Source organism: Testudinibacter aquarius (assembly GCF_004342725.1).
GTDB lineage: Bacteria > Pseudomonadota > Gammaproteobacteria > Enterobacterales > Pasteurellaceae > Chelonobacter > Chelonobacter aquarius.
Genome location: NZ_SMCP01000004.1, coordinates 1 through 57,671, shown reverse-complemented (window position 1 = coordinate 57,671; position 57,671 = coordinate 1). Strand labels below are relative to the sequence as shown.

The window sequence follows — 57,671 nt, the reverse complement described above, 5'->3', positions numbered from 1 at the left end:
TTCTGGATCCTTCGGATAATACTTCGTAATAAATAATTTCTAAATAGTTAGGGTCTGTTGATCTTTGTTTATAATTTGAGCTATAGACTGTTTTTCGCATTACTTTTCGTACTACAGCGGCGTTAAAAGTCGTTCGTTTAGAATGACTAAACTTCACAACTTTTGCCTTATTTATTTGCAAAAAGAGGGGCGAAAAATAGTCTATAGCTCAAATTATAAACAAAGATCAACAGACCCTAGTAACTACGCAGTCAGATAGCACTTAGGTAAGTGCGGTAAGCTTAACATTAAATCCGGCTTGAAATTTTTCTAAAGATAGATTATTGTAATGATATTGATACAATGCGTGTAATAAAATATTTACACTTAAAATTAAGACAAGGACTTTTATGAATGCTGTAGCCAACAAAAATGCAATCCACAATGTCAATATTTATGATGAAAAAGTATTGCTAACACCACAAGAGCTAAAAGAAAAGCTTCCGCTCAGTACCGCACTTAGCCAACAAATCGAACAATCTCGCGGTGAGATTGCCAATATTATTCATAAAAAAGACAACCGGTTACTGCTGGTGATCGGGCCCTGTTCGATTCATGATCCAATCTCGGCATTGGAATATGCGCACAAATTAAAAGTTTTGGCTGATGAAGTGAAGGATACGATTTATGTGGTGATGCGTGTCTATTTTGAAAAACCGCGTACCACAGTCGGTTGGAAGGGGTTGATTAACGATCCGCACTTGGACGGCAGCTTTGATGTAGAGAATGGTTTACAGTTGGCAAGAAAATTGTTGATTGATTTGGCTGAATTGGGCTTGCCGCTGGCAACGGAAGCGCTTGATCCAATTTCGCCACAATATATGGCGGAGCTGTTCAGTTGGTCGGCAATCGGCGCACGCACCACCGAATCGCAAACCCATCGAGAAATGGCGTCAGGTTTGTCGATGTCAGTCGGGTTTAAAAACGGCACCGACGGCAGTTTGGCGACGGCGATTAATGCGTTGAAAGCCGCTTCGCTGGGACACCGTTTTATCGGCATTAACCAACAAGGGCAGGTCAGTTTGCTGCAAACCGCCGGTAACAAAGACGGGCACGTGATTTTGCGCGGCGGCAAAGCGCCGAATTATCAAGCCGAGTTTGTACAACAATGCGAACAGGAACTGGCAAAAGCCGGTTTAGAACAGTCGATTATGATCGATTGCAGCCACGGCAATTCGAATAAGGATTATCGCCGTCAGCCACTGGTGGCGGAAGATGCGGTGCAACAAATTTTGGACGGCAACCGTTCAATCACCGGTTTAATGCTGGAAAGCAATCTGTTTGCCGGTAATCAAAATTCCGAACAGCCGAAAAAACAATTGCAATATGGTGTTTCGATCACCGATGCCTGCATTGATTGGCAGACAACCGAGCAATTATTGCGTAAAATTCATCAACAATTATTGAACAGACCTTAATGGAGATTGCAGAATGCAACCTTTGCAACCTTTACGCGATGAAATTGACAAAGTTGATCGGGAATTATTAGGCTTACTGGAAAAACGCCTGAGCCTAGTGGCGGAAGTAGGACAAGTGAAACACCAACACGGCTTGCCGGTGTATGCACCGGAACGGGAAGCGGAGATGTTGGCGGCACGTCGCCAAGAAGCAGAAAAAATGGGAATTTCGCCCGATTTAATCGAAGATCTGCTGCGTCGGATTATGCGTGAATCTTACCAAAACGAGCATAAAAACGGCTTTAAAACCGTCAATCCGGCAATTAAAAAGATCGTGATTGTTGGTGGAAAGGGCAAGCTCGGCGGGTTGTTCGGGCGTTATTTTCAACTATCAGGCTATCAGGTTGAAAATTTAGGTCGAACCGATTGGCAACGTGCCGATCAGATTTTGTATGATGCCGACGTGGTGATCGTGACCGTACCGATTCGCAACACTTTAGAAACCATCGAGCGCCTGCAACCGCACTTGCGTGAAAATATGCTACTGCTGGATTTCACTTCCGTGAAACGCCAACCGGTTGAAAAAATGCTGCAAGTGCATCAAGGAGCGGTATTGGGCTTACACCCGATGTTCGGCCCGGATATCGCCAGTTTCGCCAAACAACTGATTGTGCGTTGTGACGGGCGCTACCCTGAACGTTATCAATGGATTTTGCAGCAAATGCAGCTTTGGGGCGCAACCGTTTATGCGATTGATCCTGCCGAGCATGATAAAAATATGACCTATATTCAAGCCTTACGCCATTTTGCGACTTTTGCCAATGGATTGCACTTATCGCGCCAGCCGGTTGAATTATCAAAATTATTAGCTCTGTCCTCTCCGATTTACCGTTTGGAATTGGCGATGATTGGGCGCTTGTTTGCGCAAGACGGCGAGCTGTATGCGGATATTATTTTGGACAAACCGGAAAATTTAGCGGTGATTGAGTCTTTAAAACAGAGTTATGAAGAAGCGTTATGTTTTTTTGAACAGAATGACCGCGCCGGATTTACCCAAGCTTTTAAACAGGTCAGCGACTGGTTCGGCAACTATTCCGAAGTCTTTATGAAAGAGAGTCGCCAATTGTTACAGCAGGCAAATGATTACAAACAGTTTTAACGTTTAAAGGCTACCGTTTGGCAGCCTTTATTTTCTATCGCTTTTCGTCATGTTTGATCGCATCTTTCACCGCACTCTTGATAGCAAAAAGCATACCGATAACCATGGCTAGAAGAATAAGCAAAACAATTGTTGTTTCCATTATATTTCCTCCTGTGAAAGGTTGTCTTGATATTTTCTTAGCTCTTTACTGCATAATAAAATCCCATATGCAGCGAAAGCTAACAATATAAGGTTAATTCCCTTAAACCACCAACTATATTGTCCATATAGTACAACAGGCATAGCCAATAGTGCAACCTTGGCTAGATCTTCCAAATTCCTTGCCCATGAATCAGATGTTTCCTTTTTTATTGGTCTTTTCAATAGATACCAATTGGTATTTTTAAAATAATGGTAACGAGTTTTCATATTTTCTCCGCTATAAAATCCAGTATAAGAATAAGGGATATTACCTATCCTGTTTAGATTGGGAAAAAAGATTGTGATGAGGATCGTAAAATATTGTTTTTATTGATTGAAAAAGATACCGCACTTTGCCTTTGTAAACAAAGTGCGGTTTGGGATTAAATTACAAACAGTTTTTTTCGCCACGCGATAGGCTGATCAACCCAGAGCGAACGACTTCAATCACCTCGGTTTCTTGTTTGACCGATGCGATAAACGCATTCAGTTTATCTTTCGTGCCGGCGAGCTGGATGGTGTAGCTTTTTGGTGTTACATCAATAATTTGCCCGCGATAAATATCGGATAAACGTTTGACCTCGTCGCGAGAATTGCCTTGTGCCCGCACTTTGAGCAGCATAATTTCGCGCTCAACATGCTCACAATCACTGAGGCTGATCACTTTGAATACATCGACCAGTTTATGTAATTGTTTCTCGATTTGCTCCAGCACTTTCTCTTCGCCAAAGGCTTCGATTGTCATGCGTGACAAGGTCGGGTCGTCTGTCGGAGCAACGGTCAGACTTTCAATATTGAACGCTCGTTGTGAAAATAGACCGATAACGCGCGATAATGCGCCGGATTCATTTTCTAATAAGACTGAAATAATTCTACGCATTATGTTCTCTCCGTTTTACTCAAAATCATCTCGTTCATGGCGCCACCTGCGATTTGCATCGGGTAAACGTGTTCGGTTTCATCGACCAGAATATCAACGAACACCAGCTTGTCTTTAATGGAAAAGGCGTGTTGCAATTTCGACTCCAACTCATCCGGGGTGTTGATTTGAATACCAACATGACCGTAAGCCTCCGCCAATTTGACAAAATCCGGCAGTGAATTCATGTAGGATTGGGAATGGCGCCCGGCATAAATAATATCCTGCCACTGTTTCACCATGCCTAAGAAACGGTTGTTCAAACTGATGATCACCACCGGAATATTGTATTGTTGAGCAGTGGACAGCTCTTGAATATTCATTTGAATGCTACCATCGCCGGTGATGCAAACCACACAGGCATCGGGATATGCCAATTTCACGCCCATTGCCGCCGGCAAGCCGAATCCCATCGTACCAAGACCACCGGAATTGATCCAATGGCGTGGTTTATCAAATGGATAATAAAGTGCGGCAAACATCTGATGTTGACCGACATCGGAAGCAATATAGGCTTGCCCGTGAGTTATTTTATAAATGGTTTCTACCGCTTGCTGTGGTTTGATCACGTTGCTGCTGTGTTCATAATTCAAACATTGGCGAGCGCGCCATTGCTCTATTTGCCGCCACCACTCCGCTAATGAAGCTTGTGATTTTAGGCTGGCTTCGTCGCTTAATAATGATAAAAATTCATTTAAGACCAAATCGGCACTGCCGACAATCGGAATATAGGTGTTGACGTTCTTCGCAATAGACGTTGGATCAATATCAATATGGATCACTTTGGCATGCGGACAATATTTTTCTAAATTATTAGTAGTGCGGTCGTCGAAGCGCACCCCGATGGCAAGGATCAAATCACTTTCGTGCATGGCATTATTGGCTTCAAAGGTGCCGTGCATGCCCAGCATACCAAGAGACTGCTTATCAGTTCCCGGAAATGCGCCCAAGCCCATCAAGGAGCTGACCACCGGCAAATTCAATTTTCTAGCAAATTCGGTGGTTTGTTCGGCACAATTGGCATTGATAATTCCGCCACCGACAAACATAACCGGTTTTTGTGCAACGAGTACTGCTTTTAGTGCGCGTTTGATCTGTCCTTTATGCCCGTGAATATTGGGATTGTAGGAACGTAGATTGATATTTTTCGGATAAACATAAGGAATTTTATTTACCGGATTGACAATGTCTTTCGGCAGATCGATCACTACAGGACCTGGACGCCCGCTTGCGGCTAAATAGAAGGCTTTTTTGATAGTTTCGGCTAAATCTTCTACTCGTTTGACCAAAAAGCTGTGTTTGACCACCGGACGAGAAATACCAACCATATCGCACTCTTGGAATGCATCGCTGCCGATTAAAGCACTACGAACTTGACCGGAAAAAACCACCAACGGAACGGAGTCCATATAAGCGGTGGCGATACCGGTAATTGCATTCGTAGCACCGGGACCGGAGGTGACCAAGACGCAACCGACTTCTCCGGTGGCGCGGGCATAGCCGTCCGCCATATGTACTGCTGCTTGTTCGTGACGCACTAAAATATGTTCAATGCCGCCATGGGTTTGAATCGCATCATAAATATCTAAAACAGAGCCGCCGGGATAACCAAAGACGAATTTGACACCTTGATCTTGGATAGCCTGTACGATAATTTCAGCACCCGATAATTTTTTCATTACGCCCCCTGAGGTAAGTTAGCCATATTCATTAAATATGCTGTTATTTTTACGCCAACTGATTTCGGTTGTCTACTCTTTTTTATTGGGATTCAAGGTGTATTTGGGCAATTTAAAAGATTTAAATTCTATATAAATTAAAATTTCGATATTTTATAAAATAAAAGCAATTGAAAATAAAAAAAATGCGATAATGTATCGCATTTTATAAAATCTAAAAAATTATCTGCTTATGTTAAAAAAGTGCGGTTTATGTCTTTGTTGGTCTTTTCTTAAACAATAAAATTAATCCAATCATAACAATGCCTGTCGCCAAAAAGCCTAGCCAGCCAGACTGAGTAAAACCGACGACTAAATAACCGACCGCAGAAGAGGTGGCAACCAACATCGCATATGGCAGCTGCGTGGTAACATGGTCAATATGGTTACAGCTTGCGCCGGTGGAAGACAAAATAGTGGTATCTGAAATCGGCGAACAGTGATCACCGCACACCGCACCAGCCATCACCGCAGAGAGACAAGGCAGCAATAGTGCCGGATCCGCATTGACGGCAATAGACGCAGCAATCGGTAGCATGATGCCAAAGGTTCCCCAGCTGGTGCCGGTTGAAAATGCCATCACTGCAGACAGAATAAAGAGCATCACAGGCAGAAAACCGATCGCAATCGAACCACTGACTAAGCCGGACAGATATTTACCGGTGTGCATATCGCTGACAATAGTATTGATGGTCCAAGCAAAAAACAGCACCAAGATAGCACCGAACATTGACTTGATTCCCAAAGCGTAAGCGCTAACATACTCTTTCAGCGAAATTTGTTTGGAGCTTAATGCACAGAGTGTTGCTGTGATTAACGCGGCGAGACCGCCGACAACCAACGACGTGCCGACAACGGTATTTTCAAACGCACCTAAGATAGAAAACGGTTGTCCGTCTGCGGTCAGACTTTGTGCACCGGTGTAGATCATCATACTGATTGTACCGATAATCAAAACGAAAATCGGTAGAATCAAATCCATCACCCGCCCCTGTTTACCGTTTGAAATATCATCCGAAATGGCTTCGGCGTTTTCGGCATTGCGTTCGAAGTGTGCCATCGGGCCGATATCAAAGGAAAAAATGGCGACGATAAAAACCAACACTAAGGCGAAGATTGCATAAAAATTCATGCCAATCATCGCAATAAATGCGCCGATCGGCGAATATTCGGTGATGGCATGGGTTGCTAACAAGCCACCTATCAGGGTAATGATATAAGCCCCCCAACTGGAAATCGGCATGATCACACACATTGGCGCAGCGGTAGAATCCAATAAATAGGCTAACTTGGCACGAGAAATTTTATATTTGTCGGTGACAGGGCGGGCAATAGCACCAACAGCCAAACTATTAAAGTAGTCATCGATAAAAATAAAAACACCTAAAAACACGGTCAGCAATTTTGCGCCACGTTTTTGTTTGATATGTTTTTGTGCCCAGTTAACAAAAGCCTGGTTACTGCCGGAAATAGTCAGTAATGAAGTTAAAATCCCTAATAGAATCAAAAATATAATGATATTAGTATAATCTGCGTTCAGCGCACCGTCACTATACACGAGAGAAGAGACGCTGGAAAATGTGTAGTGTGCGGCGTCCAGTAAATTGCCGCCATTTAACATCAAAGCACCGACAATAATTCCGGCACTCAGCGACAACAATACTCTGCGAGTGATGATCGCTAAAGAAAGCGCCAATAAAGGCGGAATAATTGACCAAACTGAAGTGGAAAAATCAACAAAATCCATAAGAATTCCATAAATAAAAGTAATTACAACTGATCTGAGGCTATTTATCTCTCTCAATCGTTGAGAGGTAGCAGGGTGTTGTTACTAATAAAAGATAAACAGAGCCTAAAAGTTTCTCTCTGCAAATGCCAAAGACTGGGTAGGGAAGAGAAACAGCGAAAGACTACAATAAGTATTAAGAAAAACCAAGCTATATCAGCAAATTTCAACTGTGAAAGTGCGGTATTGCTACTGTTTTGTCGAAAATCATATGGCATTTTTGCTGAGCTAACCAGTGTATCATGACACTAAACGGCACTTTATATGTAACGATTTTTAGTGTTTTGTAGGCTAATTTATGTGATAATTTTTTGATTATTAAGAAAATTTGACGGTACATTGTGACGGCACATTGATAACAGGTAGAGGTTGTTGTGGGGCTTGATTGAATCTAGTATATACGTTTATTTTTATAATGATAAAAGAATAAATTGATAATTTTTTTATTTTGTTTTATATTTATTATTAAATATAAAACAGTGTTGTTAAACTTTAAATTATAGGATTGATTATGAGTGAATTGATTAAAAAATTATCTAACCTACGCAGCTTGAGAGTATTGGCAAAAGATCTTTCTTTAGAACATTTAGAGGATATTGCTGCCAAATTTTCGAGTGTAATTGAAGAGAAAAAACAAGAGCTCTCCGCATGGAAAAAACAAGAAGAAGAGCGTATGCAGAAGTTAGCTTCAGTTAAAGCTCAAATCGAAAACAGTGGATTGAGCAAAGAAGAGTTAGCTGCACTTTTATTGGATGGGGTTCCGGCAGCTGTGCGTAAAAAGCGTAGCCAACGTCCGGCAAAATACCGTTATACCGATGAAAAAGGTGAACAAAAAACTTGGACGGGTCAAGGCAGAACACCTAAAGCTATTCAAGCTGCATTAGACAGTGGTAAAGCGTTATCAGATTTTGAAATTTAACAATTAATCTTATTATAAGTAACTTATTAAAAATAAACCCTTAAAGGGTTTATTTTTTTCTATATGAAGAAAAGCATATGATTGAAAATAAAATATTATTAACCGAATGTTCCGACGATAAAGGCTTAATGGCGAAAATTGCTAATATTTGTTACAAACACCAGTTGAATATTACCCATAATAGTGAATTCGTTGATAATGGCTGTAAACGCTTTTTTATGCGTACCGAATTGGAAGGGATTTTTAATGATGAAATGCTGAACACTGAATTAAGTCTAGCTTTGCCGCAGGGGGCAAAATATAACATCATTACCCGCAAAACCAAGCGAATTGTTATTTTAGTTACGAAAGAAGCCCACTGTTTAGGTGATATTCTGATGAAAAATTATTATGGTGGTTTAGATGTTGAAATTGCCGCAGTAATTGGAAACCACGATGCTCTGCGTGAATTGGTCGAACGTTTTGATATTCCGTTTCATCATGTCAGCCATGAAAATCTAACTCGGGAAGAGCATGATCAACGCTTGGCTGAAAAAATTGATCAATACCAACCGGATCTGATCATTTTAGCTAAGTATATGCGCGTGTTGAACCCGAAGTTTGTTCAACGCTATCCTAATCGAGTGATTAATATCCACCATTCGTTTTTACCCGCTTTTATTGGGGCAAAGCCCTATCAGCAAGCCTATGAACGTGGCGTAAAAATCATTGGAGCAACCGCACATTTTATTAATGACGAGTTGGATCAAGGCCCGATTATTATGCAAAATGTGATTAATGTTGACCACACCTACGATGCTAAAGCCATGATGCGTGCCGGGCGTGATGTTGAAAAAAGTGTGTTAACCCGAGCACTTGATTTAGCGCTTAATGATCGTATTTTTGTTTATGATAATAAAACAGTCGTTTTGTAGTGCACAAATAACCCCCCTCTGAAATAGTTTCTCTGCGTGATAATTTTCATGCAGAGATTACCCTCTTTACAGTATTTATAAATTATATACAGTCAATAAAATACTATTGTAATGCCTATCAATTTAATCAATTAATTACTTTTTTTCTTGTTTATTCCCTTATCTATTTAATATGTAAGGTTTTTTTAAATTCCTGTTTGATTGATAATAGTAAAATTATAACTTGTATGTCAGTAAACAGTATGTTATAAAATGCAACCATAAATTACTGTTGTTAACTGTAAATTTACAAATCGTTATATTTTTAATACCAACCTATTTTAACTCAATCAAAAAGGAGTTTTTGATGAAGCAATACCTTGCGATCGGCATCGCATTATTTACGTTAAATGCATGTTCCTTACCTCAGTCTGCTAATACAGGTCCTCTTGAACATTGGGACAACTATTCTGAGCAAGGGATTAGCAGTAAAGACATACAATCAAATCAAGGTTTGGTGGTTTTTTATCGTGAAGCGAACATTGATGGTCCGGCTGTCAATATTTACATTAATGGTGATTACCAAGCCTCGTTATTGGATAATGGCTTTAGTGCAGTAGCATTATGTGCCAATCAAAATTTGCTCACATCCTCTTTAAGTACCAATACTAAGGGGGGCAACCGCACTCATGGAATCAAATTTATCTCCCCAAGCAAACAAATTACCTATATCAAAGTAAAACAAGTTAAAAATTCTGTTCCGGTATTTGAATTTGTCAAACCGGAAGTGGCAATCAACGAGTTGAAAGCCGTAAAAATGCAGACTCAAACCTTGTCGCGTGTTAAACAGTTGGATTGTGAAACCAATGGTTATGCTTTGATCTCAACTTCAATCAACTCAAATATTGCTTTTCCTTTGAATAAGCATAATTACAACGATTTGTCTGTTGCGGGCAAACAAGATATTCAAGCATTTATTTCTGAAATCAAAGCGTTAAATCAGAAAGCAATAAGTAAAATTGTGGTTAATGGTTACACCGATCCGGTAGGTGCCGAAACTTACAATCAAACATTATCTGAAAAACGTGCAACAGCAGTCAGCGATGCCTTGAAACAAGAAGGTGTAGATTTGCCGATTGTCGCAATTGGATACGGCGAAAAAGAGCTGATCGTTGATAGTTGTGCAGCAGAATCGCGAAATAAGGCGGAACGGAACGAATGTAATCTTCCTAATCGTCGTGTAGAAATCGTTGTTTATGGTCAAGAGTAATCATAGATAAACGAACCGAATATCAGCAGGACGGAAATTATTCGATTCCGTTACTGGTAGCGTAATTATTTTGTAAACAAATCAATATTGGATAAGTTTCGCCTTACCCAATAGTGTAAATTTTTTTGAAATTAGGATATAAAACATGTCAGCAACTTTAAAAGTCTTAAATGCTAAAACTGAAATTGCAAGCTACACCATCGCTAATGGTGAAACGTTAACCATTAAAGCGCAAGATGAAGTGAATTATCAATTGGTTGATAATCTAACCGGTTTAGGACCTCAAAATATTATTGCCAAACGTGTCGGCAATGATCTACAAATTTTATTAGAAAACGGCGATACCGTTCCGGATGTCATTATTGAAGATTATTATGATAATGATGATCCGGCAGCGACCACCAACCTACTTATAGGACAGCATGAAAACGGTAATATTTACGCCTACGTTCCTGAGTCAGGACAAACTTCTGACGCTGTCAGCATGCTGGCTGAACAAATGGCTGCACCGCAAGCATTGGGTGGTGATGAAATCAGTGGCTTGTGGGTGTTTAGCCCATGGTGGTTATTGGCATTGATTCCATTGGCAGCCGTTGCAATTGCTGCCGGTGGCGGCGGTAAAGGTGGTAGCGCAACCGACACCACCGCTCCGGATGCTCCAGTGATCGATGCTAAAGCAGATGGTTCAGTAACCGTAACACCGGCTGCTGATGCATCCAATGCAACAGTGACTTATACTGATGAAAATGGCAAAAATCAAACAGTTGAAATTCAAAAAGGCGATGACGGCAAATGGACGCCAAAGGGTGAATTACCAGACGGCGTAACGGTCAATCCAGACACTGGCGTAGTCACGATCCCTGATGAAGCCATCAAAGGCGGCAGCGATGTAACAGCCAGCAACAGCGACAAAGCGGGTAATACCAGCGACGCAACCACCGCAACTTCAGTAGATACTGATGCGCCAAACCCACCGGTAATCGATGCTAAAGACGACGGTTCAGTCACCGTGACCCCGGCAGACGACGCAACTAAAACCGAAATCACTTATATTGATGAAGACGGCAACACTCAAACCGTGACGGTTGAAAAAGGCGACGACGGCAAATGGACGCCGAAGAGTGAATTACCAGACGGTGTAACGGTAAATCCGGACACCGGTGTAGTCACTATCCCTGATGATGCCATCAAAGGCGGCAGCGATGTAACAGCCAGCAACAGCGACAAAGCGGGTAATACCAGCGACGCAACCACCGCAACTTCAGTAGATACTGATGCGCCAAACCCACCGGTAATCGATGCTAAAGACGACGGTTCAGTCACCGTGACACCGGCAGACGACGCAACTAAAACTGAAATCACCTATGTTGATGAAGACGGCAACACTCAAACCGTGACGGTTGAAAAAGGCGACGACGGCAAATGGACGCCGAAGGGTGAATTACCAGACGGTGTAACGGTCAATCCGGATACTGGCGTGATTACATTACCACCAAGTGCGGTTAAAGACGGTTCTGATGTTACCGCAGTTGCAACTGATAATGCTGGAAATAGCAGCGATCCTGTTACAGAGACTGCTAAGCCAAATGCATTGATTGGCAACCCTGTATTATCTATCCCAGAAGCAGCAGATAAATTTATTAATGCCGATGAAATTTCAGATGGTGTTCAAGCAACGGTCACCTTACCTCAGGGAACATCCGAAGGTGCGGTAGTAACATTAACTATCAGTGGTGCGGAAAACAGCACTGTAACACACACTGTAACAGCAGAAGAAGCCAAAGCCGGTAAAGTTGATCTGGTCATTGCTAAAGATGCAGTTGACACCAATGGTGACTATTCCGTAAAAGCGGATGTCAAACAAGGTGACCATCAGGCAGTTAGCGATGCGGTTGATTTTGCCGTTGATACTGTTGTGCCGGGTGACACCGATGGTGATGGCAAAGCTGATCAAGCACCGACAGTGACAATCCCTGAAAATAATGATGGCAGCGTTAACGCAGAAGATTTGAAAGACGGTATACAAGCCAATGTCACCTTGCCGGAAGGTACTCAAGCGGGTGATACCGTGACGTTGACTGTTACTAACCCGGACGGTAGCACTTCAACTGTCACTCACACCGTAACTGAAGATGAAGTGACTGCAGGTTCAGCTGAAGTTACTATTCCTAAAGCACAAATTCCAACGGACGGCGAATACAGTGTAGTTGCAGATATTAAAGATGCTGCGGGCAATACCGGCTTATCGAGTGAGCCAGTCAAATTTGATGTCGATGCGACAGTTCCTGGTGATACTGATGGCGACGGTACAGCAGATACGACGCCTACGATTACTATTCCAGAAGCCACAAATGGTGTCAGCAAAGATGAATTATCTGATGGTGTTCAAACCGAAGTCAGCTTACCTAAAGGGACAGAAGCAGGTGATACAGTTACGTTAACAGTGACTGATAAAGACGGTAATACCTCAACAGTAACTCATACTGTAACTCAAGAAGAGATTGATGCAGGTAAAGCTGAGATCACGATTCCTAAAGAACAATTCCCGACAGACGGTGATTATAACGTTGTTGCAGAGATTACTGATCCGGCTGGTAATAGTTCCGGTAAAGGCACTGAAACACCAGTCACTGTTGACACGACTGCACCAAGTGCGCCAGAAGTAAATACACCGAGTGATGGTTCTGTCGAAGTTACTTTACCGACAGATGCTGAAGTGGGCGATACGGTAGAAATCACTTATACACCAGAAGGTAGCGATCAGCCAACAACAGCCGTAATCACTAAAGGTGAAGACGGTACTTGGACTTCTAATGATCCGAATGTGGTTGTTGATGGTGACAAAGCGACGATTCCGGCTGATGAAGTTGCAGATGGCTCTACAGTAACTGCGGTTGCTAAAGATCCGGCTGGAAACAGCTCTAGCGAAGATACTGGCACAGTAGCGACGCCAGGGGCGCCAGTTGTTACTATTCCTGAAAATGCAGATGGCGGTGTAAACGCAAAAGAATTAGAAGATGGCGTTCAAACCAATGTAGCTTTGCCAGAAGACACAAAAGCCGGTGATACTGTGACCTTAACCGTCACTAATCCGGACGGTAGCACGTCAACCGTGACCCACACTGTTACTGAAGACGAAGTAACCTCAGGTTCTGCTGAAGTGACGATTCCTAAAGATCAAATCAGCGAAGATGGCGACTACAAAGTAGTTGCTGACGTTACATATTCTGATGGCAGCAAATCGCCAACCAGTACAGCAACTGATTTTAAAGTTGATGCAACAGTACCGGGCGACAGCGACGGTGATGGCGTGGCAGATGACGCAGGGGCACCGAAAGTCGCTATTCAAGACGGTGATGATGGCTTCATCAACCCGAAAGATCTAAATGAAGACGGTACTGCGAATGTCACGATTACATTCCCTGCTGACAGCGGCTATCAAGCCGGTGATGTATTGACCGTGACCAACCCGGACGGCAGCACTCAAACTGTTACCCTGACAGCAGATGATATTGCTAACGGCGTAACCGTTAAAGTGACACCGGTTGACGGACAAGTGAATGAAGTGAAAGCCGTGGTGAAAGATGCTGCCGGCAATACATCGACTGAAGGAACAGACACATCAACTGCCGATTTGAAAGTCCCTGGCGACACCGATGGTGACGGTACAGCGGATAGCGCACCGGTGGTGACCATTCCGGAAGCAACCGATGGCGTGAATGCTAAAGAGCTGGAAGACGGCGTACAAACCAACGTCACGTTGCCGACCGGTACACAAGCGGGTGATACCGTGACTCTGAGCGTGACCAATCCGGATGGCAGTACTTCAACCGTTACTCACACCGTGACCGAGGCAGAAGTCACTGCTGGTTCAGCTGAAGTGACTATTCCGAAGGAGCAAGTGCCGACTGACGGCAACTACAGCGTGGTGGCGGACATCAAAGATGCGGCAGGCAACAGCAGCTTGCCAAGTGCACCGGCAACCTTTGAAGTAGATAAAACTATCCCGGGCGATACTGACGGTGACGGCGTAGTCGACAGTAAACCAACCGTAACCATTCCAGAAGCCACTGATGGCGTGAATAAAGACGAGTTGGAAAATGGTGTACAAACTGAAGTGACGATTCCGAAAGGCACCGAAGCGGGCGATACCGTGGTATTAACCGTCACCAATCCGGACGGCACAACCTCGACGGTGACACATACCGTAACACAAGATGAGATCGATAGCGGCAAAGCTGAAGTTACCATCCCGAAAGATCAAATCGGTCAAGATGGTGATTACAAAGTCACGGCAGAGATCAAAGATCCGGCAGGCAATACTTCCGGCACCGGTGATGTAGCCGACTTTACAGTCGATACCACAGCACCGGCTGCACCGACCGTGACCCCAAGCACTACCGACGGCAGTGTAACCATCACTCCGCCAGCGGATGCAGACACTAAATCAGTGACAGTGACCTTTGAAGATGAAGACGGTAACACACATACAGTGACTGCGACAAAAGGTGATGACGGCAATTGGAGTATCACTGAACCGACAGATCAAAGCAGTTTACCGGAAGGTGTAACAATTGATCCGACCAGTGGCACAATTACCATACCACAAGACGCAGTCGAAGACGGTAGCACCGTGACCGCGACTGCTAGCGATACCGCCGGCAATCCGTCGACTCCGGGAGAGGGGCCGGCGGGTAAAGATTCTCCGATCACCATTGATACTGTGGCTGGCGATGATGTGATCAACGCTACTGAAGCTAAAGCGGGTGTGACGGTAACCGGAACCGCACTTCCGGGACAAGAAATTGTCTTGACTGATGAAGCCGGTAATGAATTAGGCACAGCAACGACTGATGCTCAAGGTAAATGGTCTATTCCGTTGACAGCCGATCAAGTGAAAGCCATGGGCGAAGGTGCTGAAACGCTGACGGCTACGGTGAAAGACACTGAAACAGCAACAACCCGTAATATCACTGTAGATACAGTCGTGCCTGGCGACAGCGACGGCGATGGCGTGGCAGATGACGCAGGGGCGCCGAAAGTCGCTATTCAAGACGGTGATGATGGCTTCATCAACCCGAAAGATCTAAATGAAGACGGTACTGCGAATGTCACGATTACATTCCCTGCTGACAGCGGCTATCAAGCCGGTGATGTATTGACCGTGACCAACCCGGACGGCAGCACCCAAACTGTTACTCTGACAGCAGACGACATTGCTAACGGTGTAACCGTTAAAGTCACACCGGTTGACGGACAAGTGAATGAAGTGAAAGCCGTGGTGAAAGATGCTGCCGGCAATACTTCGACTGAAGGAACAGACACATCAACTGCCGATCTGAAAGTCCCTGGCGACACCGATGGTGACGGTACAGCGGATAGCGCACCGGTGGTGACCATTCCGGAAGCGGCTGATGGCGTGAATGCTAAAGAGCTGGAAGACGGCGTACAAACCAACGTTACATTGCCGACCGGTACACAAGCGGGTGATACTGTGACTCTGAGCGTGACCAATCCGGATGGCAGTACTTCAACCGTTACTCACACCGTGACCGAGGCCGAAGTCACTGCTGGTTCAGCTGAAGTGACGATTCCGAAGGAGCAAGTGCCGACTGACGGCAACTACAGTGTGGTGGCGGATATCAAAGATGCGGCAGGCAACAGCAGCTTGCCAAGTGCACCGGCAACCTTTGAAGTAGATAAAACTATCCCGGGCGATACTGACGGTGACGGCGTAGTCGACAGTAAACCAACCGTAACCATTCCGGAAGCCACTGATGGCGTGAATAAAGACGAGTTGGAAAATGGTGTACAAACCGAAGTGACGATTCCGAAAGGCACCGAAGCGGGCGATACTGTGGTATTAATCGTCACCAATCCGGACGGCACAACCTCGACGGTGACACATACCGTAACACAAGATGAGATCGATAGCGGCAAAGCTGACGTGACCATCCCGAAAGATCAAATCGGCACAGATGGTGACTATAAAGTCACGGCAGAGATCAAAGATCCGGCAGGCAATACTTCCGGCACCGGTGATGTAGCCGACTTTACAGTCGATACCACAGCACCGGCTGCACCGACCGTGACCCCAAGCACCACCGACGGCAGTGTAACCATCACTCCGCCAGCGGATGCAGACACCAAATCGGTAACGATTAACTTTACCGATGAACAAGATCAACCGCAAACAGTGAAAGTGGTGAAAAACGCTGACGGTACTTGGGCGATTGACGGCACAGCACCGACCGGTGTCACTGTTGATCCGGCGACAGGTGTCGTGACGATTGCTCAAGATGCGGTCAAAGACGGCAGCACCGTGACCGCGACTGCCAGCGATACAGCAGGTAATTCGTCTACTCCAGAAACGGGTACAGCGGGTGAAGATTCTCTGATCACCATTGATACTGTAGCTGGTGATGATGTGATCAACGCGACTGAAGCCAAAGCAGGTGTCACGGTAACCGGAACCGCACTTCCGGGACAAGAAATTGTCTTGACTGATGAAGCTGGTAATGTATTAGGCACAGTAACAACGGGTGAAGATGGCAAATGGTCAGTACCATTGACAGCCGATCAAGTGAAAGCCATGGGCGAAGGCGCTGAAACGCTGACGGCTACGGTGAAAGGCACCACAACTACGGCTACACGTGATATCTCTGTTGATACTCAAATTCCTGGCGGTGAAGATACTGATGGTGACGGCAAAGGTGATGAAGCACCGGTGATTACCTTCGTAGAAGACACCAACAGCGATGGTTTGTTGAATTCGACTGAAGTGGGTGGTGATGGTAAGACAACGGTTAACATTGCAGTCCCTACCGGCACAGCAGTGGGTGATACCTTAATTGTCACCATCAATGATGTCGCAACCGAAGTTCCGGTTACGGCTGAGATCCTTGCTAACGGTTACACCAAGGAAGTGCCTGTCACTGACGGTGAAAAAATCACAGTGACTGCCTCTGTTCAAGATGCTGCCGGCAACGAATCAGCGCAAGCCAGCAAAGAGGCTACCGTTGATATTGCTACACCAACAATCAGCATCAACCCGATTTCTGACGGCTTTATTAATGCTGCGGAAACAAATGCAGATCTGGCTATCAGTGGTACCACTACTGCCGAAGCGGGACAAACAGTAACCGTGACCCTGAACGGTAAAGAATATACCGCAGTCGTAGGAAATGACGGTACTTGGACAGCGACTGTACCGGCAGCGGATGTTGCGGCATTAGCGCAAGGTGACCAAGCAGTTACTGCAAATGTCAGCGATAAAGCAGGCAACCCGGCAACGGAAGGCACTGCGAATGTAGTTGTTGACACCGTAGTACCGACTTTGACGGTAGATGTGGCTGATGCCATTAACGCAGATAACGTAAGTGCGGTACCGGTAAGCGGAACCAGCGATTTGCCAAACGGCAGCGAAGTGAAAATCACCTTGACGGATGCCGATGGCAACACCGTGACGGTGACAGCGACGGTGACAGATGGCAAATACGAAACTACGGTTGACGCCAGCGGCTTGAAAGATGGAGCAATTACGGCAACCGCCAGCAGCACAGCTACGGATGCGGCAGGTAATGCCCCGGCTGATGCGACAGATACAACGGCGAATAGCAAAGATAGCAGCGCACCAACCCTGAGCATTGATCCGATTTCTGAGGGTTACATCAATGCGGCAGAAGCAAAAGGTGAGATTGCAATCAGCGGTACGACCACGGCTGAAGCGGGACAAACAGTAACTGTGACCCTGAACGGTAAAGAATATACTGCAGTGGTAGAAAACGACGGTACTTGGACAGCGACTGTACCGGCGGCGGATGTTGCAGCCTTGGCACAAGGTGACCAAGCAGTGACCGCCAATGTCAGCGACAAAGCGGGCAACCCGGCAACTGAAGCCAAGGCAAATGTGGTGGTTGACACCGTAGTACCGACTTTGACAGTAGATGTGGCTGATACCATCAACGCAACCAATGCAAGTGCGGTACCGGTAAGCGGAACCAGCGATTTGCCAAACGGCAGCGAAGTGAAAATCACCTTGACGGATGCCGATGGCAACACCGTGACGGTGACAGCAACTGTGACCGACGGCAAATACGAAACTACGGTTGATGCCAGCAGCTTGAAAGACGGTGCAATTACGGCAACCGCCAGCAGCAGCGCTACGGATGCGGCAGGTAATGCACCGGCTGATGCGACGGATGCTACAGAGAATATCAAAGATACTACACCAAGCTTAGAGGTGACTTCTTTGTCAGTTCCAAATTCTGTAGATGAAGGTAGTAATGCAGTATTTACGGTTAGTTTGGCTGAAGGTCATCAAGGCGGTACTATTGATGCACCTGTCTTGGGTGGTACGGCAACAGCAGTTGCAGATTATGGTACGGCTATATTCAGCAACGGCGTGACCGTGGACAGTACTGGTAAACTGGTAATTCCGGTAGGAGTAACCAACTTTACCATCAGCTATCCGATTACTGAAGATCAGCTGACTGAAGGCAATGAAACATTGAGTATGGATTTAGGTGGTAAATCGGCAGCAACCACAATTAACGATACTTCGTTAACAACTTTGTCGATTTCAGTAGCAAATCCGGAGCAGCGCGAAGATGACTCTTCGGAAGGATCCGTGATGACTTTCACTGTGACTGCTTCACAGCCAGCAACTGAGGATACTAAAGTTACTATTGATTTGAGTGGTCAGGCAACGGCAGCTGATTATATTCTTGCCGGTGGTACGGTATCCGGCTCTCAAGTTACGGTTATTATTAAAGCGGGTGAAACAACAGCCAGCTTTACATTAGATCCAATTTTGGAAGCTAACTTAACTGTACGAGGCAAGCAAGAAGGGCAAGAAACGGTAGTTGCAACCATCACCTCTGTTAATGACACCACGGTAACGGCTGATACTGCTAATAATACAGGTACAAACCAATTTTATGATGTGACAGCTGTTAGTACAGATGGTTTAATTATTAACAGCAATCCAGTAGCTATGATTACGCTTACAGGTGATTACAGTTTATTGGTCGGTCCAATTGTTACAGGTGATGAAAACAATTTATCAATTGGTGCTGATAATAGTAATGCAGAGCAAGCCACTCAAGCTGAAGGAGGAATCGTAACAACCGATTACGACGATATTATTTATCTTGGTTATACACAAGATGGTGAAAAAGATGGCTATGGTAATATTTCCAATGCTTATGCTGCTGCTGGCAACGGTACGATTACCGATGGTAATGTTTCGTGGACTACAATAGATCTAGCGAAAGGTGATGATCACCTGAAGATGTTGGGAACACTCAATCAGTTAGCTCGAGTTTATGCTGGTGAAGGTAACGATATCATTGAAATTGGTGGAAGTATGGTAGGCTTTACTGGTGGCGATGATTCAGCAACTATTTTTGCTGAATCGGGTGATGATACAATTACTATTGATGGCAATATACAATTTGGTTCCATTTATACTGGTAGTGGTTCTGATACTATTATTATTGGTGGTGATACTTCTTTTTATAATGTGATTGATTTGGGTAGTGGTAATGCAATGCCAAACGGTTATCAGTCAACTTATTCTGGAGATAATTCTTTGAGTTTGGGAAATGACAATAATATTGATCTGAGTACTGATAAGAATAATCTTACGATTAATGGTGGTGTTGGTGATAGTGCTGCTGTTGGTATAACTTACATTTATGGAGGTGCGGGAGTTGATAATATTACTGTTGCGAAAACGATCGGAGATAAGGCAGTAATATCGACAGGGGCAAATGATGATACTCTAACAGCAGGAGTGATAACTTCAGGTGCTAAGATTGATATGGGAACCGGTATAGATACGGTAACCCTATCAGGCTCTGGTAATTCATTCCGCCTAACTGAAAATGTTAAAGGTGCTGAGATCATTGATATTAACGGCAGTGGTGCAAATACATTGTATGTTAATGCTGATAATGTTCGTAATTCAGGCGCTGAAGAAATTATCAAAATCCAAGGTGGATCAGATGATACAGTTAACTTAGGGTATGCAGCAGCTTTCTCTTCTTTGGGGGAAACTCTAATTGACAGTACTAAATGGGCAGCAACTGGTAATACGTTAACTGAAGATGGGCATACCTATGCAGCTTGGCAGTACGGTTCAGATACTACGACCTTGATTTATATTGAAAGCACGATTAGCAATATAATCTAATTTAAGATAAACTTTTCAACCAAACCGCACTTTGCAAAAAGTGCGGTTTTTTTGTCTTTCTTGAAATACAAGATATCAAATTGACGCTTATATTTATTTTTGTAATCTGGCTTTGGCTTTTTTAATCTATTAGCAGCAGTGATCTTTTGTGTAAAACCAGAAGCCATTCTGTCTCAGGTCTGATATTTTTGCCGATAAAATAGTAACTGTGGGTTACTATTTTGGGGCTTTATTTTTAGTTATACGATGACGAATATCAGACAGGAGCAGCAATTATGCCAATAAATAGAATTAAAAATGATCTAAATTTACTTATCAAGCCTTTTACAGAACCTATGCCGATTGCAATTGCCCCGACAATTTTAGTCGTAAAGGGGGTCGTGAAGATTACACCGCTGGAAGGTGCTATCGAATTAAATATTCAAATAACAGATAGCCAGGGCGAAAGACAAACAGCCTTGTTGAAGAAAGAGGTGAATAAAGGGTGGATACAGTCAAGCAAACAGAACTGGTTAGTTGTAGAACACGAGAGTGGTGAGGTGACTATTGAACGAAAAAATGTATATTTTGGGTCAAAAGTGATTGCAACCGCACAAGATAGTAATGGTATTAGCACGCAGACCGAGGTTGATGTGTTGTTTAAGCCATGGTTTAAACAGGATACGTTTTCATTTGCATATAGCGAAAATAACGTGATTAGCAACGCTATTGGAAATGTTGCAGCTGCGGACGAAGATAATAAAATCAAAGAATATTTATTTATCCACGGTAATGGCACGATGAGTGCCAGAAGTGAAGATGGTAAATATGTGATTAATACTAAAGGCGATATTTACTTAACACGTGCTGGGGGCGCATTGATTGGCACGGCTGACAGCGAAAGCACAGTTGACAGTAATGATTATGAAACATTACCGAATAAATTTGAAGGATATAAAATCGTTGCAGTGGATCAGACAAACGTAGTGTCGGAAGCGATTGAGATAGATTTTGTCGTAAATAACAAAAGTGCGGTATTTTCGATGGTTACATTGGTAGATGATCTAACCGAGGATTACGACAGCACCAAGTTAAATGCCTTGATTGATAATGGAACTTATACTACCGATGGCAAGACTGGAGGTGTTATCAGTTCAACCACAGGTTTCACCAGTTTGACAACCGGTTTGACTAATGACGATACACCGGATCTGACTATCACGTTAGATAAACAACTGGATAGCAATCAAACACTGAAGGTTTATCGTTATAAGTATGATAATTCTCTGGCAGGTATTCCGGAAATCAAATCGGAAACTGAAGTGACTGTGACATTGAAAGCGGGATCGACAACTGAATATGAGGTTAAAGATTCCCTGGATCAAACGTATGGTCAAGAGTATCTGTATAAAGCAGTGATCGTTGATCTTATCGATGGGGAACAAGTGGAAACCTCTGTAGTTGAACACCACATTAAGCTGGATACGTTGGTCGAAACCATGAAGATCACGAATGTGGCGACTTCCGGCAATAATGTGACTTACACCGGTATTGCCGAAGCAGGTGCAACGATTAAGGTGACCTATTTGAGCGCTAGCAATAATAACAGCTATAACACGCAAGACATTACGGTTAGCGATGATGGCAGTTTTACTTTAACGTTAAACGATTGGCAGACTAAAACGTTGGAAGGTGCGAAAATCACTACTATTGATCGCGCAGGTAATGTCAGCGAAGCTAGTATGCATGCGCTAAACAACTTGTACGTGCCGATTACAGCAACTGAAGGGATCACCGTAGATACTTTCGGATCAAGTATTGGGATGCAAAAATACAATAACACTGGTTTACTCTCTACCAGTGATGCTGATTACTTTATCTTAAGTGGAGACTATGGCAGACAGCCATTAGGTGTCTTAGGAGGAAATTCTGCGCCAAATCCAAATATTGTGGAAACGGGTAATGGTGATGACTATCTCCGTATTAACAGCCAGTACTATGTTGGTGCCAATATCGATATGGGCGAAGGTAATGACATTATTACTGTTGGCAGTAATATTGCCGGAACCAGTACTATCGATCTGGGTAATGGCAATAACCTCTTGGAAGTAGGTGGCTATGTAACCAATGAAACAACGGTAAAAGGTGGCAGCGGTGATGATATCGTCAGAGTAAAAGGCGATATTGACGGCACCAGTAAGTTTGAGCTAGGTGACGGCGAAAATATTATTCAAGCGGGTGACACTTTCCGTGGTACTAAAACCATTACAACCGGTAGCGGTGATGATGTTATTTACGTTGCCAAATATATCAACGGCACCAACAATATTAATTTGGGCGCAGGTGATGATGTGATCTATACCGGCACAGATTTAGATGGTACCCACAATATTGTGATGGGCGAAGGCGATGACAGTATTGTTACCGGTGGTAATGTTAAAGGTTCTGATACAATCTACTTCAATGATGGTAATGACAGATTAGAAGTCGGTGGTTGGATTGAAGGCTCCAGCATTATCAATATGGGTAATGGTGATGATACCGTCATAATCAAAGGAAATCGAGGTCAGGATCAGGATCTAATTGGTAATACCTTATTAGATGGTGGTTTGGGGCAAGATACTCTAACCTTTATTGGAAACGATGGTGTTGTTGATATGACTAAGGTTAATGGTTTTGAGGTAATTAATTTAGGAAATACTGACAAACATGTGAATCTGGTTATTAGTGATTTGGTCTATGCTAACGCACCAACTAAGCTCTATATTAATGGTGGTGCCACCGATGTAGTTGATTTAGGTGATAATAACTGGTCTAGCGACACTGCAAGTAGTACACCGCAACTTGGAACTTGGACTTCTACCCAAGGAACAGGAGCAGATGCAGGGTATACCATCTGGACGGATACTACTAACACCAGTATTCAAGTCTTGATTCAGAATACTGTTACAGTACTTTAAGTTTTGAGTTAAACCGTACTTTGCAAAAAGTGCGGTTCAGCAAAAGACAAACACCTCGTCAGCTTGCTGACGGGGTGTTTTTTATGCACGAAATTCTTGGAAAATCAACCGAGCTTTCCTTCGCCCCTTGTGGGAGAAGGACCGATTTTTGCTTCGTTCAGAAGCGAAAATCAGGATGAGGGGGCAACGAACATTGATTCACCCTCATCCGCCCTTCGGGCACCTTCTCCCATCAAGGGAGAAGGAAATAAGGGGTACAATCCTAACCACTTGCATGCAGGCAACCGCACTTTCCTTTGCCCCTTGTGGGAGAAGGACCGATTTTTGCCGTGAGGATGCAATCAGAACATAAATAAAGTGCGGTATTGTTATAGCGGGATGCAAAACCCTACTCAATAATGTTCAATACGGCACTTCCAACCGTCCGCCGTCAAGATATTGAATACTGAGTGGTAGCACGATGGCTTCAAGTTCTGGGTTGGGTGAGAGGAAAAAAATGCGATTGTTACGTGAGATAGAGTCGATTGGGAAGACCGAATCGATGCTGCGGCTTTGGTATTGATCCATACCGGAATTAAACACCACTTGAATCTCTTTGTTAAAAATAATGTGTCCTTGGTAAGTGTATAGAGAAAGCCAAGAGATAGAGTGCACCGGTCTGGAAGAGTTGATGCCGATTTTATAACGCAGCACTAGATTGGTGATGTTTTGATCGCTGGTTAAAAAATATTCCGGGCCTTCTAAATTGATGCGGGATCTAAATTCGTCCAGCATTGGGGAGTCGGGCAGAGCGTAGGAGGCAATGCTTTTGAATTCCGGCAGTGAATGTTCTTTTTTCCCTTTAAGAAAAGTCGAGGCGACAATCAGTAAACAGACAGCAATAAAAATTGAGCCATATTTCAAAAATAAATTCATAGTCACCTCACATCATACAGATAGCATAAAGCAATCTGTATGATGAAGTCAATTCTTGATGAAAACCGTATTTTTACTGATTTTGATATTCGAGCATAAATGAGGTGGCTTTTTCAACCATGTTTTTTGAACCGACAAATAATGGTGTTCTTTGATGTAATTCAGTCGGCTCGATGTCTAAAATTCGTTGATAGCCGTCACTGGCGAGCCCACCGGCTTGTTCGGCAAGAAACGCCATTGGGTTGCCTTCGTATAATAACCGCAGTTTTCCCAGTGGGTAGTGGGTCGATGTCGGATAAATATAAATCCCGCCTTTCAATAGGTTGCGGTGGAAATCTGAGACCAGGGAGCCAATATAGCGAGAGGTGTAAGGACGGTGGCTGCTTTCATCTTCTTCTTGGCAATATTTCAGGTATTTTTTTACCCCCATCGGGAATTTAAGATAGTTACCTTCGTTGATCGAATAGCATTTGCCGTTTTGCGGAATCTTGATATTTTCATGGGAAAGAAGAAAAACACCTAATGAGGTGTCATATGTAAAACCATTTACCCCATTGCCGGTGGTATAAACCAGCATGGTTGACGAACCGTAAACAATGTAACCGGCAGCAACCTGTTTGTGTCCGGGTTGTAAAAAATCTGCCAAAGTTACTGCGGTACCGATAGGGGAAATTCGTCGATAAATAGAAAAGATGGTGCCGACAGCAACGTTGACATCAATATTAGAAGAGCCGTCGAGTGGGTCGGCTAAGATGATATACTTGGCATTGCGTCCTCTTTCGGTGTCGAATGCGACAAAGTTTTCTTCTTCTTCCGAACCAAAACCGGCAACTTCGTCACGGGCAATCAACGCGGCTTTCATTTTTTCATGAGCAAAGGCATCCAATTTCATTTGAGCTTCGCCTTGCACGTTTTCTATCCCGGAATTGCCGATTATATCGTTATTCAAGCCTGCTTTATTGATATCGCGGTGGATAACTTTGGCGACTAAACGGATTGAGGAAAGAATACCACTCAATTCGCCCTTAGCACTGGGGTAATCTGCTTGTTTCTCAACAATAAACTCACCTAATGTTTTCATTTTTGCTCCCGTAATTAAAAAAGAATCTTGTGATTTTTTGTTATATAATCGACACATTTTATTATAGCAGTCATTCGATCCTGCGTCAGAATTAGCTTGGGATCTGTGATCTCAACCACATTTTAATTGAGAGAAAAGAGCGATTAAACCATGATAAAACAGCAACATATTCATATTTTGGGCATTTGTGGCACCTTTATGGGAGGCGTAGCGATTATCGCGCGGCAAATGGGGTATAAAGTGACCGGCTCGGATGTGAATGTTTATCCGCCGATGAGCACGTTCTTGCAAAAGAGCGGTATTGAGATTATTGCCGATTATGATCCGGCACAATTGATTCCACAGCCGGATATGGTAATCATCGGCAATGCGATGAAACGGGGCAATCCTTGTGTGGAATATGTGTTGGACAATGCTATTCCTTACACCTCGGGCCCGCAGTGGCTGCACGATAATTTGTTGCGTAGCCGCAAGGTATTGGCGGTTTCTGGTACGCACGGTAAAACCACCACCAGCAGCATTTTGGCTTGGATTTTAGCTGATAACGGCATGAATCCGGGGTTTTTGATTGGAGGCGTAACCGGAAATTTCGCAACTTCGGCTCAGTTGGGGGAAAGTCCGTATTTTGTGATTGAAGCAGATGAATATGATACGGCGTTTTTCGATAAACGCTCTAAGTTTGTACATTACAATCCCAATACGCTGATTATCAACAATATTGGCTTCGACCATGCCGATATTTTTGATGATCTGATGGCTATCCAGCGTCAATTCCACCATATGATTCGTATTATCCCGCAATCGGGGTTGGTGTTGTCAGTTAAAGATGACACCACAGTAAAGCAAACGTTGGAGATGGGGTGCTGGAGTGAACAGCAGCATCTTGGACGCGAAGGAGAATGGTTTGCCCAGAAAATAGCGCAGGACAGCAGCCATTTTGCGGTGTATCACCGACAACAAAAAATTGCCGAAGTGCGTTGGGATGTGTTTGGCGAACATAATATGCACAATGCGTTAATGGCGATTGCTGCGGCATATCGTGCCGGCGTTTCGGTGGAGAAAGCCTGTGCTTCATTGGCAGGATTTATCAATACAAACCGCCGTTTAGAGCTGAAAGGCTGTGCTAAAGATATTACGGTATATGATGATTTTGCCCACCATCCGGCAGAAATCGCTGCCACTGTGACGGCGCTGCGTGATCGCATCGGTGGCGCAAAACGTATTTTGGCCGTGTTGGAGCCACGTTCTAACACCATGAAAATGGGGCTGCATAAAAATGAGCTGGTGGCTTCGTTGGTGAAATCGGATTATATTTTTTTATTGCAGCCGGACAATATTCCTTGGGAGGTTGCAGAAATCGCTGAGAAATCAACGGTGCCGACAAAATGGAGCGGTAATATCGATTTATTGATTGAGTTGATCGCGGCTGAAGCGCAAGCGGGTGATCATATTTTGGTGATGAGCAACGGTAGCTTTGATGGTATTCATCAGAAATTATTAGCAAGATTATCACATTAAAGTAGACAGGAAGCTTGTAGCTAATAATGTGATGTTTTTCACATTATTACATCAAAAGTGCGGTATTTCCGCCACTTTCTAAAATAAAACGTGTAATTTGGAATTTATGTTGGTAGTATGCGGACTGCTCATCGAGCAAGCTTTACCATGTCATGAAAATCAACTTTGGTTTGGTTGTAGTGTTGTAAGGTAAGATTTTTTTAATTATTAATGTAGGATGTAGTAATGTCGCAAGTAAAAGGAACCGTTAAGTGGTTCAATGAAACTAAAGGTTTTGGTTTTTTACAAGTTGAAGGTGGAGAAGATGTATTCGTGCATTTTTCCGCAATCCAAAGCGAAGGGTTTCGTACTTTAAAAGAAGGCCAAGCAGTGCTTTTCAATATTGTTGATGATCAACGTGGTAAAAAAGCTGAAAACGTGACAGTCGTTGCTTAATCTAGCTAAATTATCGAATTCTTAAAAGCCGTCTAACATTAGACGGCTCAGATTATTGACAAAGATATTTGATGAGGCAAGGTAGGGGCGGATTATATATCCGCCCGTTTGCGAAGTGCGGTATAAGCACTTAATCAATAAAGGAAAAATGCAAAGTGCGGTTCGGGCGGATATATAATCCGCCCCTACTTTTACAATATTAATCGTGTATTTTGACCTTTGTCAGCAGTCTAAGCCGTCTAACATTAGACGGCTTTTTTACATCTGAAGAAAATGAATAGTCTTAAATTTACGAACAAATTTTGCACGATAAAAAGTTGATTTATAAGAAATTGGCGTGGGTTTAAGCAGTTTATCTATTGGCTGGATTATTTTTATTACAGTTGTATTGATTTTATTACAATAATTCATTATCTTTAATCAGCGGCGAGGATATTGTTCAATATCCGCCAATGGTGTAACACCTGTTCAATTTATTATAGATTCTTTCTTATTTTCCGGCATACGACAAGGAGCGACAACAATGAAAAAAATAACCACAACCCTATGGGCAGCACTAAGTGCGGTTTTGATCAGTACTGGCGCTGCTGCAGCGGAGCTGAAACAGGTTGCGATTACCGCAATTGTTGAGCATCCGGCGTTGGATGCAGTGCGTGATGGGGCATTGGCAGAATTGAAAAAAGCCGGTTATGAAGAGGGAAAAAATTTAAAAGTCGATTTTCAAAGCGCACAAGGTAATACGGCGACTGCGGCACAAATTGCACGTAAATTTGTCGGCGATAAGCCGGATGTGATTTTGGCAATCGGCACACCGAGTGCGCAATCAGTAGTGGCGGCAACGCGTAATATTCCGGTGGTTTTCTCTGCGATTTCTGACCCGGTGGCGGCTAAATTGGTGAAAGATTGGGGGGCTTCCGGCACCAATGTCACCGGTGCTTCGGACACACTGCCGATTCAACCGCAAATTGATTTGATCAAACAGTTGATCCCAAATTTGAAAAAAGTGGGTTATGTCTATAGCACCGGTGAAGTGAATTCGGTAGTTGTATTAAAGCAATTACAAGAAGCTGGTAAAGTGAATGGCTTTGAGGTGGTTGGAGCGCCGGCACCTCGCACTACCGACATCGGTATTGCCGCGCGCAGCCTGAAAGGCAAAGTCGATGTGATTTATACCTCGACTGATAATAATGTGGTCTCAGCCTATGAGGCTCTGTACAAAGCGGCATTGGATTCCGGCATTCCGTTGGTCGCCTCCGACACCAGCACTGTCGCACGTGGTGCGATTGCGGCACTGTCAAATAACTATTACATTTTGGGTGAAGAAACCGGCAAAATGATCGTGGATATTTTAAATGGTAAGAAAGCTGGCGATATTCCGGTCAAAACCATGGATAAGCTAGATCTCTATCTAAATCTGAAATCCGCAAAAGCGTTTGGGATTACAGTGCCGCAAACACTGGTGGAATCAGCGAAAGAAGTGATTAGCCAATAATCGGTGCTTTTTTAGACGGTTGTGAGTTTTAATTTCATCAGAACAAGCCGAATACTGTAGCGCTGTGATAGTATAGCGCTACAGTTGTTTACTCTTTTATTGATTATTTAAAGAACGATTATTATGACTTTGGTACTTTTTTTAGGGGCGCTCGAAATTGGGTTGATTTACGCTTTGGTGGCGTTGGGCGTCTTGATTTCATTTCGTATTTTAGACTTTCCGGATTTAACCGCAGATGGTAGTTTTCCGTTAGGCGGAGCAGTGTGTGCGGTTTGCATTGTCAACGGCATTGACCCATGGATCGCAACTTTTGCCGCCGCAATTGCGGGGGGATTAGCGGGCTTGGTGACCGCATGGTTACATGTATCATTAAAAATTTTACAGCTGCTTGCCAGTATCTTAGTGATGATTGCGCTGTATTCAGTTAATTTGCGCGTGATGGGCTCGCCAAATCTCTCCTTGTTGGGCGAACCCACCATTTATGAACCTTTTATTAATGCGGATGCCAGCAATCAGTTGTATATCCAGCCGCTGTTTGTGTTGGGATTTGTGATTGTGGCTAAAGTGTTGCTTGACTGGTTTTTCAACACCGAAGTGGGTTTGGCGGTACGTGCCACCGGGGCTAATTTGCGAATGGCAAAAGCACAGGGCATTGCAACCGGAAAGATGATTTTCTTGGGCATGGCATTGTCTAATGCCTTGATTGCGCTGGGTGGATCGCTATATGTACAAACACAGGGCGGCGCAGATATGTCGATTGGGGTCGGCACCATTGTGATCGGGCTGGCTGCGGTGATTATCGGCGAAACCTTGATTCCCTCGAAGCGCATTTTAGTGATCACGCTGGCGGTGATTGTCGGCTCGATTCTGTACCGCTTCTTTATTGCGGTGGCACTGAGCAGTGATACTTTGCGAGAAATCGGCTTTGGGGCACAAGATTTGAACCTAGTCACCGCAATTTTGGTGGTGCTGGTTTTAATTGCGCCGCAGCTTAAAAGTAAAATGAAACAGCAATTTTCAAGCAAGAAGTCGTAACGCATATGATGAAATTAGATGATTTAAGAATAACCTTCAATCGTGGAACGCCGATTGAAAACCCAGTGCTGCGCGGACTGTCGTTGGATATTTCCGAAGGCGAATTTGTCACGGTAATCGGTAGTAACGGTGCGGGAAAATCTACGTTGCTGAATGCAATTTGTGGTGATTATTTAGTGGATTCCGGCAAAGTCTATCTCAACGGCAAAGATGTCACTCGAAAAGGCACATGGCAGCGTGCCGCGTCGGTGGCACGGGTTTTTCAAGATCCGATGCTCGGCACTTGCGAGGGGTTGACCATCGAAGAGAACATGGCATTGGCGTATAACCGTGGGCGCAAACGCGGTTTGGCATTTTTCAGTAATAAAACGGCGCGTGAGCTGTTTCGGGAAAAGCTTGCTATGCTGAAATTGGGATTGGAAGACCGTTTAACCGACCGTATGGGGTTGCTTTCCGGCGGACAGCGGCAGGCAGTCAGCCTGTTGATGGCGTCATTGCAGCCGTCGAATATTTTGCTGCTGGACGAACACACTGCGGCGTTGGATCCAAAAACGGCAGCGTTTGTCATGGAGTTGACGGATCGAATTGTTAAAGAGAATAATCTGACGGTGATGATGGTTACTCACTCGATGCGCCAAGCGTTGGATCATGGCGAACGTACTGTGATGTTGCACCAAGGTCAAGTAGTGCTGGACGTGAAAGGTGCCGTGCGCGATAAAATGGATGTGCCGGATCTGCTGAAAATGTTCGAGAAAACCCGTGGTGAAGAGTTGAGTGATGACAGTCTGTTGTTGGGCTAGTGTTGACGGCTAGTCAGTTTTTGTTTGGATTATAACCAATAACCGCACTTTGATGCTCTCTGCTTTATTTCGCGCCAGCTGATCAAAGTGCGGTTTTGCTTTTCGCTAATTTAATTAATCGCCCAACCGCCAGCGTAGAAGCCAACCAGAATAATCGCAATAATAACCGTGCCGATATTCAGTTTTTTGATTTCACCGGATACCAAGCGTCCGATCACCAAAGAGGCGAAGCCCAACATAATGCCAGTCACGATATTGGCGGTCAGCACAATAAATACTGCACAAATCAAGCCGCTCATGGCACCGATGAAGTCGTCAAAATCCAGTTTGCTGACATTGCTCAGCATTAATAATCCGACATACATCAAGGCTGGTGCGGTGGCATAACTTGGCACCAAAAAGGCCAGCGGCTGTAAAAACAGCATGAACAGAAATAGTACACCGACCACAATCGCCGTGATACCGGTTTTGCCTCCGGCCGCCGTGCCGGCAGCGGACTCAATGTAGACTGCAGCGGGCGCTGTGCCGAACAGACCGGACATAATACTGCTGACCGAATCCGAGGTGAGCGCTTTACCGCCATTGACAATTTGCCCGTCTTTGTCCAACAAATTCGCTTGCCCGGCAACCGCACGAATCGTGCCTGTCGCATCAAAAATAGCAGTCATTACTAAGGCAAATACTACCGGCAGAATAGCAGGTTGCAGCGCACCCATAATATCTAAGCCAAATGCTAACGAGTTGTCGCCGAAACTAGGCACTTTTAATACTTCACCGCTGAATTTCACATTCGGATCTGCAATCAAGCCAACTAAGGTAATTGCCACAATCACCAGTAAAATGCCGCCTTTGACCCGTAAGCGTTCTAAGCCAAGAATAAAGGCTAACCCCAATAATGACATGATCACGGAAAAAGAGCTGAAATCGCCCATTTTCACCGGTAAACCGGCGTTGTTGGCGACCACTAAGCCGACATTATTGGCGGCAATCAGTAACAAGAACAGCCCGATCCCAATGCCGGCACCGTGTGCAATGCTGCTTGGCAGGTTGCGTAAAATCCAAGTGCGGATTCCGGTCACGGAAATCAAGGTGAACACTACCCCCATTAAAAAGACGGCGCCGAGGGCAACCGGAATACTGACTTGCTGTCCGATAACCAAGCTATAAGCCGTAAAGGCGGTTAATGAGATTGCACAGCCGATTGCCATGGGTGCATTCGCCCAGAAACCGATTAAAATCGATCCCAATCCGGCAACCAGACAGGTGGCGATAAACACTGACTCTGGCGGAAAACCGGCATCACCCAGCATGCCGGGCACTACAATCACGGAGTAGACCATAGCTAAAAATGTGGTGAGTCCGGCAATAATTTCCTGACGGAGATTGCTGCCGCGTGCGCTAAGGGCAAAGCGTTTTTCCAGCAGTGGGGTTTGCTGCGAAGATGAAGTGGTCATGGACATTGTTCCTTATGTTAAGTCGTTCCTAGGGACTGTTGATATCTGTTCATAATTTGAACTATAGACAAATATCAACAGACCCTAGTAGTCAAAGAAATAAAAAAGAAAGGTTAGGGCACACCCTAATAAAATAAAGCGTGGGTATTTTACCTGAGCGAAAGTACTCAGTGCAACTTTTCAGCAGAACTGTGGTATTTGTGTTGCGAGTTGTTTGTCGAGCATTGAGAATTCGGCAACAATCGTTTCGCGCAATCGGCTGAAAAATGCTAAGATCTGCCACAATATGATAGGCGGGTAAGAAAAAGAGGTGTCAATGTCACGACTGGCAATTCAAGCACGGTTAAACGAAATCGAAGCGTATTTTCAGGCGCTGTCGATACACAAGAATATGCCACTGCACCGAAAATTGGATCCGCGGCTTTTTTCACCAGACAATGAAACGCTGGCGCAATGTTTAGCGCAGGCGCTGACCACTTTGCAGATTGTGCAACAGGCTTGTGAAACTGAGCAAGACCAAGCGCTGACGGCATTCTATGCTGAAAAGCTGACAGCGCAATACCATGTCTTGCAGGAGCTGACCAGCGACAACCGCACTTTTTATCAGACAAAGGCATCAGGTAAAGAGGCTGAGCGTAATCAGCAAGCACATGAAGTACATTGTTTGCCACCACCACAACGTTTAGCAAAATATTATGAATTTTTGACCCGTTTTAATGATTTGATTGCTGAACAATACACGCAACTGCTTGCTTGTGAAATAAGCGAAAAAAGTGCGCGACAGCGGAAAATTGCTGTGTTAGAACAACGTAAGCAACGCTGCCAAGCGGCGATCGATCATTTGGAAGAGTATTTGGCTTTTGTCGAAGCACGGCAGAAGAAAAGTGCGGTTTTTTAATGATATTCTGTCTCGTTGCAAAAAACTAAACCGTAGTACAAATGCCTTGCTCCATTCGTGATTTAAGGTATTTTGCGTCAGCTGGTTATTGAATAGTCGTGAAGTGGATAATATCTCGCTTTAAGACATGGATTTAATCTGCGTTTTGATTATGGTTAAATATTTGGAAATAATTTGCATTTTTGCATATAAATAACTTGCGGCAATATGCAATTTTGCATATAATGCTCACAAGTTAACCGAGCAACTGGATGAGGCAGTGAAACAAAGCGAATTTCTTAGGTGGCTCAAAGCTCAAGGGGTACAAGTTGAAAATGGGACACGGCATTTAAAACTGTATTACAAAGATCGAAGAAGTCATTTACCCAACCATCCAAGCCAAGAATTAAAAAAGGGTTTAGTGGAAGGGATTAAAAAGCAATTAGGTTTAAAATAATATAATTCGCTTGTAAAGGCGGACTCGCTGCTGACTATGGAGAAATAATTTATGTATTACGCTGCACATTTTACACCTGCCGATGAGGGCGGATTTGTTGTTACGTTCCCTGATATTCCCGAGGGTATAACTCAGGGCGATACTTTCGATGAAGCTATGGAAATGGCGCAAGACGTTTTGCTTTCTTGCGTTGAAATTTATTTTGAAGAAGATAAACCATTTCCAGTATCTCGTAGTCTTGTTGAAGAGGAAACCCCTGTAGCACTACCTAATAGCGTTTATGCTAAAGTACTGCTACACAATGCTATGCTTCAACAATCTGTCACTAAAGCGCAATTAGCACGTTTAGCAAGTATTCGCCCACCGGAGGTAGGACGTATTCTTGAGCCGCGCCATACAACCAAAATTGATACCATTAGTCGAGCTTTTCGCGCATTGGGTAAAGAGCTGCAATTAAGTGTGATTTAATCATTTGATAACTCACTGGTAGTATAAGCCCTATAAATTTTCATATTGGAAATACTGCTAGAGGACTGTTAGATTATAGCTTTTGCCATAAATAAAAAATCCTCGTGAATTAACTGCCACGAGGATTATAGTGGAATTTATTCAAGCAATCTTTTTGTCTACTATGCCTGTAACTGCTACATAGTACTGTTAAAAAACCGCACTTTGAGCAGTAAGATTCTGATTATTGCGTAGTTTTATCTTTGATTACGCTCGTTGCAGCGTTGCGGCTGACTGAAGCGATGCCTTTTTTGGCGATGGCTTCTGAGCTGTAATATTGGCTGCGACCGATTTCTTGATGATTTTTTGCTTTCAAAACGAAATACGGCTTATCGTTTTTCGCCACCCGAATTTCATAAGCAGCAGGATCTGCACCGTTTTTTTGCACCGAAGCGATGCCGTTTTCAGCCGCTGCACGGGTTTTATACAGTTCACTGGTCAAAATGACTTGACTGTTTGCTGCTTTCAAATTGAACATAAACTGTCCGTCTTTTGCGACTTTTAATTCATACCAACCTTGTGCCATATTTTACTCTCCATTCGTGTGAAATGATTGAAAATCGTCGGATATTTCCTTCGATCAAGGTTACAACAGACCATAGCTTAGCATAATTTTTTTTCAATTTATTTCAATGCTTTTCTAACAAAAAACCTGCGTTGATCACAAATGTTTCTTGCCGAAAGTGCGGTTCTTGCCTATTATGCCGCTCAATTCTATTTTTTAGCTAATTAAGACAAGAGATCAGTATGATGCAACAAACCTATATCACCGGTAAAGATGCGGCACTGGAAGACAGTATCCAGCGCTTTCAAAGCAAATTGCAACAATTGGGCTTCAACATTGAAGAAACCTCTTGGTTGAATCCGGTGCCGAATGTGTGGTCGGTACATATCCGCGATAAGGATTGTCCGCAATGTTTCACCAACGGCAAAGGCGCCAGCAAAAAAGCAGCGCTGGCATCAGCATTGGGCGAATATTTTGAGCGCCTTTCCACCAACTATTTTTTTGCTGATTTTTTTCTGGGTAGTGAGATTGCCGAAGGGGAGTTTGTGCATTATCCGACAGAAAAATGGTTTCCGATCGTGGACGAAAACGAACTGCCTGTTGGGATATTAGATGATTATCTGCATCAATATTACAATCCGCAACAAGAGCTGACCGCACTTCAGTTGGTGGATTTGCAGTCCGGCAATGCAGCACGCGGTATTGTGGCAATGCCGTATATCCGTCAACGTGATCAGCAAACAGTGTATATTCCGCAAGCGATTATTGCCAATTTATATGTTTCCAATGGCATGTCTGCCGGCAACAGTGAAAATGAGGCTCGGGTGCAAGGCTTGTCGGAAGTGTTTGAACGCTATGTGAAAAACAAGATTATCAGCGAAGCCATCAGTCTGCCGGAAATTCCAGCTGCGGTAATCGCACGCTATCCGCATATTCAAGAGGCAATTGAAAGTCTTGAAAAACAGGGCTTTCCAATTTTAGCTTATGACGCTTCGCTGGGCGGGCAATATCCGGTGATTGCGGTGATTTTGCTGAATCCAAGCAACGGCACGTGCTTTGCCTCGTTTGGCGCACACCCGAATTTCAAAGTCGCCTTAGAGCGTACCGTCACCGAGCTGTTGCAAGGACGGAGCTTGAAAGATTTGGATGTGTTTATGCCGCCATCATTTGATAATGCGGGCGTGGCTGAACACGCCAATTTAGAAACGCACTTCATTGATTCTAGCGGTTTAATTTCATGGGATCTGTTTAAACAGCAGAGTGATTATGCCTTTGTCGATTGGAATTTTTCCGGCAGCACCGAGCAGGAATTTGCCAATTTGATGGCGATTTTCAATGCCGAACAGCAAGAGGTGTATATCATGGATTACAACCATCTGGACGTTTATGCCTGTCGGATTATTGTACCGGGCATGTCGGATATTTATCCGGTGGATGATCTGATCTATGCCAACAATAATATGGGCATGGAGTGGCGTGAAATTTTGCTTGATTTACCGCACTTTCACCATGATAAGGAAACTTATCTGGAACTGTTGGAACAGTTGGACGAGCAAGGCATTGATGATTTTACCCGTGTGCGTGAATTTATCGGCATTGTAGCGCCACCAAAATCCGGTTGGCAAACGTTGCGGATCGGCGAGCTGAAATCGATGCTCTATCTTGCCTGTGGTGATTGGGAAAATGCGCTGGATTGGGCGAACTGGACAATGGAAACCACCGCTTCGGTGTTTAGTGATGAGCGTAATAATTACTACCGCTGTTTAATTCAGTCACTGCAACTGTATTTAGATGATAAGCGTGATCCGGCACAATATCGTGTGGTCTTTAACCGTTTATACGGTGAAAGTGCGGTCGCAACCTGCTGGGCGGCGATCAACGGTGGTAATCCGTTCTATGATTTAATCGCAGGCGATGAGTCGTTGGCAACGTTTGGCGCACACCAAAAATTGCTTGCTGCCTACCAGAAGTTACAACGTGCCAAAATATAAACAAAGATCAACAGACCCTAGCAATAGGGCGGATTTTACTCCGCTCTATTAGCTTTAATAGCGATAGTGTCCGATCATATTGTATTTCAGCAAAACATCTTCTTCCTGCGTACCAAAACCAATATTGTGAATAACCAGTGGAACACCGTTGCGGCTCTTTTTGTCGGACACAATGCCAATGTGTGGCGCATTATTTGGTAAACGCCAAGTGACGATATCCCCGGCAATAAAATCCTCGATCTCAGTGAGTGACCGCATTTTGGCGTGGCGGTTAAAAAAGGTTTCCAGATTTGGCACACGGCGGTGGTCGATATTACGGTCAGTCGATTTTAGCCCCCAGATTTTAGGGTATTTGTTCCAGGCTTTTTTCATGTCTTCGTGCACCAGTTGTTGTAAATCTCGGTTTTGATGGCGCAAGGCGCGGATCACCACATCGGTGCAAACGCCTTTGTATTGTGCGATATCGCCCATCGGATAGGCTAAGCGCTGATAGCCTGAATCATAAAACATGGTGACACCAATCTGTTTTCTGGCATCGTTAACCAACTGTTTACCGTCTATGTTGGCGGCTAAAACAGGAGAAACAAGCAGTAGGCTGAAGCATAACCCACAACATAGCCCACAAAGTCTTTTTATCATTGGCTATACCCTCACGTATATGGAATAAAGGTTTAGTAAACAAAAAACCTCTCGTGTTAGGCGAGAGGTTTTGTCAGTATCATCAAAATTGTAATTTGATTATTTTGCGATTATTCAACCACTAAAGTACGGCAAGTGTTAGTGCCACCTTCGGCAAGTTCATCACCTTGGGTCAACAACACCAAATCACCGGAAACTAAATAGCCTTTGTCTTTCAGCAACTCAATTGCATTTTTTGCCCCTTCAACAGTACGGCTGGCTTCTTCGCAATAAACCGGGGTGACGCCACGGTATAATGCTGCCAGATTCAATGCTTTTTGGTTGCGAGACAGCGCAAAGATTGGCAAGCCGGAGCTGACACGCGACATTAAAAGTGCGGTACGACCGGAGCTGGTCATCGCAATGATAGCGCTGACACCTTGCAGATGGTTGGCTGCATACATTGCTGACATGGCAACTGATTCTTCCACATTATTGAATACGGCGTCCATACGGTGGCGGGAAACATTGATGCTTGGCATTTTTTCTGCGCCCAGGCACACTTTTGCCATTGAGGAAACGGTTTCAGCAGGGTATTGACCGGCTGCGGTTTCGGCAGACAACATTACTGCGTCAGTTCCGTCCAGCACCGCATTCGCTACGTCCATCACTTCGGCACGTGTCGGCATTGGATTGCTGATCATCGATTCCATCATTTGAGTAGCGGTGATCACCACACGGTTTAATCGGCGTGAACGGCGGATCAATTTTTTCTGTACGCCGACCAATTCAGGATCGCCGATTTCAACCCCTAGGTCACCACGAGCAACCATGATCACATCGGATGCAAGGATCACATCGTCCATTGCTTCATCGCTGGCAACGGCTTCGGCACGCTCAACTTTCGCAACGATTTTAGCGTTTAAGCCGGCTTCAGTTGCCAATTGACGCGCATAATGCAGATCTGCACCGTTGCGTGGGAAAGAAACCGCCAAATAATCTACACCAATTTTTGCTGCCGTGATAATATCGGCTTTGTCTTTCGGTGTTAAAGCGTCAGCGGATAAACCACCACCTAGTTTGTTGATCCCTTTGTTGTTTGACAACGGGCCACCGACAGTGACTTCGGTGAACACTTTGTTGCCTTCGGTAGACAACACTTTCAATTGCACACGACCGTCGTCTAATAACAGAATATCGCCAGGCACGACATCTTTTGGTAATTCTTTATAGTCTAGACCTACACCGTTTTGATTGCCTTCACCTTTCGGTAAATCGGCGTCCAGAACGAATTTGTCACCGATATTTAACAAAATTTTGCCGTCTTTAAATGTAGAAACGCGAATTTTAGGCCCTTGCAGGTCACCTAAGATTGCGACTTGTTTGCCTAATTTTTTTGCAATTTCACGCACGCGGTTGGCACGGCCGATATGATCATCCGGAGTACCATGAGAAAAGTTCATACGAACGACATTGGCACCAGCCGCTATAATTTTTTCCAGGTTGTTATCACGGTCGGTTGATGGGCCCATAGTACAAACAATTTTCGTTCTTCTCAGTCTTCTAGACATGAACATACCTCTAAAGTATTAGTTGTTGATTAAATATTACGTGTTTTTGATAGAAAGCTTGCTATCAGTGATAAAATTGGCGTTATTATACGCTCAAATTAAATTTAGATCGAGATCACAAACTGGAAATTTTTGTTTTGTTTGTCATTACAAACCGTTATCTTAGTAGCATAAAATTTGATTAAAACGATTTATTAAAATACGAAGGGGGTTATATGCGAATTTTTATTATGCGCCACGGCGAAGCCGAAACCATGGCAAAAATCGATGCGGACAGAAATTTGACCGCTCATGGGATACAGCAAGCAAGAGAACAGGGAGAATGGCTGACTGAAGCCGCTAACCATATTGATCGGGTGATTGTCAGTCCGTATAACCGTGCTTTGCAAACCTATGAGCATTTGGCGGCAAGCACGGCAACCAATATGCCGTCGGAAATTGAAACCTGGGAGGCGGTGACGCCTTATGGCAACAGCACCATGGCGGTAGATTATCTATCCAATTTATGTCGCGATGGGGTAAAAAATGTGTTGATTGTTTCCCATTTGCCGTTTGTGGAAGACTTGGTGACCGCACTTTGCGAATCGCCGCAGCAGGTTGGCTTCAGTACCGGTACGATTGCCGAAATTGAATGGCAAGGGGAACAAGGCGAGTTTATTTGCAGCAATCGTCCTGAGGTTTAATCAAATAACCATGCAAATTGTATAGCCTTCAAACGCAAAAAAGCATCTCGTGATGAGATGCTTTTTTTAAATCTGGTTGCGGGGGCTGGATTTGAACCAACGACCTTCGGGTTATGAGCCCGACGAGCTACCAAGCTGCTCCACCCCGCGTCTGTAGGAGGCGTAATATACGCTTTTTTCAGTATAATACAAGTGACTTTTTCAGAAATTTTTTTAAGTGTCGAAATAAACATCAAATTGCGTATTATCTGTCAGCTTATTGCCCATTATAACGAAAGGTCGCTAGAAAGAGGGGGGATCGCCTCTATATTTTCCCCCCCTTTTTTGTTAATGTACTGCTCTTTAGTTAAATTTAGCCAAATTTTAGTCATCATATACAGGAAGAGCAGGATCCATGATCAAATCTAAGATTCAATTCGGGTTGATTGCTTCGGCAATTTTATTTTTATCCGCATGTGGCTCTACGCCAAGCAATATTCAGCAGGATGAACGCAGCTTGCATCAAAAAATGGGCGCGGTGTATCAAGGTCGTAGTTATATTAGCCCGGCACAAAATCTGGTGCCGGTTTCAGCTGTTGCCAACAGCGGTAGCGTGGTCAATCAAGGGGATTTTTTAACCCAACTGTCAATTATTGAAAACACCTCGCCACGCATGGCAAACAACTATGCCTCGACTTACAATAAAGTGGTCGGTTGGGTATTAGCAGGGGCAAATGTCGAACAGCTTAACCAATATGGTGTTAATTTGCAGCAGATGCGTGGGGAAGATGGTTATCAAAATGTACTGATGACCGGTTATTTTTCACCGGTTATCCATGCGCGCAGAACCCCGCAAGGCAAATATCAGCATCCGATTCATGCCTTGCCGACAGATAAGCGGTATAGCCGTGCGCAAATTTATGCCGGTGCGTTAAACGGTAAAGGAATGGAGCTGGCATACAGTGATTCGATGTTGGACAACTTCTTACTCGGTGTGCAGGGCAGTGGCTATGTGGATTTTGGCAACGGTACGCTGAACTATTTCGCTTACGCCGGACAAAACGGTTTTAAATACCAGGCGATCGGGCGTTTGTTGGTTGAACAGGGCGAAATTGAAAAAGAGAAAATGTCGATTCAAGCAATTCGTGACTGGGCGAACCGCAATCCGTCACGTTTGCAGGGGTTGTTGGAGCAGAATCCGTCTTATGTCTTCTTTAAAAATGATCCCAACGGCAAAGTGCGGGGATCGGCAGGCATTCCGTTAGTACCCTTGGCTTCTTTGGCGTCCGATCGCAGTGTGATCCCATCCGGCAGCGTGTTACTGGTGGAAGAACCGTTGATCGACAATAAAGGTAACTGGACTGGGCAACACCAATTGCGCCTGATGGTGGCGTTAGATGTGGGTGGTGCGGTTAAAGGGCAGCATTTCGATCTCTATCAAGGTATCGGTGACGATGCCGGACATCGAGCCGGCTTGATGAAGCACTACGGGCGTGTTTGGTTGTTGAAATAAAAAATAAAATATGGAACGAATGGATAACTACCAGCGCCGTTTTGGCGGTATCGAGAGATTGTACGGACCACAAGCGTTGTCGGTATTGGCGGCAGCACATGTTTGTGTGGTGGGCATCGGTGGCGTTGGTTCATGGGCGGTGGAAGCGTTGGCGCGTAGTGGTATCGGTAAGATTACCTTGATCGATATGGACGATATTTGTGTCACCAATGTAAACCGCCAGTTGCCTGCGCTGAGCGATAATATCGGACAATTGAAAACTGAGGTTATGCAACAGCGGATTGAGCAAATTAACCCGCAATGCCAAGTGACGGTGATCGATGATTTTTTATCACTGGATAATATGGCTGATTACATTCGCACTGATTTCGATTATGTAATTGATGCGATTGACAGTGTCAAAGTCAAAGCAGCGCTGATCGCCTATTGCAAACGCAATAAAATTCGGGTGATCACCACCGGGGGGGCCGGCGGGCAAACCGATCCGACCCAAATTCAGATCGCCGATTTAAGCCGTACCATTCAAGACCCGTTGGCGGCAAAAGTGCGGTCGTTACTGCGCAAACAGTACAATTTTAGTCAGAATCCAAAACGAAAATTTGGGGTCGATACCGTTTTTTCGACCCAACCACTTATCTTCCCGAAAATGGAAGGTGATTGCCAACTGTCCGCGAGTATGAATTGTGCCAACGGATTCGGTGCGGCAACCATGGTGACGGCGACTTTTGGTTTTTTTGCCGTTGCCAGAGTGCTGGAAAAGCTGCTAAGCCAACCAGCCAATTAATAGGGATAATCCCTCATCTTAACAAGGAAAAAGCATGAAAATAATAAATAAATCATTGGCAGGCGTGCTCCTCACAACTATTGCCTACACTGCCCAGGCAGAGATTGTTACAACGGTTAAACCGCTCGGATTTATTGCCGCTGCGGTGGCAGACGGTGTCACCCCAACCTCGGTATTGCTGCCGACAGGGGCTTCACCGCACGACTATAATATGCGCCCGTCAGATTTGCAGCGGCTGCAACAAGCCGAACTGGTGGTTTGGGTCGGGCAGGATCTGGAAACATTTCTCAGTAAAAGCATCAGTCGTTTAGAGCCTAAGAAAGTGCTGCAAATTGAGAAAATGGACGGTATTCAACAGCTGTTGGGTGAAGCGCTGCATGTACATGCGGATGGCGATGATCATGGACACGACCATCACGGTCATGACCATGATCACGCCCATGATCATGATGGCCCGCCGGGGCAGCAGGATGAACACGACCATGACCATGACCACGCAGATGGGCACGCTCACGAGCATGGTGGACTACAAACCGATTGGCATGTTTGGTTTTCCAGTGATATCAGTGAAAAAATTGCTGAACAAATCGCAGCTCGTTTAAGCCAAAATTACCCGGCGAAAACCGATTTGATCCAACAAAATTTAGCAGAATTCAAACAAGGAATCAGCACAAAACAGCAGCAGTTGAAAAAACAGTTGGATCCGATTAAAAGCAAGGGTTACTATGTTTTCCATGATGCGTACGGCTATTTTGAACGCCAATACGGCTTAAACCGTTTAGGTTCGTTTACCATCAACCCGACAGTAGCGCCGGGCGCGAAAAAACTGAATGAAATCAAAGCGGATATTGAGGCTCACAAAGCACAATGTCTGTTTGCTGAGCCACAATTTACCCCGCGTTTGTTGGAAACACTGCATAAAAAGACAGGGATAAAATTGGGCGTAATCGACCCGATGGGCGAAAAAATCGCATTAAGTAAAACCGCTTATAGCGACTATTTGCAATCGCTGGCAGACAGTTTTTCACAGTGTTTGGCAAAATAGTTTTTTGTGCTAATAAGTTGAACTTAGCGAATTTTTAATGTCTGTGGCAGTCTAACACCTTGTATTGTTTTGGCATATGCCGAAATCTGCAAGGTGTTTTTTATTGTCATTATCGGAGAAAGTATGAAGCGGAACATCGGGATAATTTGCGGCTTGTTTGGCGGGATGTTGCTACAGGCACCGGTTTTAGCCGAACCATCGACGCCCTTAACGAGGGAGCAACAACGTGAGATTTACCAAAAAGCTGAAGCGCTGCTACCGTTATCTGCGGCAAACAATCAATTTGCTGTGGTAGACAGACTGATTGCTCGTTTGGAAGGCTATCCACTGCTGCCTGATTTGCAATATCAACGCTTAATTCGTGATACATCACAGCTTTCCGCACAAAAAATCACGCAATTTGCACAACAATATCCCACATTGGCGGCGGAAAAAAATCTAGACCGCACTTGGTACCAAACCTTACAACAGCGGCAGGATTGGCAGGGCATTTTGCAATTCAGTGCGACACCGCCGCAGGATCGAATATCACGCTGTATCTATTTTGCCGCACAAGCCCGTCAAGTGGAAACCGGTCAAGGACAAGCACCGCAAACCGCACTTTCGGCAATGGACTGGCAGCCGGTTAGTGAAATATGGTTAAATGGCGCTTCGCTGCCGGCGGCGTGTGATGATCTTTTCAGTTTGTGGCAAGCGGCAGGGCAACAAACCGATGAGTTGGTTCGCCAGCGGGCATTGTTGGCATTTGCCCAGGGCAGTGATGGGGTTTTGCGGCATCTGCGTAACCAAAGTGATGATGTAGTTTTGACCGCTTGGCTAGAGAATTTAGTCGAGTTGCGCGCAAATCCACAAGCATTAACTTTGTTTGTACAAACGGCGGCTGTTGATGCCACCAATGCCGAGATTATTCAGCAAACTTTCCCACGCTATGTCAATCAACTGAACGAAAGTGAAATATCCGCTGCCGATCCGTTTGCACCATATACCGAATGGAGTCAGCGCTTCGGTTTAAACGCTGAACAAACTATTGCTTGGCGCAGTGCCTTGATCAGCAAACTGTTTGACTCCGACAATCCGCAGCTTCAGCGCTGGCGTGATCAGCAGTTGCAGCAATTAAAGCAAGACAACTTGACCGAGCGCCGAATTCGCTTGGCGATTTTGACGCAGCAGGATTTATCCAGCTGGCTGAATTTGTTGTCAAACCAGGCAAGATCGCAACAAGAGTGGCGTTTTTGGCAAGCATTTGATGATGATAAAAAAGATCGCAAAACCCAGGCTCGGCAACAGTGGCAGCAACTGGCGCAAGAGCGTGGTTTTTACCCGATGCTAGCGGCTGAGCAATTGAATCTAGATTACCAACCGCACTTTGCCTTGCTGGATCAAGCGCAAGCTGAAATGGGGTTGCAACCATTGGCGGCAGAGTTGGAGCGCATTGAGGAGTGGATTGCTGTGGGGCAATATTCTCAAGCCAAACAAAGTTGGTGGCGGTTATTGGCGCAGCAGCAAAAAATGACACAAATTGCGTTGGCGGAGTATGCCAATCGCGAGCAATGGTATGAATTCGGCGTGCAGGCGACCATTCAAGCCAAAGCCTGGGACTATTTGACGCAACGGCTACCGTTTGCCTATCCGTTATGGTTTGAATTGAATTTGGAAGGCAAATCTATCAGCCCGAGTTTTGCACTGGCGATCGCGCGCCAAGAGAGCGCTTGGGATCCGAATGCACAATCTCATGCCAATGCACGTGGCTTAATGCAGTTGTTGCCGAGTACCGCAAAAGCGACGGCGGATAAGTTTGGTTTGCCATATAATAATGAACGGCAACTGTTTGATACATTCGATAACATCATGTTGGGTACGCAGCATTTGCAAGAGCTGGCAGATCGCTTTGGCAACAACCGTATTTTTATTGCTGCGGCTTATAATGCCGGCAGCAGTCGGATCGATCGTTGGCTAAATCGTGCCGGCGGGCGCTTGAGCATGGCAGAGTTTATTGCCACGATTCCGTTTTACGAAACGCGTGGTTATGTACAGAATGTGTTGACCTTTGATTATTATTATCAAATGCTCGCCGGCAATAAACGAATAAAATTCGCCAAAACAGAAGCCGATCGATTATACTAGTGTGACAGTACAAACAGCAGAAAGAGTGTGTCTATGCTAAAAAATATGCAAAAAAATCAGTCGAATACTGCTTCAACAAGTAAACAACAGCAGTGGAGTGAGTTTATTGAATTGCTGCGTCAGGCTTTTGCTGATGGCAGGGAGGAGCAGTTGCTGACCCTGTTATTGACTGCTGACGAGCGTGATGCTTTTGGGCTGCGGGTCAATATTATTCATGAACTGTTGAGCAAGAATCTGTCACAACGGGACATTCAGCAGAAATTAAATACCAGTGCCGCCACCATCACGCGCGGTTCGAATATGCTGAAAACCATGCCGGATGAGTTTTTGCAGTGGTTACTCAGGCATTGATGGCAAAATATTTTCGCACTAAAACATTTTTCTCAGGCAGAAAGTGCGGTTGGTTACGCAAACGTGCCCGTTTTTTATGCAAATGGCTTGGACGCGGACTAGCCGTGGTGGTGTTGCTGACCGCACTTTTCCGTGTTGTGCCAATTCCGTTTTCCGCCTATATGCTGCAACAAAAACTGGGGCATTGGTTCAGTGCCGATTTCAGTTATGAATTGCATTATGATTGGGTGGCGCTGGATAACATCAGTTGGCAGATGCAGCTGGCGGTGATTGCCGCGGAAGATCAGCGTTTTGATCAACATTTCGGTTTGGATTTTGCAGCAATTCAATCGGCATTGGATCATAATGCCCGCTCGAATCGTACCCGTGGCGCTTCAACCATTTCACAGCAGACCGCCAAAAACCTGTATTTATGGCACGGACAGAGCTGGCTACGCAAAGGGATTGAAGTGCCGACCACTTTGATGTTGGAGCTGCTATGGGATAAACGGCGGATTTTGCAGGTCTATCTGAATATCGCCGAATTTGGCGACGGGATTTTTGGCGTTGAAGCGGCGGCGCAACACTATTTCAACAAATCAGCGGCACGTTTGAATGCCAATGAAGCAGCATTGTTGGCGGCAGTGCTGCCGAATCCGATTTTATATCGAGTCGACAAACCGTCTGGTGCAGTGTTGCGTAAACAACAATGGATTATGCAACAGATGAATGCGTTGGGCGGCAGAGCATTCTTGCAGAAGTTGGAGTAAATCATGAAAAAAACCATCCGTTTTCAAAGCGCAAAACAGAATAAACAGCAACGGTTGTTGCGTGAATTAGAGCAGAAGTTTTTCACAGCTTATGCAAAAGGGCAGTATGCACTTGCCATCACACTGCAACAGCAACTGCTCGGTCTTGCACCGTCGGCAGGAAAGTGGAGCAATTTATCCAGTTGTTATATCAAGTTGGCGGATTGGCAAAAGGCAATTGATGCGGCAGGACAAGCGCTGAGGCTGGATAGTCAAAATTTAAATGCCTATGATGCGCTGTCGCACGCGTGTAGTGAACTTGGCAAGTTTGATTTGGTGAAGATTTACGGTAGAACCGCATTGGAAATCCGTGACAGACGTTTTTGTGATAAAAAATTTGAGTTGAATAGATTGCCGCACGGGCAAAAGTGCGGTCATAAAAAGATCATCGCATTTTCGTTATATGGTGGTTCGCCAATTTATTGTGAACCGGCGGTGATGAATGCCGAGTTGCGAGCGAGAATTTACCCGGATTGGATCTGCCGTTTTTATATTGATGATAGCGTACCGCAAGCGGTGGTACAGCGTTTGACCCATTATGATGCGGTTGAAATTGTGTATGTCAGCACGGAACAGAAAAAACTACCGGCTACGATGTGGCGTTTCTTGGCATTAGACGATGATGACGTCGAGCGGGTGATTTTCCGTGATGCGGATTCGGTGATTTCACAGCGAGAAGCGGAAGCCGTTAAGGTGTGGCAAAACAGTGACAAAGCATTTCATATGATCCGTGACAGTGGTTCGCATACCGAATTGATGTTGGCTGGTTTATGGGGGGCAGTTGCTGGCGTTTTACCGTCGATGTTGATGCTGATTCAGGACTATATGAAAAAAGAAAAAATGGATTCACGCTTTGCTGATCAATATTTTTTGAGAAGTTATATTTGGCCGGTTGCACGTGATCATATATTGCAGCATGACTCGTTATTTGGTTTTATGGGGGCAGCGGATTTACCCAGCCCCAATCCACATGGGTTGAATAAATTAACCATCGGTTATAATGAAGGCTGTCCGCATTTTAGTGCACCGGTGAATTTTCCCGATAACACCACTGTTGTTTGGACGTTGGAAAGTGAAATTGATCCCTTCATTAATTTGGACGGGAGTTTTAATTATCGTGCACGCACTACCATTTGTCATTACCAAACGGTGGTGAAAAACGGTAAAATTGAGGGTAACTTACCATGGCGTTATCTGCAAGGCATTGCCGAAGGCAAAAGTGCGGTTCGGGTCAGAAAAGCCAGTGACTAAAAAACAAGAACTTTTTTGTTTTCGTAAACTCTAATCACAACACATCGTTAACTATAACAGGCTGAATAATGTTAAATTTAAAAAAATACCTCGGATCGCTATATCCGGTTCTTTGTTTTACCTTTATCAATCTTATCTTACTCTCGCTAAGTCGGCTAGGCTTAGCCGTTTGGCAACGTGAACGGGTCAGTGCCGTTGATGGCTGGGCAGAATTGTTGATTCAAGGTGTGCGGATCGATATTGTTGCGCTGTGCTGGCTGTTCGGGATTTTTGCACTGCTCAGCGTGTTGCTGGTTTCTGAAAATGGGGTAGGGCGAGCTTATCTGTGGTTGTTACGAGTCGTTTTAACAGCGGGCAGTGTGTTTATTCTGTTTATGGAATTGGCAACGCCGGAATTTATTGAAACCTATGACTTCCGTCCAAATCGTTTATTTATCGAATATTTAGTCAACCCGAAAGAGGTGTTTACCATGCTGGCGAACGGGCATTTGTTTGCCTTGATTGCCGTACCGCTGGTGACCGCATTGGTGACTTGGATTTATTGGCGTTTAGCAAAAAAAGTGACTGAGGGATTAACCCCGTTTCGCTGGCGCTACCGCCCTTTTATTGCGCTGCTGGTGATTGCCGTCGCATTTATCGGTGCGCGCTCCAGTTTGCAGCACCGTGGCATTAACCCGGCAATGGTGGCGTTTTCGTCTGATCCGTTGGTCAACTCGTTGGTGTTGAACTCCGGTTATTCCTTATTGTATGCCGCACAACAGATGAAAGATGAAGATAAATCCTCGGAAATTTACGGTAAAATGCCGTTTGATGAGGTATTGAAAACCATCAAAGCCGCACGTGGACGCGCTGATAGTGACTATATTAGTCATGACATCCCGACCCTGACTTATAATCAAGCCAGTTATCAGGGCAAACCGAAAAATATTGTGATTATTTTAGAGGAGAGCTTGGGCGCACAGTTTATTGGCAGTTTAGGTGGAAAACCTTTGTCTCCGCACTTTGACCAACTGGCACAACAAGGTTGGTTATTTGAAAATCTGTATGCCACAGGCACTCGCTCGGTGCGTGGCATTGAAGCGGTGACGACCGGTTTCACCCCGACACCGGCAAGAGCGGTGGTCAAATTGTCCGGTAGTCAGAACGGCTTTTTCAGTATTGCCGAATTGCTGAAACAACAGGGGTATCACACCTCGTTTATTTACGGTGGCGAAAAACATTTCGATAATATGGCGAGTTTTTTCTATGGCAATGGCTTTCAGACCATTATTGATCAGAGTGATTACAAAAATCCGAAATTTGTTGCCACTTGGGGCATGAGCGATGAAGATCTGTTTGATAAGGCTAATGAGAAGTTTAGTGAATGGCAAAACAGCGGTCAGCCGTTTTTTAGCCTGGTGTTTACCTCCAGCAACCATGATCCGTTTGAATTTCCGGATAATAAAATTGAACTCTATGAACAACCGAAACAAACTCGCAATAACGCCGCTAAATATGCTGATTTTGCCTTAGGCTATTTTTTTGAGATGGCGAAAAAATCGGATTATTGGCAAGATACCATCTTTTTAGTGGTGGCGGATCATGATTCCCGCGTCTCCGGTGCCTCATTAGTGCCGATTCAGCATTTTCATATTCCGGCGCTGATTTTGGGCGAAGGGATTCAAGCACGACGTGATCCACGCTTGACCAGTCAAATCGATCTGCCGACCACTTTGCTCTCTTTAGCAGGCGTCAGCGGTGAGTATCCGATGCTGGGTTATGATTTGATGCAAGAGGATAATCCGAACCGTGCTTTGATGCAGTTTGATAAAGCGATGGCGTATATGCAGGGAGATCAGGTGGCGATTTTGCAGCCGAATAGCGAAGCTAAAGGTTTTCGCTATGATAAGGCCAGTCAAACGCTGGTGCCGACAGAAGTCGATCCGGAGTTGAAGCAAACCGCATTGGCCTATGCGCTTTGGGCCAGTTATAGTTATAAAAACCGATTGTATAAATCTAACGAACAGGCTAAATAATATTGTGAGTGTACAAAAAAGTGCGGTAAAATTTGCGTTTTACCGCACTTTTTTTAATAATTTTGTTTAATCAACGATGTGACCGTTATGCGACTGTTTATAGCTGAAAAACCAAGTCTTGGGCGAGCCATTGCCGATGTATTGCCGCAGCCACATCGCAAAGGCGATGGTTTTATCCAGTGTGGTGAGCAGGATTATGTCACTTGGTGTATCGGGCACTTGCTCGAACAAGCAGAGCCGGAGGCTTACGATCCGAATTTCAAACAGTGGCGTTTAGAGCATCTGCCGATTATTCCCCAGCAGTGGCAACTGAATCCGAAACAGAGCACCGCCAAACAGCTCAAGGTGGTGCTCAATCTGATTAAACAAGCCGATCAATTGATTAATGCCGGCGACCCTGATCGCGAAGGACAATTGCTGGTGGATGAAGTGTTTAATTATGCCGGATTGAACGAGCAAAAACGCAGCCAAATTCAACGCTGTTTAATCAGCGATCTCAACCCAAGTGCGGTCAGTAAAGCGATTCAAAAATTGCAGTTCAACCGTGATTTTATTCCACTGGCAACATCGGCATTGGCACGTGCCAGAGCGGATTGGCTCTATGGCATTAACATGACCCGTGCTTATACCATTCGTGGCAGACAAGCCGGTTATAACGGTGTGCTGTCGGTCGGGCGAGTGCAAACGCCGGTGTTGGGGCTGATTGTGCGGCACGATCTGGAGATTGAAAATTTCCAGCCGAAAGATTTTTACGAAGTGTTGGCGCATGTGCAAACTGATGAGCAACCGCCGCAGACCTTCACCGCACTTTGGCAGCCGAGCAAAGCCTGTGAGGATTATCAAGATGAAAATGGGCGTGTGTTGTCACAAGCACTGGCAGAAAATGTGGCAAAGCGGATCAGTGGCCAGCCGGCAATCGTCACGCAGTATAGTGACAGCCAAGAAAAAGAGACTGCCCCTCTGCCATATTCGCTTTCGGCCTTGCAAATTGATGCGGGTAAGCGTTATGGACTCTCGGCACAACAGGTGCTGGATACTTGCCAACGACTGTATGAAGTGCATAAATTGATCACTTATCCCCGTTCCGACTGCCGTTATCTGCCGGAAGAGCATTTTGCTGATCGAAGTGCGGTTGGCATGGCGATTTCGCAACATAGCCAGCTTTATCAAACATTGCCGGAGATTGTGGATTTAACACAAAAAAACCGTTGTTGGAATGATAAAAAAGTTGAAGCGCACCATGCGATTATTCCGACAGCGAATTGTAGACAAATCCGACTGTCGCTCAATGAACAACAGGTTTATGATTTAATTGCCCGCCAATATTTATTTCAGTTTTGTCCTGATGCAGAATACCGTAAAACCAAGATTGGTTTGGAAATTGCCGGCGGACAGTTTTTGGCGCAGGCACGAGGTTTGCAAACTGCCGGCTGGAAGCAGCTGCTTGGTAAAGAAGACCAAGATGAAAATCAGCAAGCTGCCTTACCGAAAGTGAAAAAAGGGCAGCAACTCTGGTGTGAAAAAGGCGAAATTGTCAGCAAAAAGACCCAGCCACCGAAGCCGTTTAATGATGCGACGTTATTATCGGCGATGACGGGTATTGCACGTTTTGTACAAGATAAAGAGTTGAAGAAAATTTTGCGTGAAACCGACGGCTTAGGCACGGAAGCCACCCGCGCCGGGATTATCGAGCTGTTGTTCAAACGTGGGTTTATCATCAAAAAAGGGCGCAGTATCACCAGCACCGAAGCCGGGCGGATTTTAATCCAAGCCCTGCCAGAAAGTGCAACGTTGCCCGATATGACGGCGCACTGGGAATCGCAGCTCGATGGCATCAGTCGTAAGCAGGCAAGTTATCAGCAGTTTATGCAGCAGCTGCTTGTCACTTTGCCGCAGATGTTGAATCAGTACGATTTCCAATCTTTGCGGTTGTTGCGCCAGGTCTCGGCGCCACTGAACAGCAAACGCAGCGGTTATAAAAAAGCAAAATCGGTGAGCGCTCAAAATATAAACAAGCACCAATAGCCCCTATACTGAGAATAAGAGGAAAAATTATGTTAACATTTGTTGAGTATGTGCCGATTTGGGTTTTGTCTGGTGGTGTAAAGCTATGCCGAAGCAGTGTATTGTACGCATGGCACAATAGACCCTAATTAATCAAAAATAAAAGGAGTTTTTATGCATTGTCCTTTTTGTTCCGCCTTGGATACCAAGGTGATCGATTCTCGTTTGGTGGCGGATGGGTACCAAGTGCGTCGTCGCCGTGAGTGTTTGCAGTGCCGTGAGCGCTTCACCACCTTTGAAACGGCTGAATTGGTGACACCGAAAATTATTAAAAGCAATGATAACCGTGTGCCGTTCGATGAGAAAAAACTGCGTTCCGGCATGATGCGGGCACTGGAAAAACGCCCGGTCAGTGCGGATGATGTCGAAAAAGCGATCACCCATATTATTCACCAACTGCAAGCCAGTGGTGAACGTGAAGTGCCAAGTAAGTTGGTTGGTACTTTGGTGATGGAAGCACTGAAAAAACTGGATAAAGTGGCTTATATCCGTTTTGCTTCAGTGTATTTGAGCTTTGACGACATTAAGCAATTTGGCGATGAAATTGAAAAATTAACCAATGAAACCAAAAATAAGGAAATGTGATGACCGTCTATTTTTCGAATGAAGATCAACAGTTTATGCAGCGGGCTTTGGCGCTGGCAGCGCGCGGACGTTGGACCACGGCGCCTAATCCTATGGTCGGTTGTGTGATCGTAAAAGACGGCAACGTGATTGGCGAAGGCTATCATCAACGCGCCGGAGAAGGCCATGCAGAAGTCAATGCTTTTAACGCTTGCACTGAAAGTGCGGTTGGGGCAACCTTATATGTCACGTTGGAGCCTTGCTCGCACTTCGGAAAAACCCCCCCTTGTGCTTTGAAAATTATCGAAAACGGCATCAAAAAAGTGGTGATTGCCATGCGCGATCCCAATCCGTTGGTGGCAGGTAAAGGCATTGCACTGCTGCAACAGGCAGGAATTGAAGTTGCCATTGGATTGTTGGCATCGCAGGCGGAAGAGTTGAATAAAGGCTTTTTGAAACGAATGCGCTGTGGTCGTCCGTTTGTGCAGTTAAAAATGGCAATGACGATTGACGGCAAAACAGCGACAGCCAGTGGCGAAAGCAAATGGATTACCGGCGAACAGGCCAGAGCCGAAGTACAGGATTACCGTGCTTGTGCCGGTGCGATTTTATCGGCGAGCGGCACGGTGTTGGTGGACGATCCGTTGTTGAATGTACGTTGGCAGCAATTGCCGCCAGCGGTGCAGCAAGTTTATCCTGAATCGACAATTCGCCAGCCGGTGCGTGTGATCATGGATTCAAAACATCGGATTCGTCCTTATCATAAGCTGTTCGGCGTAGAAAGTGCGGTCTGGCTGGTCGGGGCGGAACATAAACCGCGTGATCTCAGCGCATTTCCTGATTTTGTTGAGGCGATTTATCTGGATCCACAGCAGCACCAGCTCTCGGCCTTAATGGACGAATTAGCGCAGCGACAAATTAATATTTTATGGATTGAAGCCGGTTCCAATCTAGCCGGGTCGTTAATCAGTGCGGGTTTAGTTGATGAATTGATTGTTTATATTGCGCCGAAACTGCTTGGCGATCAAGCCAGAGGACTGTGCCATATGCCGGATTTACACCATCTTGCTGACGCACCACAGTGGCAGTTGATCTGCCATGAAGTGATTGGCGAAGATATTAAGCTGATCTATCGCCCCAAACACTTAACGGAGGAAAAATGCTGAAAAAGTTATTGCAATCGGCGTTGATCGGGCTGTGTACGGCTGCAGTTGTTTTAGCGCTTCTTCCCCTGTTTCAAGGTAACAGCAATTTATTTTCGCGGCAAAATGACGATTTGCAGGTTGTCTCCTATGCCAGTGCGGTGCGAATCGCCTCTCCGGCTGTGGTCAATGTGTATAATCAATCGTTGCAAGCCAGCAGTCTTGATCGTGGTTTGAGTGATAATGGTTTGAGCAATAATGAAGTACGGGTCAATAATCTCGGTTCTGGTGTGATTATGCGTGCTGACGGCTACATTCTCACCAATCGTCATGTGATTAGTAACGCCGATCAAATTGTGGTGGCGTTGCAAAATGGGCAGATTTATCAAGCCGGGCTGGTTGGGTCTGACAGTTTAACGGATTTGGCAGTATTGAAGATTCAAGCGGAAAATCTGCCGACGATTCCGCAAAATAAACAGCGACGGGTCTCGGTTGGTGATGTAGTTTTGGCAATCGGTAATCCGTATAACTTGGGACAGAGCGTCAGCCAGGGCATTATCAGTGCCACCGGACGTAGCGCACTGGGGGAGATCGGGCGTCAAAACTTTATTCAAACTGACGCTTCAATCAATCGCGGCAATTCCGGGGGGGCATTGATTAATACCGCCGGAGAGCTGATCGGAATTAACACGTTAAGCATTGGCAAAGACAGCAGTGAAATTGCTGAAGGACTGAGTTTTGCGATTCCGATTAATATCGTCAATGATGTATTGAAAAAAATTATTCAAGATGGGCGTGTGATCCGTGGTTATTTCGGGGTGGAAAGCCAGATTTTTTACAATAACGAAGATCAATTGGGCTTAAATCAACGTGGCGTGTTGGTCACAGCGGTGGCGCCAAACGGTCCGGCATATCAAGCCGGTATTTTGCAAGGGGATTTGATTGTGCGCTTCAACAGCAAAGCGGTGAATTCACCGACTGATCTGCTACAAATTATTTCTGATACCCGTCCGGGAACAGTGGTTGAAGTACAAGTTGAAAGACTTGGACAATTACTCAATCTTCCGGTGACAATTGCTGAATATCCGACAGTGGGCTAGATCTGAATGTTAACCGCACTTATTGCGGTTATTGCAGTTCATTGTTATTTTCACTATTAACGCCTTTTAACGGTTTTCCGTCAGCGCTGTTGATCAATACCAGAATCCCGAATAAAGGGTGATCAAAATACATCATTTGGTTATCGGTATAGCTGCTTTGGCTTTGATACTGAATAGTATGTCGTTGAGCGGTTTGTTGGGATTCGACTTTGGCTGAATCCTTGACCGCATCAATATCCGGCACGGTCGAAACCGCACTTTGTGCTAGATTAGCAAAGGCTTGCTGAGCGTTTCCGCTCAGTGAATCATAACTAAATGCTAGGTTAAAGTTGAGCTCAATTTTATCGCCTTGCCAAATTAACAATCGCCCGTCAATGGCTGGAACCGTGGAAAGATCAGATTGGATTCGAAGCGGAAAACTGGCGCTCTGTTGCAGCAACGGCTGAGACCAAGCCTGGTGGTAAAAAGGAATATAAGCGCCATGCTGCTGAAATTTTGTAAAAATTTCATTGAGTTGCATCTGATCTGGGGCTAAAGTTCGGGCTTGCGGCAGCTCTGGTGATGGTAGTAGAGCATCCTCGAGTGGGATGGCAGAAGTTAATTCAGGAAATTTTTGGTTTAAACTGTCCTGTTCAAAGAGCCGCTGGAAGATGATTAATTCTACATTAATTTGAGTGGCATATTGATTTTCATTATTTTGCTCGGTTGTGACAACTGGTGGTATCGTCGTGTTTTCTGTTGACGTAATTGGCGCTGGTGCCGGCACACTATTTTGAGTGGGTGCGGTTTGATCGGCGTAAGCTTGCGCGCCAAATATGCATAGTGCTAAGGATTTAACAGTTAGTGCCCAAAAGGATTTGGATAACGTCATCACAGGTACTCCATCTATAAGCGTGTCAAATCAACTGGCTTCCGCACTTTGGCTACCGTTCAGTCCGGGTGTGTGCGGTAAAGGTTGCGGATCTTTGCTTTCGTTTTCTACCGGAGCGGTTTCCAATTGGCGCGGTGGCGTCGGGTAGTCGCTCGGCTGTTCAGTTTTATTTTCACCCAATAATTTGCTTTGCAGCCGTTTGAAACTGCTTTGCGGTGAGAGCCAAATGTCTAAGAAAGCTTGGTTAAATTCACTGCCGAATTTAGGTTCTAGTACCGTATCATTCAAGACAAAATAGCCGGTATCGTCTAGCGCAATGTAATTTAATAAATCTTTTGGTTGAAAGTCCGGCAAGGTTTGCTCTAATTTTTTAGCCCACAAATCTTGGGTTTCCGCCGGAATTTGCGGTGCGATATTGCTCAGCTCTTTTTTTAGCGTAATAGCAAAATTTTTGCCTTCCACCGGTTTGGCGTAATTCAGCGTCAGCATCAGCGGACGTTGGTTAGGTTGATATTGCCCGTTTTCACTGTATAACGTGATGGTATAGATATGAAACGGTCCCCAAGTGTAGTCAACCGTTCCGACCGGCAGCCAGTTAGCAAATACCGAATTGCCGAACAGCAAAACAAATGAAGTGGCGACAATTTTCAATAATTTCATAAATAACAACCGAAAGAAAAATTAAAATGACAAAATTTGTGTGATTATAACATAAATAATTAGAACTGCTATTGAGCAGAAACAGGATTGAGCAGAAACAGAATTAGCAGCAAAAGGTGAATAACAAATAACGGGATCATTTGATCCGGTTTCAGATTACTGACGAAGTAATTCATGAGGCAAAGTAGGGGAAGATTATATATCCGCCCGTTTACGAAGTGCGATATAAACACTTAATCAATAAAGGAAAAATGCAAAGTGCGGTTTGGACCGATATATAATCGGCCCCTACTTTTACACTATGAATCGTGTATTTTAACCTTTGTCAGTAGCCTATAACGAGATCATTTGATCCCGTTTGCTTGGTTTTCGTTACGACTATTTCAAACTGCCGACCATATCTTCAGGGCGCACCCATTGATCAAATTGCTCAGCGGTCACTAACCCCAGATTGATCGCTTCTTCTTTCAAGGTTGTGCCGTTTTTATGGGCAGTTTTAGCAATTTTCGCCGCATTTTCATAGCCGATATGCGTGTTAAGTGCGGTCACCAACATCAACGAATTTTGTAACTGCATTTGAATTCGTGGATGGTTCGGTTCAATACCGACGGCGCAGTGTTCATCAAACGAGACGCAAGCATCAGCCAGCAGTTGGGCAGATTGCAGGAAGTTCGCCGCCATCACCGGCTTAAACACGTTCAGTTGGAAATGGCCTTGCGTGCCGGCGAAAGAGATGGTGGTGTCATTGCCCAGCACTTGTGCGCACACCATGGTCAACGCTTCACATTGGGTCGGGTTGACTTTGCCCGGCATAATCGAAGAACCAGGCTCATTTTCAGGAATCAAAATTTCGCCGATGCCGGAACGCGGACCTGATGCCAATAAACGAATGTCGTTGGCAATTTTGTAGAGCGAAACTGCCAGCTGTTTTAAGGCACCGTGGGTTTCCACAATCGCATCATGGGCTGCCAGCGCTTCAAATTTGTTCTCAGCGGTGACGAACGGCAAACCGGTAAATTTGGCAATATATTCTGCCACTTTGACATCGTAGCCTTTAGGCGTGTTCAAACCGGTACCGACCGCTGTGCCGCCCAGCGCCAATTCCGCCAAGTGCGGTAGCGTGTTTTTCAGCGCTTTCAAGCCGAAATCCAACTGTGCCGCATAAGCGGAGAACTCTTGTCCCAGTGTCAATGGGGTAGCATCCATCAAGTGAGTACGCCCGATTTTGACCACATCTTTAAAGGCAGCAGCTTTGTCGGCGAAGGTTTTTTGCAACCGTTCAACACACGGAATCGTGGTTGCCACCACTTTTTTGTAAGCCGCGATGTGCATGGCAGTAGGGTAGGTATCGTTGGAGGATTGGGATTTATTCACATCATCATTCGGGTGAATAATGCTTTTCTCGCCCAATTTGCCGCCGTTTAACACATGCGCCCGATTGGACACTACCTCATTGACATTCATATTCGATTGAGTGCCTGAGCCGGTTTGCCAGATCACCAGTGGGAATTGATCGTCCAGTTTATTTGCCAGAATTTCATCGCAGGCTTGGGCGATTAAATCGCGTTTTTCCACCGGCAGCACGCCCAGATCGGTGTTGGCGAACGCTGCAGCTTTTTTCAGATAACCAAAGGCTTCGATAATTTCATGCGGCATTGAAGCGGCAGGACCGATTTTGAAATTGTTGCGTGAACGCTCGGTTTGCGCCGCCCAATATTTATCCGCCGGAACTTGAACTTCACCCATAGTGTCTTTTTCGATACGAAATGTCATAGTAATTTCCTTTTTTTGATAATAGATAACAAGAAAATTTTAACATTACTACCTATTAAGTGGAATGCAAAGGCGATGATCTAAATCATGACAAATGAAGTTTTGTGAAGGAAATCACGAAGTTTTAACGGACGGAAAGGGCGATAGAGTCGCTTTCAGACTGATGAGAAAGTTATTTTTCTTAAAGGGCGGATGCAATCCGCCCCTTGTATATTCAAAATAAAGTATACTAGCAACACAGCACCGAATCGTTATCCACAGCTTGACCGCCCCTAGAGCATCAACTCGTCT

44 protein-coding genes and 1 tRNA gene (1 of these 45 running past the window's edge) are annotated in these 57,671 nt (G+C 44.9%); 29 read left to right on the top strand and 16 right to left on the bottom strand.

Going from position 1 to position 57,671, the window contains the following annotated elements; translation table 11 throughout:
- Window positions 1-157 carry the 5' portion of a hypothetical protein gene (locus EDC16_RS05090; RefSeq protein ID WP_208857776.1) on the bottom strand. Its footprint begins 263 nt before the window's first position, so 157 of the gene's 420 nt are visible here — the first part of the coding sequence; the start codon lies at window positions 155-157; the stop codon falls past the left edge of the window.
- A 232-nt stretch (window positions 158-389) separates the two neighbouring features.
- Between EDC16_RS05090 and EDC16_RS05085 the strand changes: the two genes are divergently transcribed.
- A complete protein-coding gene (locus EDC16_RS05085; protein ID WP_132966079.1) occupies window positions 390-1,457 on the top strand; it encodes a 3-deoxy-7-phosphoheptulonate synthase in 1,068 nt (355 codons plus the stop codon).
- A 13-nt stretch (window positions 1,458-1,470) separates the two neighbouring features.
- Window positions 1,471-2,595, top strand: a complete 1,125-nt coding sequence (gene tyrA / locus EDC16_RS05080; RefSeq protein ID WP_132966077.1) for a bifunctional chorismate mutase/prephenate dehydrogenase — start codon at window positions 1,471-1,473, stop codon at window positions 2,593-2,595.
- Window positions 2,596-2,736: 141 nt separating this feature from the next.
- On the opposite strand, the gene EDC16_RS05075 is transcribed toward tyrA, so the two are convergent.
- From EDC16_RS05075 to EDC16_RS05060, 4 genes are all read right to left on the bottom strand, one after another.
- Complete coding sequence (locus tag EDC16_RS05075; protein WP_132966075.1) at window positions 2,737-3,006, bottom strand: hypothetical protein; 270 nt, start codon at window positions 3,004-3,006, stop codon at window positions 2,737-2,739.
- A 160-nt stretch (window positions 3,007-3,166) separates the two neighbouring features.
- A complete protein-coding gene (ilvN, locus tag EDC16_RS05070) occupies window positions 3,167-3,658 on the bottom strand; it encodes an acetolactate synthase small subunit (protein ID WP_132966073.1) in 492 nt (163 codons plus the stop codon).
- Window positions 3,658-5,376 carry an acetolactate synthase 3 large subunit gene (locus EDC16_RS05065; RefSeq protein WP_132966071.1) on the bottom strand — a complete coding sequence of 573 codons (1,719 nt, stop codon included), beginning with the start codon at window positions 5,374-5,376 and terminating at the stop codon, window positions 3,658-3,660. Before EDC16_RS05065 ends, ilvN begins: the two co-directional genes overlap by 1 nt.
- Before the next feature lie 250 nt (window positions 5,377-5,626).
- Window positions 5,627-7,162 carry a Na+/H+ antiporter NhaC family protein gene (locus tag EDC16_RS05060; RefSeq protein WP_132966069.1) on the bottom strand — a complete coding sequence of 512 codons (1,536 nt, stop codon included), beginning with the start codon at window positions 7,160-7,162 and terminating at the stop codon, window positions 5,627-5,629.
- 550 nt (window positions 7,163-7,712) lie between these two features.
- On the opposite strand from EDC16_RS05060, the gene EDC16_RS05055 reads away from it, so the two are divergent.
- From EDC16_RS05055 to EDC16_RS05040, 4 genes are all read left to right on the top strand, one after another.
- On the top strand, window positions 7,713-8,120 hold the full coding sequence (locus EDC16_RS05055) for an H-NS family histone-like protein (RefSeq protein WP_132966067.1): 408 nt from the start codon (window positions 7,713-7,715) through the stop codon (window positions 8,118-8,120).
- 77 nt (window positions 8,121-8,197) lie between these two features.
- Complete coding sequence (gene purU, locus EDC16_RS05050; RefSeq protein ID WP_132966065.1) at window positions 8,198-9,034, top strand: formyltetrahydrofolate deformylase; 837 nt, start codon at window positions 8,198-8,200, stop codon at window positions 9,032-9,034.
- A gap of 346 nt (window positions 9,035-9,380) precedes the next feature.
- Window positions 9,381-10,283, top strand: coding sequence for an OmpA family protein (locus EDC16_RS05045; protein ID WP_132966063.1), 903 nt, complete (start codon window positions 9,381-9,383; stop codon window positions 10,281-10,283).
- A gap of 145 nt (window positions 10,284-10,428) precedes the next feature.
- Complete coding sequence (locus tag EDC16_RS05040; protein WP_132966061.1) at window positions 10,429-20,478, top strand: beta strand repeat-containing protein; 10,050 nt, start codon at window positions 10,429-10,431, stop codon at window positions 20,476-20,478.
- Here the strand turns inward: EDC16_RS05040 and EDC16_RS12675 are convergent.
- Window positions 20,475-20,645, bottom strand: coding sequence for a hypothetical protein (locus EDC16_RS12675; RefSeq protein WP_157330513.1), 171 nt, complete (start codon window positions 20,643-20,645; stop codon window positions 20,475-20,477). The genes EDC16_RS05040 and EDC16_RS12675 overlap by 4 nt on opposite strands.
- Window positions 20,646-20,753: 108 nt before the next feature.
- Here EDC16_RS12675 and EDC16_RS05035 point away from each other — a divergent pair, with 108 nt between their 5' ends.
- Window positions 20,754-23,417, top strand: a complete 2,664-nt coding sequence (locus EDC16_RS05035) for an Ig-like domain-containing protein (RefSeq protein WP_132966059.1) — start codon at window positions 20,754-20,756, stop codon at window positions 23,415-23,417.
- A gap of 402 nt (window positions 23,418-23,819) precedes the next feature.
- Here the strand turns inward: EDC16_RS05035 and EDC16_RS05030 are convergent, their stop codons facing one another.
- Window positions 23,820-24,332, bottom strand: a complete 513-nt coding sequence (locus tag EDC16_RS05030) for a hypothetical protein (protein ID WP_132966057.1) — start codon at window positions 24,330-24,332, stop codon at window positions 23,820-23,822.
- A gap of 73 nt (window positions 24,333-24,405) precedes the next feature.
- The gene (gene fbp, locus EDC16_RS05025) at window positions 24,406-25,413 is read right to left on the bottom strand and encodes a class 1 fructose-bisphosphatase (RefSeq protein ID WP_132966055.1); all 1,008 of its coding nucleotides are present in this window, start codon (window positions 25,411-25,413) and stop codon (window positions 24,406-24,408) included.
- Window positions 25,414-25,563: 150 nt separating this feature from the next.
- Between fbp and mpl the strand changes: the two genes are divergently transcribed.
- The 5 genes from mpl (at window position 25,564) to EDC16_RS05000 (ending at window position 30,693) form a co-directional block, all read left to right on the top strand.
- Window positions 25,564-26,931: a UDP-N-acetylmuramate:L-alanyl-gamma-D-glutamyl-meso-diaminopimelate ligase gene (mpl, locus tag EDC16_RS05020; protein ID WP_132966053.1), complete on the top strand. Its 1,368-nt coding sequence runs from the start codon at window positions 25,564-25,566 to the stop codon at window positions 26,929-26,931.
- Window positions 26,932-27,156: 225 nt separating this feature from the next.
- Window positions 27,157-27,366, top strand: coding sequence for a cold-shock protein (locus tag EDC16_RS05015; RefSeq protein WP_132966051.1), 210 nt, complete (start codon window positions 27,157-27,159; stop codon window positions 27,364-27,366).
- A gap of 523 nt (window positions 27,367-27,889) precedes the next feature.
- Entirely contained in the window at window positions 27,890-28,858 is a 969-nt protein-coding gene (locus EDC16_RS05010) for an ABC transporter substrate-binding protein (RefSeq protein WP_132966049.1), read from the top strand.
- Window positions 28,859-28,981: 123 nt separating this feature from the next.
- A complete protein-coding gene (locus tag EDC16_RS05005) occupies window positions 28,982-29,893 on the top strand; it encodes an ABC transporter permease (RefSeq protein ID WP_132966047.1) in 912 nt (303 codons plus the stop codon).
- A gap of 5 nt (window positions 29,894-29,898) precedes the next feature.
- Window positions 29,899-30,693: an ABC transporter ATP-binding protein gene (locus EDC16_RS05000; protein WP_132966044.1), complete on the top strand. Its 795-nt coding sequence runs from the start codon at window positions 29,899-29,901 to the stop codon at window positions 30,691-30,693.
- A gap of 110 nt (window positions 30,694-30,803) precedes the next feature.
- Here the strand turns inward: EDC16_RS05000 and EDC16_RS04995 are convergent, their stop codons facing one another.
- Window positions 30,804-32,147, bottom strand: a complete 1,344-nt coding sequence (locus EDC16_RS04995) for an NCS2 family permease (RefSeq protein WP_132966042.1) — start codon at window positions 32,145-32,147, stop codon at window positions 30,804-30,806.
- 316 nt (window positions 32,148-32,463) lie between these two features.
- Between EDC16_RS04995 and priC the strand changes: the two genes are divergently transcribed.
- The 3 genes from priC to EDC16_RS04980 all read left to right on the top strand — a co-directional run bounded on the left by priC (window position 32,464) and on the right by EDC16_RS04980 (window position 33,949).
- Window positions 32,464-33,045, top strand: a complete 582-nt coding sequence (gene priC / locus EDC16_RS04990) for a primosomal replication protein PriC (RefSeq protein ID WP_132966040.1) — start codon at window positions 32,464-32,466, stop codon at window positions 33,043-33,045.
- A 259-nt stretch (window positions 33,046-33,304) separates the two neighbouring features.
- Window positions 33,305-33,481, top strand: a complete 177-nt coding sequence (locus EDC16_RS04985) for a type II toxin-antitoxin system HicA family toxin (protein ID WP_132966038.1) — start codon at window positions 33,305-33,307, stop codon at window positions 33,479-33,481.
- Between the two features lie 51 nt (window positions 33,482-33,532).
- Window positions 33,533-33,949 carry a type II toxin-antitoxin system HicB family antitoxin gene (locus EDC16_RS04980; RefSeq protein ID WP_132966036.1) on the top strand — a complete coding sequence of 139 codons (417 nt, stop codon included), beginning with the start codon at window positions 33,533-33,535 and terminating at the stop codon, window positions 33,947-33,949.
- Between the two features lie 223 nt (window positions 33,950-34,172).
- On the opposite strand, the gene EDC16_RS04975 is transcribed toward EDC16_RS04980, so the two are convergent.
- Entirely contained in the window at window positions 34,173-34,514 is a 342-nt protein-coding gene (locus EDC16_RS04975) for a YegP family protein (RefSeq protein WP_132966034.1), read from the bottom strand.
- Window positions 34,515-34,735: 221 nt separating this feature from the next.
- Here EDC16_RS04975 and ycaO point away from each other — a divergent pair, with 221 nt between their 5' ends.
- Window positions 34,736-36,484 (top strand): 30S ribosomal protein S12 methylthiotransferase accessory factor YcaO, encoded by a 1,749-nt coding sequence (gene ycaO / locus EDC16_RS04970; RefSeq protein ID WP_132966032.1) that lies wholly within the window; start codon window positions 34,736-34,738, stop codon window positions 36,482-36,484.
- A 54-nt stretch (window positions 36,485-36,538) separates the two neighbouring features.
- Here the strand turns inward: ycaO and EDC16_RS04965 are convergent, their stop codons facing one another.
- Window positions 36,539-36,994, bottom strand: a complete 456-nt coding sequence (locus EDC16_RS04965) for a DUF1287 domain-containing protein (RefSeq protein ID WP_332835430.1) — start codon at window positions 36,992-36,994, stop codon at window positions 36,539-36,541.
- 239 nt (window positions 36,995-37,233) lie between these two features.
- Window positions 37,234-38,673 carry a pyruvate kinase gene (gene pyk / locus EDC16_RS04960; RefSeq protein WP_132966028.1) on the bottom strand — a complete coding sequence of 480 codons (1,440 nt, stop codon included), beginning with the start codon at window positions 38,671-38,673 and terminating at the stop codon, window positions 37,234-37,236.
- A 215-nt stretch (window positions 38,674-38,888) separates the two neighbouring features.
- Here pyk and sixA point away from each other — a divergent pair, with 215 nt between their 5' ends.
- Window positions 38,889-39,356 (top strand): phosphohistidine phosphatase SixA, encoded by a 468-nt coding sequence (gene sixA / locus EDC16_RS04955; RefSeq protein WP_132966026.1) that lies wholly within the window; start codon window positions 38,889-38,891, stop codon window positions 39,354-39,356.
- Between the two features lie 73 nt (window positions 39,357-39,429).
- Here the strand turns inward: sixA and EDC16_RS04950 are convergent.
- Window positions 39,430-39,506, bottom strand: a tRNA-Met gene (locus EDC16_RS04950).
- 244 nt (window positions 39,507-39,750) lie between these two features.
- Between EDC16_RS04950 and mltA the strand changes: the two genes are divergently transcribed.
- From mltA to degS, 12 genes are all read left to right on the top strand, one after another.
- The gene (mltA, locus tag EDC16_RS04945; RefSeq protein WP_132966024.1) at window positions 39,751-40,848 is read left to right on the top strand and encodes a murein transglycosylase A; all 1,098 of its coding nucleotides are present in this window, start codon (window positions 39,751-39,753) and stop codon (window positions 40,846-40,848) included.
- A 10-nt stretch (window positions 40,849-40,858) separates the two neighbouring features.
- The gene (gene tcdA / locus EDC16_RS04940; RefSeq protein ID WP_132966022.1) at window positions 40,859-41,632 is read left to right on the top strand and encodes a tRNA cyclic N6-threonylcarbamoyladenosine(37) synthase TcdA; all 774 of its coding nucleotides are present in this window, start codon (window positions 40,859-40,861) and stop codon (window positions 41,630-41,632) included.
- 40 nt (window positions 41,633-41,672) lie between these two features.
- Window positions 41,673-42,677 (top strand): zinc ABC transporter substrate-binding protein ZnuA, encoded by a 1,005-nt coding sequence (gene znuA, locus EDC16_RS04935; protein WP_416069079.1) that lies wholly within the window; start codon window positions 41,673-41,675, stop codon window positions 42,675-42,677.
- A 123-nt stretch (window positions 42,678-42,800) separates the two neighbouring features.
- Window positions 42,801-44,801, top strand: coding sequence for a transglycosylase SLT domain-containing protein (locus EDC16_RS04930; RefSeq protein WP_132966018.1), 2,001 nt, complete (start codon window positions 42,801-42,803; stop codon window positions 44,799-44,801).
- 33 nt (window positions 44,802-44,834) lie between these two features.
- Window positions 44,835-45,152 (top strand): trp operon repressor, encoded by a 318-nt coding sequence (gene trpR / locus EDC16_RS04925; RefSeq protein ID WP_232517226.1) that lies wholly within the window; start codon window positions 44,835-44,837, stop codon window positions 45,150-45,152.
- Complete coding sequence (mtgA, locus tag EDC16_RS04920; protein ID WP_132966017.1) at window positions 45,152-45,901, top strand: monofunctional biosynthetic peptidoglycan transglycosylase; 750 nt, start codon at window positions 45,152-45,154, stop codon at window positions 45,899-45,901. Before trpR ends, mtgA begins: the two co-directional genes overlap by 1 nt.
- Before the next feature lie 3 nt (window positions 45,902-45,904).
- Window positions 45,905-47,191, top strand: coding sequence for a hypothetical protein (locus tag EDC16_RS04915; RefSeq protein WP_132966015.1), 1,287 nt, complete (start codon window positions 45,905-45,907; stop codon window positions 47,189-47,191).
- A gap of 68 nt (window positions 47,192-47,259) precedes the next feature.
- On the top strand, window positions 47,260-49,206 hold the full coding sequence (locus EDC16_RS04910) for an LTA synthase family protein (protein WP_132966013.1): 1,947 nt from the start codon (window positions 47,260-47,262) through the stop codon (window positions 49,204-49,206).
- 87 nt (window positions 49,207-49,293) lie between these two features.
- Window positions 49,294-51,231 carry a DNA topoisomerase III gene (locus tag EDC16_RS04905; protein ID WP_132966011.1) on the top strand — a complete coding sequence of 646 codons (1,938 nt, stop codon included), beginning with the start codon at window positions 49,294-49,296 and terminating at the stop codon, window positions 51,229-51,231.
- Between the two features lie 153 nt (window positions 51,232-51,384).
- The gene (nrdR, locus tag EDC16_RS04900) at window positions 51,385-51,855 is read left to right on the top strand and encodes a transcriptional regulator NrdR (RefSeq protein WP_132966009.1); all 471 of its coding nucleotides are present in this window, start codon (window positions 51,385-51,387) and stop codon (window positions 51,853-51,855) included.
- The gene (gene ribD, locus EDC16_RS04895; RefSeq protein ID WP_132966007.1) at window positions 51,855-53,000 is read left to right on the top strand and encodes a bifunctional diaminohydroxyphosphoribosylaminopyrimidine deaminase/5-amino-6-(5-phosphoribosylamino)uracil reductase RibD; all 1,146 of its coding nucleotides are present in this window, start codon (window positions 51,855-51,857) and stop codon (window positions 52,998-53,000) included. The genes nrdR and ribD overlap by 1 nt, the downstream gene beginning before the upstream one ends.
- Complete coding sequence (degS, locus tag EDC16_RS04890) at window positions 52,994-54,076, top strand: outer membrane-stress sensor serine endopeptidase DegS (protein WP_132966005.1); 1,083 nt, start codon at window positions 52,994-52,996, stop codon at window positions 54,074-54,076. Before ribD ends, degS begins: the two co-directional genes overlap by 7 nt.
- Window positions 54,077-54,104: 28 nt before the next feature.
- On the opposite strand, the gene EDC16_RS04885 is transcribed toward degS, so the two are convergent.
- The 3 genes from EDC16_RS04885 to fumC form a co-directional block, all read right to left on the bottom strand.
- The gene (locus EDC16_RS04885) at window positions 54,105-54,947 is read right to left on the bottom strand and encodes a CsiV family protein (protein ID WP_132966003.1); all 843 of its coding nucleotides are present in this window, start codon (window positions 54,945-54,947) and stop codon (window positions 54,105-54,107) included.
- A gap of 30 nt (window positions 54,948-54,977) precedes the next feature.
- The gene (locus tag EDC16_RS04880; RefSeq protein WP_132966001.1) at window positions 54,978-55,607 is read right to left on the bottom strand and encodes a chalcone isomerase family protein; all 630 of its coding nucleotides are present in this window, start codon (window positions 55,605-55,607) and stop codon (window positions 54,978-54,980) included.
- A 378-nt stretch (window positions 55,608-55,985) separates the two neighbouring features.
- Window positions 55,986-57,380, bottom strand: coding sequence for a class II fumarate hydratase (gene fumC / locus EDC16_RS04875; RefSeq protein ID WP_132965999.1), 1,395 nt, complete (start codon window positions 57,378-57,380; stop codon window positions 55,986-55,988).
- Window positions 57,381-57,671 lie beyond the last annotated feature (291 nt).

Excerpts from the sequence above, each read along its gene's own strand:
- EDC16_RS04915 (WP_132966015.1), top strand. The coding sequence starts at position 45,905 with ATGAAAAAAACCATCCGTTTTCAAAGCGCAAAACAGAATAAACAGCAA.
- ycaO (WP_132966032.1), top strand. The coding sequence starts at position 34,736 with ATGATGCAACAAACCTATATCACCGGTAAAGATGCGGCACTGGAAGAC.
- mltA (WP_132966024.1), top strand. The coding sequence starts at position 39,751 with ATGATCAAATCTAAGATTCAATTCGGGTTGATTGCTTCGGCAATTTTA.
- EDC16_RS04885 (WP_132966003.1), bottom strand. The coding sequence starts at position 54,947 with ATGACGTTATCCAAATCCTTTTGGGCACTAACTGTTAAATCCTTAGCA.
- EDC16_RS05040 (WP_132966061.1), top strand. The coding sequence starts at position 10,429 with ATGTCAGCAACTTTAAAAGTCTTAAATGCTAAAACTGAAATTGCAAGC.
- EDC16_RS04995 (WP_132966042.1), bottom strand. The coding sequence starts at position 32,147 with ATGACCACTTCATCTTCGCAGCAAACCCCACTGCTGGAAAAACGCTTT.
- EDC16_RS05085 (WP_132966079.1), top strand. The coding sequence starts at position 390 with ATGAATGCTGTAGCCAACAAAAATGCAATCCACAATGTCAATATTTAT.
- EDC16_RS04975 (WP_132966034.1), bottom strand. The coding sequence starts at position 34,514 with ATGGCACAAGGTTGGTATGAATTAAAAGTCGCAAAAGACGGACAGTTT.
- EDC16_RS05005 (WP_132966047.1), top strand. The coding sequence starts at position 28,982 with ATGACTTTGGTACTTTTTTTAGGGGCGCTCGAAATTGGGTTGATTTAC.
- tcdA (WP_132966022.1), top strand. The coding sequence starts at position 40,859 with ATGGAACGAATGGATAACTACCAGCGCCGTTTTGGCGGTATCGAGAGA.
- EDC16_RS05045 (WP_132966063.1), top strand. The coding sequence starts at position 9,381 with ATGAAGCAATACCTTGCGATCGGCATCGCATTATTTACGTTAAATGCA.
- EDC16_RS05035 (WP_132966059.1), top strand. The coding sequence starts at position 20,754 with ATGCCAATAAATAGAATTAAAAATGATCTAAATTTACTTATCAAGCCT.
- fbp (WP_132966055.1), bottom strand. The coding sequence starts at position 25,413 with ATGAAAACATTAGGTGAGTTTATTGTTGAGAAACAAGCAGATTACCCC.
- EDC16_RS05060 (WP_132966069.1), bottom strand. The coding sequence starts at position 7,162 with ATGGATTTTGTTGATTTTTCCACTTCAGTTTGGTCAATTATTCCGCCT.
- tyrA (WP_132966077.1), top strand. The coding sequence starts at position 1,471 with ATGCAACCTTTGCAACCTTTACGCGATGAAATTGACAAAGTTGATCGG.
- priC (WP_132966040.1), top strand. The coding sequence starts at position 32,464 with ATGTCACGACTGGCAATTCAAGCACGGTTAAACGAAATCGAAGCGTAT.
- nrdR (WP_132966009.1), top strand. The coding sequence starts at position 51,385 with ATGCATTGTCCTTTTTGTTCCGCCTTGGATACCAAGGTGATCGATTCT.
- trpR (WP_232517226.1), top strand. The coding sequence starts at position 44,835 with ATGCTAAAAAATATGCAAAAAAATCAGTCGAATACTGCTTCAACAAGT.
- EDC16_RS05065 (WP_132966071.1), bottom strand. The coding sequence starts at position 5,376 with ATGAAAAAATTATCGGGTGCTGAAATTATCGTACAGGCTATCCAAGAT.
- purU (WP_132966065.1), top strand. The coding sequence starts at position 8,198 with ATGATTGAAAATAAAATATTATTAACCGAATGTTCCGACGATAAAGGC.
- degS (WP_132966005.1), top strand. The coding sequence starts at position 52,994 with ATGCTGAAAAAGTTATTGCAATCGGCGTTGATCGGGCTGTGTACGGCT.
- EDC16_RS04930 (WP_132966018.1), top strand. The coding sequence starts at position 42,801 with ATGAAGCGGAACATCGGGATAATTTGCGGCTTGTTTGGCGGGATGTTG.
- EDC16_RS05015 (WP_132966051.1), top strand. The coding sequence starts at position 27,157 with ATGTCGCAAGTAAAAGGAACCGTTAAGTGGTTCAATGAAACTAAAGGT.
- EDC16_RS04980 (WP_132966036.1), top strand. The coding sequence starts at position 33,533 with ATGTATTACGCTGCACATTTTACACCTGCCGATGAGGGCGGATTTGTT.
- EDC16_RS05075 (WP_132966075.1), bottom strand. The coding sequence starts at position 3,006 with ATGAAAACTCGTTACCATTATTTTAAAAATACCAATTGGTATCTATTG.
- EDC16_RS04910 (WP_132966013.1), top strand. The coding sequence starts at position 47,260 with ATGTTAAATTTAAAAAAATACCTCGGATCGCTATATCCGGTTCTTTGT.
- EDC16_RS05030 (WP_132966057.1), bottom strand. The coding sequence starts at position 24,332 with ATGAATTTATTTTTGAAATATGGCTCAATTTTTATTGCTGTCTGTTTA.
- pyk (WP_132966028.1), bottom strand. The coding sequence starts at position 38,673 with ATGTCTAGAAGACTGAGAAGAACGAAAATTGTTTGTACTATGGGCCCA.
- EDC16_RS04965 (WP_332835430.1), bottom strand. The coding sequence starts at position 36,994 with ATGTTTTATGATTCAGGCTATCAGCGCTTAGCCTATCCGATGGGCGAT.
- ilvN (WP_132966073.1), bottom strand. The coding sequence starts at position 3,658 with ATGCGTAGAATTATTTCAGTCTTATTAGAAAATGAATCCGGCGCATTA.
- EDC16_RS05055 (WP_132966067.1), top strand. The coding sequence starts at position 7,713 with ATGAGTGAATTGATTAAAAAATTATCTAACCTACGCAGCTTGAGAGTA.
- mpl (WP_132966053.1), top strand. The coding sequence starts at position 25,564 with ATGATAAAACAGCAACATATTCATATTTTGGGCATTTGTGGCACCTTT.
- EDC16_RS05000 (WP_132966044.1), top strand. The coding sequence starts at position 29,899 with ATGATGAAATTAGATGATTTAAGAATAACCTTCAATCGTGGAACGCCG.
- mtgA (WP_132966017.1), top strand. The coding sequence starts at position 45,152 with ATGGCAAAATATTTTCGCACTAAAACATTTTTCTCAGGCAGAAAGTGC.
- EDC16_RS04880 (WP_132966001.1), bottom strand. The coding sequence starts at position 55,607 with ATGAAATTATTGAAAATTGTCGCCACTTCATTTGTTTTGCTGTTCGGC.
- sixA (WP_132966026.1), top strand. The coding sequence starts at position 38,889 with ATGCGAATTTTTATTATGCGCCACGGCGAAGCCGAAACCATGGCAAAA.
- fumC (WP_132965999.1), bottom strand. The coding sequence starts at position 57,380 with ATGACATTTCGTATCGAAAAAGACACTATGGGTGAAGTTCAAGTTCCG.
- ribD (WP_132966007.1), top strand. The coding sequence starts at position 51,855 with ATGACCGTCTATTTTTCGAATGAAGATCAACAGTTTATGCAGCGGGCT.
- EDC16_RS05010 (WP_132966049.1), top strand. The coding sequence starts at position 27,890 with ATGAAAAAAATAACCACAACCCTATGGGCAGCACTAAGTGCGGTTTTG.
- EDC16_RS12675 (WP_157330513.1), bottom strand. The coding sequence starts at position 20,645 with ATGGCTTCTGGTTTTACACAAAAGATCACTGCTGCTAATAGATTAAAA.
- EDC16_RS04905 (WP_132966011.1), top strand. The coding sequence starts at position 49,294 with ATGCGACTGTTTATAGCTGAAAAACCAAGTCTTGGGCGAGCCATTGCC.